Origin of the sequence: Dyadobacter arcticus (assembly GCF_011762185.1) — a bacterium.
Taxonomy (GTDB): Bacteria; Bacteroidota; Bacteroidia; order Cytophagales; family Spirosomataceae; genus Dyadobacter; species Dyadobacter arcticus.
This window is the reverse complement of sequence record NZ_JAASQJ010000002.1, coordinates 1-57,671: the sequence shown is the minus strand read 5'-3', so window position 1 is coordinate 57,671 and position 57,671 is coordinate 1. Positions and strand designations below refer to the sequence as shown.

The following is a 57,671-nucleotide window of genomic DNA, read 5'->3' as shown; positions in this document are numbered from 1 at the left end:
TATTGCATTAATTTCAATATATCCTTTACCAGTACTTGGGTTGGGGTAAACATTGCCGACTACGGATTCCTCTGTGTCACCGCCTATTGCAATCATTTTAGAAAAACTGTATTTAGTATCCAGATCTATCATTTTTAGGCGGTAATATGCTTTTCCGCGAGGTGAATTGGAATCAAGGAAGGTGTAGATTCGTGATTTATCCGATGCTAACTCACCGATTTTCTCAAATGTTTTTGCATTCGCGCTCCTTTGAATCTCGAAATGGCTGAAATTAACTTCTGAGCTGGTTTGCCAGGTAAGCTCATTGCTTTTCTCTACGGCTTTCCCTGTGAAAGAAGTCAATGTAACTGGTAAAGATTGTTCAATTGATTTCGCTATAAAGCCACTAAATCCGGTTACAGGGAATGTCACTTCCCAAATGGAATTGATTGGATTCCAAACAAATGTATAATCTCCTTCATTCCAGGAATTTGCGTCGGTTGGGATAGATGAAGGCGGCCCGGGGTAGTTCAAGCCTGTCGGACTGGACCCTGAAAATTTAACAATCTGGAAGTTATCAATACCCGAGACATCATTTGGGCCGGTTGGCAACAGACCAGCTGTAATGGTTTCATTGTAGGCATCGAAATCGGCTTGTGAGAAGTACAAGGTTATTATGCCGGTTGCCGTGTTTGCGTTAGTGGCTGGTGTAATCTCATAATGCCGCGGCACATATTTAAAAGGCGGGATTGTTTCAAGCCAGCTTTTAACAGTAGCATCCGTAAAGCCGTTTGTGGGCACGACTTTGGCAATATATTCACAATTATTAGCTACCAGAGGTGTTGTGGCTACATTTTGCGTATTTGTGGTTGCGGCTGTAGGGAGAGAGACGTTACCGCTACAAGTCGGAGCAACGATATTCACAAAATAATCTTCCGTTTCACCACTGTCATAACCTCCGCAAGCAGAATCACCTATTCCCCCGTTACCGGATATGACTCTCATGCGCGTTAATCCTGGCAAAGCAGTTTCCGGAATTGAGATGGAACCCGTCAATGTATAGTCCGGGGAAAAGTTATTTGATGAGAAATACACTCTTTCCCCTGGCGCATCAAAGCTACCATTATGGTTGTAATCGATCCAAACAGATGTTGCACTTAAACCAAAAGATCCACACTGACCCATTCGAATAGAGATCGGAATAGTATTTAATATGGTAAGGTTCGGAGCAGCTACCAGGGGTGTGTAATTTGAATACCTGTTACGGATAGAGCCCGGACCTCCGGATTGGCTACAGTCGGAGGAATTGTTTAATTCAGCAATCGTTACATTAAATATGTCCGAACCTGATTCAGTATCGGAAGCAGAGGTGCACGGACAATAAAGAAAGGTATCATTCACAGCAACCGGTGTCGATATGGTTGTGTTTTCGCTGGTTGGACAGGTTACACTGCAGTAAAAATTGTCAGGACCTGTGATTGTCGCAGTATATGTTTCATTCGTAGCACCTGCAATCGGACCAGCATTATTGTACCATTGGTAGGTATTATTGGAGGTAACGATAGTAGGACTGAGCGAAAAAGTAAAACTCACCTCCGGGCAAACCGGGTTTTGCGTAGCTACTGCATTCAGTTGTAATGGGCTGTCGGTGCAAGCAGGAGGTGGTACAATGTTGATCAGATAATCTTCGGTTTCCCCCTGACCATAATTTTGGCAGGCGGAATTAAGCGGAGTCAGGCCAACAGAGGTAATGACCCGCATACGGGTGATACCTAATAATGCGGTTTTAGGAATGATAAATGAGCCAGTTGTGGTCAAATTCTGAAAACCTCTTACTTGATGTATAAATTCATCCGGACTTTCAAAGGTGCCATTACGGTTATAGTCTATCCAGATAGCAATGTGGAAATAAGAGGAAGTCCCGCCTGCGGATACTGAAAACGGGATCGTTGCCAGTTGATTAAATACGGGCGCATCCACTACGGTTGTAAAGTCGGAATAAGCACCCAACACTGATCCAGGTCCGCCGGTTTGAGAAAAGTTAGTTGAATGGTTTAATGTTCCCGCGGTTACATTAGTAACATCTAATGTTGGTCCGCTATTCGCGGCAGAAGTGCAATAGCATGTCAAGACAGAAACTGGGATTGATCTTGTTTTCTTTGAGCCATTGGAACAGGTTACTTCACAATAAAAATTGTCCGGACTTGTAATGGTTGCCGTATATGTTTCGTCGGTTGCACCCGCAATCGGTCCGGCGTCATTATACCATTGATACGTGTTACCGGCAGTAATAATCGCAGGACTGAGTGAGAAGGTATACCTTGCTTCCGGGCAAACGGGAAGTTGTGTAGCGATTGTTTTGGTTTGGATCGGGTCGCCGCTGCATGCAGGAATTTCTCCAATATTTACTAAATAATCTTCGGTTTCGCCCGCAGTATAGCCTTCACAAGCAGAGCTTACCGGATTTTGACCGGCATTTGAAACGACTCTCATTCCTGTGATGCCTGTTAAAGCGCTTAAAGGAATCGTGAAAGAACCGTTAATTGTATGGTTGCCAGAATTTGGTTGCGATGTTTGATATACTCTTTCACCTGGATTTTCGAAAATGCCATTCTGATTGTAATCGATCCAGATGGAAGTTGAGGCATTACCGCTGTTTTCCGCAACTTGTATTGAGAATGGAATCGTAGCCTGCTGATTAAAGACCGGAGCCGCCACCAGCGTGGTGTAATTGGAATATCTATTTAAAATGGATCCGGGCCCTCCGGTTTGAGAAAGGTCAGAGGTGTTGTTTAGTGTTCCTGCCGTTACATTAAAAATGTCCAGACCTGTGGTATTGGTAGCAATAGAAGCGCAATAGCATGCATAAAACGGTGTCAAACCAATCGCAATCGGAGTTGATTGACCCGTTTGGCCACTTTGGCTACATGTGACTTGACAATAAAAATTGTCTGCGGATGTAACGGTTGCTGTGTAGGTAGGGCTGGTAGCGCCTGCAATCGGACCGGCATTATTGAACCACTGATAAGTAAACCCGGCAGCATCACCACTATTCAGTGCGGAAGATGATGAAAACGAGAGATCAATGGTTCCATTGAGGCAAGCAGTTGTTTGACTCGCTAGGGTATTTCCCGGTGCAGGTGCACCATTGCAAAATGGTGGTGATACAATATTCACTGTATAATCTTCTGTTTCACCACCATTGTAACTGCCGCAAGGTTCTACATTTCCAGTTGCTGCAGTAATAACCCGCATTCGTGTCGGGCCTAACAATGCACTTCCCGGAATAGTGATTGTACCCGTTACAGTATGGCTTGGTTCGAAGATTGACCCCGAGCGATACGCAAGTTCACCAGCCCCGAAACTGCCATCATGGTTATAGTCGACCCAAATTGAAGTTGTTACCGATTGAAAACCGGTGCAATAGGCGACGCCGATCGAAATAGGAACAGTTTTAAATTGCATAAGATCCGGGGCAGCAAGATCGATGTAATTCGAATAACTACCCGGCACAGATCCAGCGCCAGCCGATTGATTACATGTTGAAGAATTGCTTAATGTGCCGATCTCCACGTTTACGATATCCTGGGTACCGCCACCCCAGGAGGCGCAATAAGTTTGTGCGTGAACAATGCTGCTACCAGCAAAGCACAAGAGAATTAAAAAAAATGTGAAGTAGAGTTTGGTTTTCATCCGAGCGTAGTTTATGTCTTTTGTGAAAATTGTCCTATCAGGCGAGTTCTTACAGCAGTCAGTTGGCTTTTGTTCCAATAAGTATTTCTAGACTACAAGCAGTAAGTTGCGATACAAAAAACAGCAAATGGTACACATTGCGCAATAGCAAATACTTGCTATCCCTGCGTGCCCTTTGCGGCTATGTATAACAGACATAAACGCAAAAAGCCCCCTAGCTTTCGCTAAGGGGCTTTGTACCCGGAGCCGGAGTCGAACCGGCACGAGTGTAACCTCATTGGTGTTTGAGACCAACGCGTCTACCAATTCCGCCATCCGGGCATTGATCTCTCTTGTTGGGAGTGCAAAAGTAGGGAGAAAAAAAGATTAAGCAAGTTTCCGGTTTAAAAAATTGATGTGAAACTAGTCCCTGTTTTGAAGAATTGATGCAACTCGCTTATTCATAGCGCAATGCTTCTATGGGATCGAGCCGTGAAGCTTTAATTGCGGGGTAAATTCCTGAAATCACGCCAACGATGATGCAAACGGCTATTCCCATGGCCATCCATAGCCAGGGAACGACAAATGAGCTCTCAGTACTGATCAACTTTGAAATGCCATTTCCTATCAAAATCCCTAATATCAATCCAACAATTCCGCCGATGATGCACACCACAATGGCCTCAATTAAAAACTGAAACCGGATCACTCGCGGTGTTGCTCCTAACGATTTTCGGATGCCAATTTCTCTTGTCCTTTCGGTCACCGAAACCAGCATGATATTCATCAATGCAATGGAAGCACCCAAAAGGGTAATGATACCAATTCCGAAGCCACCTATCCTCAGGTATCCGCTGACCTCCTCGAAATCTTTGGCCATTGCATCGGCACGGTCTATTTCGAAGGAATCGGGTTTGCCCAGTTCATCGCCACGGATCCTGCGCATGATGCCCCTGGCTTCTTCCACGATGAAATCCCCGTCAGTCGCATTGGTAGGCGAGGCGGTAATGTTGTAGGTCAGCGATCGGTTGGCGGCAAGTCCGCGCCCGTTTTCAAGCGGGATCAGGATAATACGGTCGGAGTCGTTATTACCTCCCATCGAACCCTTTTTCTGAAGCACACCCACAACCCGGTATCTGCTTCCCATGAATGTGATCTCTTTATTGATCGGATCAATGCGCACAAAAAGCTTACGCGCTATTTCCTGACCAAGTACCGCTACATTCAACGAATTTTCGAGGTCATTTTTATCAATATTGCGTCCCTGATCGATTTTGTACCCGTTGATTAAAAGGTAGTTGTCATCAGAACCGATCACGCTGCTGTTCGGATTTGTCTTTGCAGATAGATAATTGACCTGAACTGCTCCGCTGATCCCCGCTGAAAGCGAAGCGGTTGCAGGATACGATGATTTGAATTTTTCGGCAAAAGTATGTGCCTGGCGGTAGTTGATTGGAGGATATTTTTTTTGCCGTCGTCCCTGGTCGAAAAAATCATCGTCAACCGGGTTCCGGACTGTGAATGTGTTCGCGCCAAGGTCGGCAAAGCTGCTGTTAACCGAACTCTGGATGCCTTCAATGGCAGTCAAAATACCAACTAATGAAGTAATTCCGATCGCAATGATCAATGCAGTCAGGACTGTCCTCAGCAGATTGCTTTGAATGGAACGCAGCCCTTCATCTATATTTTCGCGGATGTTCATAACTGGTTAGCGCTGGTGCACCATAATGCGTTTTTCGTCGTTGAAATACCTGAAATGTGAAAGATCGTTTTAATTTCTTCCTATATTTAGTATTTACAATTTGTAAAGCTGCGCATGAAACCTGAAAGAATCAAACCAGTGATACGCCTGTTTATCCCGCTTATCATTTTTCTCGCAATCTCATTTAAAGGCACCGCTAACAGGCTTTTGATTCCCATGGATGAGAGCCAAAAGAACCATTTGAAAGCATACGGCATATCCTTTTGGATCCTGAAAAACTTCGAAATGGAAATGGATTGGTTGCTGAATTACAGGGGAGGCAGTTTCATGGTGGCTTATACGCAGCAGTTCGCGACTGAGATGACGGTACGCGGCGTGAGCTTCGAGGTGATTTCAGAAGGGCAGGCAGGGCAGATACTGAGCGAGATCAGTGCGCCGGACGTGAATATGGATGCGGTAAAATTGCAAAAGGCGCCCAAAGTAGCGGTGTATTCACCTAAATCTAAATTACCCTGGGATGATGCCGTCACATTGGTCCTTACATATGCGGAGATTCCTTATGATGTCATTTATGATGATGAAGTGCTCAATACCAAGTTACCTGAATACGACTGGCTGCATTTGCACCACGAAGATTTTACGGGCCAGTTCGGTAAGTTTTTTCAATACAAAGATTATCCCTGGTACCGTGAGCAAAAGCGGGAAGCGGAGGAAACAGCGGCCAAATTTCAGTTTGCAAATGTTCCACAAATGAAGCTGGCAGTAGCCAAAAAAATCTCTGAATTTGTAAGCGGTGGCGGCTATATGTTCGCGATGTGCAATGCAACAGACACTTTCGATATCACTCTTGCAGCCGACGGGCTTGACATTGTGGAAGCGATGTACGACGGCACGCCCGCTGATCCGACCGCCAATGGTAAATTGAATTACGACAATACGTTCGCTTTCAAAGATTTTAAAACAATCCCATATCCTTACGAAATTGAATTCTCAGACATTGATAATCAGCCGGACGAACGGGGATTGATCGAGTCCAATGATTTCTTTTCCCTTTTTCAGTTTTCGGCCAAATGGGACCCCGTTCCGAGTATGCTGACACAAAATCACCAGACATTGATCAAAGGATTTTTGGGGCAGACCACGGCATTTAAAAACAGGCTGATCAAGCCAGAGGTTATTATTCTTGCAGAAAGCAAATCGGCTAAGGAGGCGCGGTACATTCACAGTACACACGGCAAAGGGTTCTTTACCTTTTACGGGGGCCACGATCCCGAGGATTATCAGCATCGGGTAGGCGAGGAGCCCACAGACCTGAACTTACATCCGAATTCGGCGGGATACCGTTTGATCCTGAATAACATTCTTTTCCCAGCAGCGAAGAAGAAGAAATTGAAAACTTAGATTAGCTAACGGGTGCGAATGGTGGACCATGTATCAGGCTTTCTTTATCTGTATCCCAAACGCATTTGCCGGATTTGTAATCATCAATTGACGAATATCCGTTTCTTCAAAACCTTTCGCTTTCAAAAAAGGCAGCAGCTTGTCAGGAATCGCAGTGTAACCTTTGAAACCTCCTCCATTAGGCTCACCCGGCCGATACCAGCCCGCATCGTGGGAAATAAGCACCTGGTTCAAAAGGTGATTTGATTTGAGAAAGATGATCAGCTCAGCCATTTTGATCACATTATCATCGCTAACTCCATCCAGACTGACCCAGCAGCCACTTTTGGCAGTGTTTATAATTTCTTCCTGACTACCATTTGCGTGGACCCATACAAATGCTTTCGGACTGACGCCTAATCTTTTCAAGATTTCGATTTCTTCATTTGCCGGAATCGCCGGGCCGGTGTGAGAGCAAATGGTCAGACCGGTTTGCAAATGTGTTAATGCAGCTGCCGTGATAAGTTTTTGATGCAATGGAGATAGTGGACCAGGATTAACGCTGGTTTTGATAAAGCCCGGCTTAATGTTCGTGCCGTCAATGCCATTTTTAAATTCGTCAATCCATCTCTTCGAAAGCTCTTCCGCAGTTTCGGTGAATGCCCAGGAAGGAAGATATTTATTGTCTGAGGCGCCGTAATAGCCGGTATTCGTCAGGATATTAAGTCCGGATTGGTCGGATAATTTTTGAAGTAACCGCACATCCCGGCCAAGAAACGCGGGTGTGCATTCCATGATGCTCTTAATTCCCCTTGATTTAATTTCCAAAAGATAGGGAAGCACTTTCTTGATCACTTCATTGTGGTTCCAGCGATCGGGCGTTATTTTATCGGCTCCAATGAAGTCTACTAAAACATGTTCGTGAATGAGCGATGGGCCGAGATCGGCAGTGCTTATTTTTCCTTTGACGGAATATGTGAAAGGCTCTTCCGGAATGAAGGCTGGTAAAAATGGGGTTAATGCGCAGATTTGGAGGAATTGCCTGCGTGAAAATGGGTTCAAGTCATAAATGTTTTCCATTTCAACAATCTGCGATTAATCTACTCAATAACAATAAACGGCGTCGGACTGAAAGAAATGACGAAAATCACCAATGCGCAGATTCCCAGGATAATGCGTGGGGTATCCAGCGGCGCGTTTTCATCGGTTTCGGGATGGAGGATGCCGAGGAACCTGCCTAGAATGAATACAAATGGTAAAAAACCTGTCGAACCTTCCCAATCGGGGCGGATGTAGGAAACTGCAAATTGGCCGACGACTATGATGAGGGCGATCATCAATGCGGTTGCCGGATTATCACTTACTCTTTTGAAGCAGACAAATAGAAAATAAACGTAGATCGCTAAATAAAAGAAGCGCTCGTAAAACACCGCATTGCTGCCTGTTGCAAATGAGTCGGTACGGAAAAGCCCTAATCCCGAATAAAAAGCAAAAATTCCAAATAAAACCGGCGCGATAATATTGAATCTCTTTTTACCGATCAATCCATAGAGAATATGTCCGCCGTCCAGCTGCCCGATTGGAATTAAATTCAATGATGTGAAAAACAACGCAAGGTATCCCGCGAAAATGTAGGGATAGTGGATCATCTCGTAAGCATGTGGTAACCTCGCAGGATCGGCAACATACTTTTTAAACAACGAAAACAAGATGTTATCCCCCAAAATGAGGTTACCTGCCGGATTTTCGTATGCAAATTGGGGGTAATTCAGTCCATACCGGGCATATTCGGGATGGATGGTAAAAATGTATTCAGGCGGTGGCAGATGCGTAAATCCATACCAAAGTACCACAAGAGCGGCAATAAATCCGGCCAATGGGCCCGCAATGCCTATGTCGAAGAATTTGAGCCGGGATTTGACAACCGACTTAATGCGAATAAAAGCGCCCATCGTACCAATACTCTGCGAAATTCCAAACCACAAGGGAATATAATAGGGAAGTGTCACTTTGACCCGGTGATATTTGGCAACAAAATAATGTCCAAATTCGTGAATTGTTAAAATCGCAAGAAAAGGAATGGAGAACTGGAACCCTTTCATAAATTGGTACCAGCCCAAGAGTTTGAACTTCTCGAAAGCCTTTGGCTCAGCATTATCTCCTCCCAAAAAAACAGCGAAGTCGTAAATGAAAGCAAAAATACTGCCATATATCCACTCTGCACCCGCCATGGTGGTGGTAATGATGGTCAATACAAACAGAATAGCCTGGATGAGGTAAGTGCGTGTGTTAGACTGCATAGTCTTTGAGATATTCCAGAATGGTTACCGGTTTTTGAACGTGGATGGTGTCAATTCCTATCTTGGAAGCCGCCTGAATATTGTCATAATTATCGTCCAGAAACAGCGTTTCTTCTGCTTTCAAACCAGCCTGTTCCAATACTTTCTGATAAATCCGGACATCGGGTTTCATTAGTCCCATTTCGTAGGAAAGGAAAACCGTTTCGAACAAATCGTCCAACTTCTTAATGCCCGTTGAAGCTTCAAGGATTTTGTTGGCTTGCGTAATATGTATCGAACTGGTATTGCTTAGCAGGAACAAGCGATAACTTTTGGCCAGTTTTTGAAGAAGATCAACTCTTTCGGGTGGAAGGTCCAGCAACAAACTGTTCCAGGCCGTATCAATCGCTTCGTCCGATAAGTCAGAGAAATTTAGCTTTTCCCTGATAAAATTGCGAAAACCGCCTTCGCTCAATGTTCCTGTTTCGAACTGACGAAAGAGATCATTTTCATTAAATATGGTCAGGATTTCGCTTTGCTCTCTCCCGCTCAGATTGGCAAAGGATTGGGAAGCAACGGGAACATCAATGTTGAGAATAACATCACCAAGGTCGAAAATGATGTTTTTGATTTTTTGGTTTTTCATTAGATGGCTGTTAGCCGCGAGCTTTTAGCTTTTAGCCGTTAGCTTTTTTGCTTTCTAAAATGTTTCACTCAACAACTATTCCCATGGCGCAAAATTTATCGATTCTTTGATCGATTCTGTCTTGATGGTCTATTGCCGAGAGCTCTGTTATGTTTTCAAGTATTACTCTTTTCAGTTCTTCCGCCATCCAGGCGTGATCCAAATGCGCACCGCCCAATGGTTCTGCAATGATACCGTCGATCAGGTTGTTTTTCTTCATATCCTTTGCCGTAATTTTCATTGCCTCCGCCGCCTGCTCTTTGAAATCCCAGCTTCTCCAAAGAATTGCGGAGCAGTTTTCAGGGGAAATAACGGAGTACCAGGTATTCTCCAACATTAAAACACGGTCTCCGATCGCAATTCCCAAAGCGCCACCGGATGCTCCTTCACCAATGACAATGCATATCACCGGAACTTTAAGCATAAACATTTCTTTGAGATTTCTGGCAATTGCCTCGCCCTGGCCACGCTCTTCGGCTTCCATCCCTGGAAATGCGCCGGGAGTGTCTATGAGGGTTACAATGGGTTTGTTGAATTTTTCGGCCAGTTTCATCAAGCGCAATGCTTTCCGATAACCTTCGGGGTTAGGCATACCGAAATTCCGGTGCTGCCTCTGTTTGGTATTTCGCCCTTTTTGTTGACCAATCAGCATAAACGAATGTCCACCGACATTGGCCAGCCCACCGATAATAGCCGGATCGTCTCGCACCTGGCGGTCCCCATGCAATTCGATGAATTCGTCGCAGATCAGCTCGATATAGTCCAGCGTATACGGACGATCGGGGTGACGTGAAAGCTGTACGCGCTGCCAGCGCGTAAGGTTTTCAAATATTTCTTTTCGAAGATTTGTAATATTATTTTCCAGTAAGGAAATCGCATCGGAAAAATCTACATTGTTTTCCTTTGCTAATGTTTTCATTTCTTCGAGCTTACGTTCGAGCTCGGACATAGGTTTTTCAAAATCCAGGTATGTTCTCATAAATTAGGTTCTCGTGATTAGGCCGGGAGGTGATTATAATTCGTAAGTCCGACCTCTCAATGGTATTTCTACCGACTTATAGCCTTGTTCATTAATGATACTTTGGAAGTCAGCCATGCTTTGCTGCTCTCCGTGGACAAGGAAAACGCATTTAAGCTTTTCCGGATCCTGCATTTTAACAAATTTGACCAGATCAGCCTGGTCTCCATGTCCGCTAAATACGTCAATTTTTTCAATATTAGCCAAGACAGGCAATTGCTTTCCGCGAATGGAAATCGTGTCCTGACCATTTAATAACCGCCAGCCAAGTGTTCCTTCCGAGGCATAACCGATCATCAGAATAGTTGCATAAGGATTTCCGATATTTGCTTCCACATGCTGCTCAACCCGGCCACCCTGTACCATTCCGGAAGACGATATAATGATGCACGGTTCATTGTAATTGGATACCGCACGGCTCGCGTCTGAACTTTCCAGGTAAATCAGGTTTTCGAAATCAAAAAGCATATCATTGTCCTCCTGAAAACTTCGTGCCTCTTTATTAAGGAGCCTGACATGACGCTGGTATACCTTGGTGCTGCTATGGGCCAACGGACTGTCGGAGAAGACTTTAATATATGGAAATGACTTATCCATATACAATTTATTCAAAGTATAGAGCAATGCCTGCGTACGGCCTACACTGAAAGAGGGAATGATTAACCTTCCGGGAATGTCAATGCACGTACGACGGATCACATCAGCCAAAGCCTCTACCGGAGCAGCCTGGTTTTCATGCAGCCGATTGCCGTAAGTGCACTCGCAAATGAGATAATCAACCTGTGGGATCTCCTGAGGATCGATCAATAACGGGTAATTTTTGCGGCCAATATCCCCCGAAAAGCAGATTTTTTTCTTTTGGCCATCTTCATAGACTTCAACCACGATATGCGCGGCACCAAGCAAATGGCCGGCAGCATAAAATGTAATGGTTATGTTATCGGCAATGCGGTAGCGTTGACCAAATGATACCGAAACAAAATTATCCATTGCTTCCAACACGTGCTTTTCCACAAAGTAATCCCTTGGGACTTCTTTTGGTTTTTTGCCACGTTTCCTGGAAGAGGAGCTATTACGGGCGTTCAGGCGCTTCTGGTGCAGATTTGCGGCATCCTTCAACAACAATGAAGTGAGCGCAAGGGTAGGTTCGGTACAAACGACCCGGCCCTCAAATCCCTCTTTATATAAATTGGGAATGTTGCCGGAATGGTCAATGTGGGCGTGTGTTAAAAGTACCGTGTTGATAAAACTTGCTTCAAACGGAAAGACACTTTTTTGCTCATCATATCTGGTTTTCTTGCCAATCTCGTCTAAATCAAAGTCAGAGCCACAGTCAATCAGTATGCGGTAATCATCAGATTCCAGGAGAAACATGCTACCTGTAACTTGCTGTGCAGCTCCCCAAAATGTCAATTTCATAGATTAAAATGGGGTGTGAACGCTATATTGGGATTTTTCCTTCAACCGGAAAAATCAATATTATTATTGAGTCCTTCTTTCAAGGCACTTTATCAAATGCCTAATATCTGACAAAAGTACCAAAAAAGAGAGTGAGATTTGGACATTCCTTATTAGTTTAGATTTTCGTATCCTCCTTTTTCCCTCATCCGGATGCTCTGGTGAACGTTTATGAGATTTATCCCATTCTTTTTTTTACTATTTTTCTTTCATAAAGGTTTTTCCCAAACCATAGACAGCATTGCGCTGAACAGTCTCCGGGATGCAGTGCTGGAACTTCAGAACAGCGAAATTATGCGCAGCGGCTCTCTGGCTGTGAGTGTAAAATCGGTTAAGGAAAGGGGCTTTGTATTTGGGATAAATCAAGAACGTTCTTTGCCATCCGCATCCACTTTAAAACTGGTTTCAACCGCAACGGTGCTATCCGTTTTCGGCGGCGACTTTAAATTTCAAACGTTCTTAGAACACGATGGTGTGATCAAAGGAGATACGTTGACAGGCAATCTATACATTCGGGGGACCGGCGACCCCTCGCTTGGGAGTGACCGTTCAACAGGTTATCTAAAATCCAATGAATTGCTCAACCGGTGGACAGCAGTGGTAAAAAAGGCGGGGATCAAATACATTAAGGGAAAAATTATAGCAGACGCTTCTTTCTTTGATAGCGAAACATTGGCAAGCACCTGGATCTGGGGCGATATAGGTAATTACTATGGCGCTGGTGTTCAAGGACTTAACTTCAATGAAAACCTATACAGGATCAAATTCAAGCCGGGAACAGAGCCAGGAGATCCGGCTGGTTTTCTAGGCATTGAACCGGAAATACCCTATCTATCATTTACAAATCAGGTCACCACCGGAGAAAAAGGATCGGGTGATAAAACAATTGTATACGGCAGTCCCTTGGGAAACAATATTTTGCTGACGGGAACTGTTCCGGCGGGTCAGCCTACGTTTACAGTGAAGGGTTCTATTCCCAACCCCGCTGATTATGTTGCTTTTGCATTTAAAAAAAGCTTGATTAACGCTTCGGTACTGGTTTTGGAACAGAACTTTATTCTGAAACCCAATACCGCATTGACGCCAAATTCCAAGGTTATTTTGGACGAATATAAATCCCCGCCACTCCGCGAGTTGTGCCAGCAGGCGAATTTTTGGAGCATTAATCTTTTTGCAGACACCTTTTTCAAACAAGCCGGAAAGAGGTTGTCGGGGAAATCTGATTATGATGATGCGGCTTTGGCGATAACTGTATTGTGGGCGGGAAAGGGAGCTGATTTGAGGGGTTTTAATATTAAAGACGGTAGTGGCTTATCGCCATCAGGTTCTATCACTGCAAACGGCCTGACGGACATCCTCAATCTGGCCAATAAGGATGCGAGTTTTACTGATTTTTATAAAAGCATTGCCGTTCTTGGCCAAAACGGAACAGTGCGCAATCTTGGAAAGGGAAGTAAAGCGGCTGGTAATATGCATGTCAAAAGTGGCTCTATTGAGGGTACAAGGGCATTTGCCGGATACGTCACTGCTAAATCGGGCGCATTGATCAGCTTTACCATTATTGCAAATAAATACATGCCTGGCAGCCAGCGTCTTGTTTCTGATGAACTCGTGCGGTTGATGACGTTAATCGGGCAGCTATAATTTCCAAGCAATACCTTTACTTTGCATTTCAGAGTTTTTGAAAATTAAATTGCTTTAAAGCGACGCTACCAATTGTTCAATCATGATTAAAACTGATGTATGTGTTATCTACTATGGCAAACCGTACCAGACGATTATTTCGATACTCACATTACTAAAATACAGCCGGCACAACATTAATAAACTTTACATTACAGTGGAAAGGAGGCAGCCTTTTGACAAATTCGGGGACATTTATCAGATAATCAAAGAGATCCGGCCACTGATTGAAATAGATTTATATTTTCCCAGATACTTTTATCAGCTGGGTGGCCTGGACTACGAGCGAACCAGGAACGATTCGGTATACCGCTGGCAAATCCCGTATCAATACGCACTCGACAATGCCACTTCAGAGTATCTTTTCATCATGCATAATGATATGGTGTTTCATAAAGATATGATCGGGGATATGATGCCGGTTATCACAAGTGACGACAGCATTGCCGGAACGGGTTCAATCGGACAATGTTGGTCTTGCCCCGGATTTTCCGCGCGTGTTTGTCACGGTTCAAAATTTCATGAATTCATTCCAACTCAGGCAGAGGCTCTCGAGCTTCATGAGCAATACAATACGCCACGCAAGGAAAAAGACATTGAGGTTATCCAAACAGGCCGTTTTTATCCGATGCCGGAATGTCGGCTGAATGAATATGCCTGCATGATCAAACTCTCAACTTACCGGAAAGAGACTTTACCGAAGGGTAACAATGTTTGTTTTGGCGGAAATTGGGGTTTTACAGCGGATCTTGGAACCGGATGGTTTTATCAGATGGTTAACCAGGGTTATAAGTTCAAACATTTTGTTCTGGAAGACTATGCTTTACATTCCACATTTAATCCGATCGGGCAGGGGATCCAGGCCTACTCAAAAGAGGATAACTACAATTTGAGTGAAGCCAATGCATTGAAATACCTCATTGAGAATTTTCAGACGGATGCTTCCCTCGATTTGGGTTATAAGCTACTGTCCAGATTAAGATTTGCGCAAGGAAAACTAGCGAAGAAGCAGGACTTGTACGAACACAAGGTTAAAAAAGCATTCAGGTTGATATTTAAGAGATAGCGAAACATAAACAAAGCCGAAAACTGATGAATTTTCGGCTCTATATTGAAAGACGTTGCAAATCCTATTGCACGACCTTTTCGATAATGAAATTGTGATTGGTGTAAATGCAAAGATCGGCAGCAACAGTAAGTCCCTCACGGACCATTTCCTCTGCTGTCAAATGGGCCGCATGTTTTTTCAGCGCTTGGGCGGCAGATAAGGCATAGTTACCACCGGATCCAATCGCTGCGATGCCATTCTCAGGTTCCAAAACATCACCGGTTCCCGAAATAACAAGAATTTCGTCCTTACTTGCTGTGATCATCATGGCTTCTAACTTTCTAAGGTAACGGTCAGTCCGCCAGTCTTTTGCCAATTCAATTGCGGCACGTTTCATATTACCGCCGTATGCATTTAATTTTTCTTCAAATTTTTCAAGAAGGGTAAAAGCGTCCGCAGTGGATCCGGCAAATCCCGCCAGTATTTTCCCTCCAGACAAGATTCTTATCTTTCTTACATTGCCTTTTGCAACGGTATTTCCCATTGTCGCCTGTCCGTCCGCGCCCAATGAAACGCTTCCATTGTGAAGTACGCCCAGAACGGTGGTTGCGTGTATTTTTTCCATGAAGTGGTTTTACTGATTAAAATTCCGGAATTCCTTGAACCGGCAATTAAAACAAAAGTGCCAGGCTGGAAAACCTGACACTTTGTATGTTTATTTTTACTTGAATTAATTCTTCGTCAGAATCGCCAGAATCGCATCTTGTGTTGCGGCTATTTTATTGACATTCGCATCAAGACTGTCGAAACGCTCGTCCATCTTTTCAAGTCCAACTTCAATCTTCTCAAAGCGTTCGTCCATGCTATCTAATCGAGCATCAATATTATCAAAGCGTTTGTCCATTCTATCTAGTCGATCGTCAATCTTATCAAAGCGTTCGTCCATTCTATCAAGTCGAGCATCAATCTTATCAAAGCGCTCGTCCATTCTATCAAGTCGGACTTCAATTCTATCAAGTCGCACGTCAACTTTATCAAGCCGCACCTCAATTTTATCAAGCCGTCCTTCAATTTTGTCAATCTTGCCGGACATGGCCATTTGGCCTTTAAGCAAGAAAGTAATGTCATCACTTTGCTTTTCAACAATGCGACCGATATTTAAAACAACCTGCGTCAAATTTTCAAGTTTCTTCTCCATAAAATCAACCTTGGCAATCAACTCCGCAATAACTGGTTCAATTTGATCTAATCTCTGACTAGGTGTCATAGCGTGTAAGTTTATAGGTGTGTGAATTTTGGAAATCTTAAACAAGCATACTCATCGGCTCTTCCAACAGCTTTTTAACAGTTAAAAGAAACTGGGCTGCACTGGCACCGTCGACAACGCGGTGATCGGCTGACAGTGTTACTTTCATAATGTTGGTCGGATAAACCGTTCCGTCTTCTTTAAAAGCAGCTACTTTTTTGATGCCACCAACTGCCAAAATACACGAGTCTGGCGGGTTGATAATGGCTGTGAATTCATCCACTCCGAACATTCCCAGGTTTGAAATCGAGAATGTATTTCCTTCCCATTCTTTTGGCTGCAATTTTTTATCTTTCGCCTTACCAGCCAGCTCTTTTACCTCTCCTGAAATGACGGACATTGTTTTCTTGTCTGCGTCGCGAATCACAGGAACCAGCAGACCTTCATCTACTGCCACTGCCACGCCAATATTTACATAGTTGTATCTTCTGATTTTATCGCCTATCCAAGCTGAATTAACAGCTGGGTGTTGTTTCAATGCAAGCGCACAAGCCTTAATCACCATGTCATTAAACGAGATTTTCGCTGGGCTAACTTCATTCAACTGCGGACGAAGCGCCATAGCTTTGTCCATCACGATTTCCATGGTCACATAGAAATGCGGCGCGGTAAATAAGCTTTCACTCAGCCTGCGTGCAATGGTTTTGCGCATTTGCGAAATCGGCGTATCTGTGTAATCGCCTGTAGCCGCTGGCGTACCGGATGCGGGAGCGCTAGGCGCAACTGGTTCTGCAGCTTTGGTTGCTGGCGCCGGTGAAGCGGCTGGTGCCTCGGCAGGAGTTCCTTTTGCGGCTGGTTTGAAGTCATCCACGTCACGTTTGATGATCCTTCCATTATCACCACTTCCTTCTACCTGTCTAAGATTGATTCCTTTTTCATCTGCCAGCCTTTTAGCAAGAGGAGACGCCTTAATGCGTTCGCTGGAATCGGCAACAGAAACAGATTTTTCCTGGCCATTAACCTGGTCAGCGGGTTTGGTGCCCTCGTCGGCAGCCGAAATATTTTCCACTTCCACTTCGTCTCCGCCTTCACCATTTTCTCTTGCAAGCAGTGCCTCCACATTGGCCCCTTCCTCGCCGATGACGGCGATAATGCCATCCACTGGAACAGATTCACCTTCTTTGATGCCGACATGGAGCAAAACGCCATCTTCGTAAGCTTCCAGCTCCATTGTGGCTTTGTCTGTCTCGACTTCTGCCAATATATCTCCGGATTTTATTTTATCTCCAACTTTCTTTTGCCAGGATACCAAGGTTCCTTCTTCCATCGTATCACTCATTTTTGGCATACGAACGACTGTGGCATTGATTTTCTCAACAGCCGCTGTGGCAGCAGCCGCTGCGGCAGCAGGTGCAGCCGTCGTGGTAGCAGCCGCTTTTTTGGCAGGTTGCGGTGCGGCAGCAGCCGGTGCCTCTGTAGCAGGTGTAGCCTCAGGCTTAGCCTCTTCAACGGCAGGCGCAGATTCAGCGCTGCCATTTTTAGCGGCTCCATTTCCACCCTCCAAAAGCGCTTTGTAATCTTCACCCTGGGCCCCGACGATGGCCATAATTCCGTCAATAGGAACAGCATCGCCTTTGTTTACACCAATATAAAGAAGGGTACCGTCATAATAAGATTCCAGGTCCATGGTTGCCTTGTCAGTTTCGACCTCAGCAATAACTTCACCGGATTTTATTGTATCACCTACTTTTTTGTGCCATTCTGCGATAACACCTTCTTCCATGGTGTCGCTCATTTTGGGCATACGAATTACTTCTGCCATATCGCTTGTTAAGGTATTTTAGTTTCTTGGTCTGAAATTAGAATTAAGTCAAAATTACAACAAAAGGTGAATACCTCAGGCCTTTCATATCATAAAGTTGACCAAATTGAATGTTTTACCAACCCGCTTTATCGAGAAGTATTTTCCGAATACTTTTTAGTCAACCGCCTATTCTTCGGAAGCGATCTGGGACGCAATCCAGCGGGTTATTGCCATTTTCTCCATTAACGGCGTCATCCTCAAAGTACTGAAAAAGCTCCTGGCAACTTTTAATCGCTTGGTGAAGGTATAAGAGGTTTCACCGAGTTTATTACCACTTCGTGTCACGCCTATTCCAGTGCATTGCAGACTGGCTTTCGCGATCAATCCGATCAGGTATGGGGATTGGGAAAGAAATGGCAATAAACTTTGAGCAGCTGTGTTTCTAATTATCAAAAACAATCCCGAATGCAGCGGAATACGGCCTTTTGAAAATATTGAAACCAGGGATTTAAAAATAAAGGATGTGACTAATCGGCCGCCAGACTCATAATTGCCACTCCTTTGAGCGAAAATGACATCATATTCTGGGGCAAATGAATTAAGCATCGCAGGCAGAAACTCCGGCTCATCTTGTAAATCGGCATCCATGCAAGCGATGATTTCCCCTTTCGCAAATGCCATTCCGATCAGGATTGCGCTGCTTTGCCCCAAATTTTGCCTGAGGTTTACGATTTGAAAAGGCATATTTCCCGAGAGCGACCTCAGAATGGATATCGAGTTGTCGGGGGAAGCATCATTAACATAAACCAAATCACAATCCCAATTTTGCGCAGCTGCGACCGTCGCAATCCGCTGATGCAGCTCCACCAGTGTTTTCGCACTTTTATAAACTGGAACAACAACGCTTATTCTGATCATCAGTAGCCTTTTTGATAATCAACCACATTCAGCAATTTCTCGCCATTGACATACCGTTCAAGGTTTTTTTCAAATAAGGCTTGCCAGCGGAAAGCCGGGCCTTCCAGGCTTCTTCCCACATGCGGACTGACGACAATTCGAGGTTCAATCCACATGGGATGGTCAGCAGGAAGCGGCTCTGTTTCAAATACATCCAATGCAGCACCTGCCAGTTTTCCTTCTTGAATCTGACGTAAAAGTGCGTTGTCGTCCAATGTACCGCCGCGCCCGATATTGACCACAAAAGCAGATTCTGGCAATTTTTGAAGTTCATGCTGACCGATGAAGTGATGCGTTTCACTGGTTTTAGGAAGGCAGATAATCAATGCGTCCGTTTGCGGTAATTGTTCCCGAAAGTTATTGGAACCATAAACAGTGAAATCACCATCCAGCGAATCTTGGGCTTGATTACGGACCCCCGAAACGATACCCCCAAAAGCGTGTATCAATCGCGCGATTTCCCGACCTAGACTTCCCCAGCCGACAATCATGCACCTGCTTCCATGCAACGTAGGAAGCCGGTGGCGTTTCCAGGATTTTGTATTTTGTTCGTCCCTCAGCAAATGAAGCGACCTAAAAAGCGTGAGCAGTAATGCCAGGGCATGTTCGGCAAGCTCAGCGTCGTAAACCCCTTTTGCACAGGTTAAAATGATGTTTTTTTTAATAAGAACATTTTTCTGATGCAATATCAGATCCACGCCGACGGAGTTGGATTGCATCCAGCGCAGGTTTTCGGCATAAGGAAGGCTTTGAAGAAAAAACCGGTTACCCAGTACGATTTCGGCAGTTCTGATGAGTTCTTGCGCTTCGTTCTCCGTTGAAACCCAGCTGATTTCATGGTGAGGAGCGATTTGCTTCAATTTTGTAAAATGATCCGGTACAGGTTCGTACATTAAAAGGATCATACGTAATGCGGATTGGTGGTCCAGCTCTCCACTTGCTGTTTAAATTGCCTGTAATCCAATTCAATTTCTTCTTCTGACCTTAACAACGCCTCATGATAAGCTTTTCTGATATTCTGAACAATGAACTCCATGCTATGATGCTGATGGTCTTTCATGAATGACCGTCTCAAAAAACTAAAATTAATACCTAGCCTGGCGTATTCGTTAATCAGATATTTACTCGCAATAGGATGGCCGTTAGGGGGATACGTAACGCCGCCTGCGCCCAAAGGAATGGTAAAGTGTTTCCGGATATCCCTGACCGTATTGTCCATCAGCGGCACAAATATATTTCTGCTATTTTGTTGTATATGAAGGTCATTTAACCCAATATATGCTTTGCTGAGTGGAAGACTGGCCAGTTCCCGCAGACATTCCAACGCGGAGGTGGTCTCAATAAGAATATTTAAGCCAGCCCGATTTGCGATGAGCCTATGGGTTTGGCGAACATCGTTTGCTGAATGTACCATCGGTAAAAAGATCTCGTCAGCCCCTGCCTTTATAGCCAGTTCAACTTCGTGAAGGGTATGTTCCGTCGAAAACCCATTGATCCGGCAGATCAGCTTCCCGGCGGGCAGAACGTCTCTAACTCTGCATAAATCTTCGTAAGAATCGTAGTTGATCTGCGTATCAAACCGATCTTGCCGCAGCTTTTTCCCTTGGTTTTCCCAATCGACAATTACGCCGTCAATACCAGCACTTATCGCCTGACTTGCTATTACCGGATTATTGGAAAACAGAAATAAATTGAATTCCGTTGGTAGCATTTCCTTCATACATTCCTCGTTTTTTTGGCTACTATGAGACAACTTGTTCCAACGGGTATTTTAGTTTTATTTTTGATGGCGCTGATTTCCCATTTCAACAAGCTCCGCAGAAACCGGGAGGTCGAAGGGTTTCCGGCCATATGCTCACTTTTCTTTTTCTCGGGTGAATTTTTCTTCACAATGCCAAGCTTATTGGGTAAGACCCGCATCAGCCACATTGGCAGCCAAACCAATGAAAAGAAATAGGTTTTATAAGTAACCTCAAATCCTGATTTCGCCAGAATGCTGGTCAGGTCATTCAATGTGTAGCGACGAAAATGTCCCAGCTGTTCATCATTGTCCGACCATAGGCTGTTGAAGGCAGGTACGGTCAGCATGATCAATCCGTTGCTTTCCAGTAAATGGTTAATCTTATTTAAAAATGCCTGATCGTCTTCAATGTGCTCCATTACATCAAAAAAACCCGCAGCTGGAATGGTACCTTCCACTTTGGGAACATAGTCCTCCAATGTGCTGTGAACTGTATTCCGGATCCCTCTTTTTTGTGAATTCTGAATGCCTGAAAGATAGGGCTCGATCAATGTGACCTCATAACCAGCATTTTGCATGGCCAGCGCCGTAATGCCGTTGCCGCCACCGATATCATAAAAGTCCTTTGGGAAATGATTGGCTTTCATGGCTTCTACCAGGCATTCATTCCGGTGCTGGTACCAAAATGACATATCCTCCATTTCGAAGCAAACCGTATTGCCGTCGTCCGGGTAAGAAACGATCCACTTTTCCCTGTTCTCAACCATTATATTTTCTCTCCGGTGATGATTTGAAAAGGCAGAAATGTATTCAGGCCGGGAAGTTTTTCCAGTACCTTTTCGCTTTTTTGGCCCATGGCGGTATTGGCAAGAAACGGTGGGTAAAATCCAAAGCGCTTGATTTTCATATTCTTCCATCCTGCGTATTCCATTGCGCCGAATAATTTGGTTTTTGTCATATCTGCAACGCCTTTGTCACCCTTCCACGACATGCCGGGCGTGAATGCGATTTGGGCATAATAAAGTGGATTATAGGCATTTGGTTCAAGGAAAACGAGTTTTGCGCCCGGCTTGGCAATGCGGTACATCGCCTGAAAACAGGCCGCCAGGTTATGAAAATGATGTAGCGCCATAAAACCCATGACCACATCAAATTGCTCAGTAAGCTCGTCGGGTGCATCTAGAATGTCCGCAGCGTGCAGTTTTACAGGAAATTTATTGTCATTGTGGATTAAGAGCTGTTGCAGCAGAAATGGCGAGAGGTCCAGGCCTTCCACTTTATAACCTTGGGCCAGAAAGTTCAGCGTGTACTTACCCATTCCGCAGGCCACGTCGATAATGCGGTCGCTTTTTTTAATCCCCCCAAAATCAATCACTTCCCGAACGTGCCGGCGCACATAGGGAGAATAGACGGGGATCATGGTCTTTTTGATCTTTTGGCCGAAATAATCCAGCTGCTGATTGTTATGAAAGCGGATATTGGAGACGACTATGCTCATATGCGGTGCGTTGAGAAACTTTCAGCATTCAATATAAAAAAATATGTCACCACTATCAATAAAATGGTTTTTACATTTATTTAACGTGCTAAAACGCTACCGAAAAATAAGTTTTGGTATCCACTACAAAACAGCATACAATGTTACCCGCCAGATATTGGATTCAAAATCCGCTATTTTCTTCAAACCAGACTTTTCTGGCCTTTCAATGGTCTCTGAGGAGATAATGTATTTGCAAGACAGTTCCTTTAACGCTTCATGGGACAAGACGATATCGCGGCTGGGCGGCGTCAATTCTTTTGTCATTGTGGTATTGAAATAACCCAGTTTCTGGTCGTAAACAATCACGCATTGACTTCCCCAGTAATCAAAAAAGCCTTTATTGGCCGGGGCTTTTTCCAATTCTCCGGAAATGATCTGCCTGAAAGCATTTTTATAAGGCAATGCGTAATTGCTTGAATATCCGTCGATTGTCCACAAACCATTGTATTGGGATACCGCTGGCGGAATGCCAATGCTGGCTACACGATAGGAGGGAAGTGGCTTATTAATGTGCGTTTTGATTTTCTTAAAAAGATCCTCGGCATAATAATCTTCAAAGGAAAAAATGTAATGGTAAGGTTCGATCCGCACCCATTTTTTGAAAAACCATTCATAATAAGTGGGTTGATATGCAAAACAGATTCCCATTTGAAGCACAACAAGTGTTTGTACGATCTGTTTTTTGAAATTGATCGGCAATAAAAGAATGGCTTGGGCGGCAGCAATATGCCATAAAATCTGTAAAAAAATATGAAACCTTTCAAGGCTGTACATTCTCAGCAGATCGGATTTGTTGCGCAGATCAACGACCGGTTCCCATTGAAGTAAGGCAATGTACAGGCAGATTAAAGTGATGGTAATCAGGGTAGCTGTCAGTCCCGGAGGTAGTTTTTTCTTTTTTACCAAATCAAAAAAGAAAACAGAAAATGTGAAAGGAAGCAGGATAAAAGTGTGCAGGGAAAGCGCTACGTCAACATTGCCCAGCAGAAAATACCTGGCGAAAACTTTAATGCAAATGCTAACGGAGACAGGGAAACGCAACATTTCCATGCGATGCGAAACAAAACCTCTTCCACCTAAAATATTTTCCAATAAGTCCAGCTTTGTAATGGAGTAAACGGCTAAAAGAATCGCGAAAACCATTAGCAATCGTAAAACCAGTTTTTTTTGAATCAGGTCATAAGTAATGAGTAATCCAAGTGCAAAAAGCATAAAAACGCCGGCCGACTGAAAATTGGAAGTAAAGGGAAAGAGCCCGATGATCAGCCAATTCCACCATTCTGCTTTGTTTTTCCTGATATTTACGATAGCAAAAGCAAGCAGCGGCTGTCCGGCGATACTTAATCCCCAGGTAGGTAAAAAAGGTGTGAAAGCAAATGATAGCGCCAGAAACGCAGCGGAAAAACGGTCTAATTGGAGGTGTTTCCGGCACAGTAACCACATACCTGCCAGCGCGACGGCGCTAATAATGAGGATAAGTGACTCAAAAGCCTGAAAAGTGGGCAGGATTAGATTGAGCCAATAGTAAAAATTGTAGGTGCTGACGAGTGTAAATTTTGGTACACCACTCATAAATGGCTCCACTATGGAGAATGGAGGGGCCCAGGCATAACCGTTTTGGATTACAATCCGGTACCAGACAACATAAGAGTCCAGCGAATCGAAAGCATTGAAGAATGCTTTCTGGCCCAAAAATAGATTGGGCAAATGATAAAGGCAAAATATAAGCGTTACCCCTGCGATGTGGAACTGCCCATATTTTGCCTTCATAAAGAATGGTCTAATTGATTTTCAAAACGGCCATAAATGCTTCCTGAGGAATTTCAACATTGCCTACCTGGCGCATTCTTTTCTTACCTTTTTTCTGTTTTTCAAGCAGCTTGCGTTTCCGCGAGATATCACCGCCATAACATTTGGCCAATACGTCTTTACGCATGGCTTTCACAGTTTCCCGTGCGATGATCTTCTGTCCAATGGCAGCCTGAATAGCAATTTCAAACATTTGACGCGGAATCAGCTCACGCAATTTTTCACAAAGTTTTTTACCCCATTCATATGATTTGGAACGGTGAACAATTGCGGATAATGCATCCACGGGTTCGCCATTCAGCATGACATCCAATTTCACCATATCCGATTCCTGGTAACCTGCCAGTTCGTAATCCAATGAAGCATAGCCTCTTGAAATGGTTTTCAGCCTATCGAAAAAGTCGAAAACGACCTCGGCCAGTGGAATCTTGAATTGTAGTTCTACCCGCTCGGAAGTCAGATACACCTGATTTTTCAGAATACCCCTTTTATCCATACACAAATTCAGGATTGGGCCGATGTAATCTGCTTTTGTGATGATCTGCGCATTGATATAAGGTTCTTCGATCGTTTTAATCACGGTTGGATCGGGCATTTCCGAGGGTGCGCTGATATTGAGCAATTTATCCTTCGTATTCAGTACCCTGAACTGAACCGACGGCACGGTCGTAATGACCGTCATATCGAATTCGCGTTCCAATCGTTCCTGAACAATTTCCATGTGCAGCATTCCCAGGAAGCCGCAACGGAAGCCAAAGCCGAGTGCTGCCGAAGTTTCAGGCTCCCACACCAATGCGGCGTCATTCAATTGCAGCTTTTCCATTGCTTCCCGAAGTTCTTCAAACTCACTGGTATCGACTGGATAAATCCCTGCAAAAACCATTGGTTTAACCTCAGAAAAACCGATAATAGCCTCCGTAGCAGGGCGGTCAATGTGTGTGAAAGTATCACCTACTTTTACTTCTTTGGCAATTTTAATCCCAGAAATAAGATAACCTACATCGCCGCATTCCACTACCTGTTTTGGGATCTGGGCCAGACCTAGTGTTCCGATCTCGTCCGCAATGTATTCCTTGCCGGTCGCCATGAATTTCACACGGTCGCCTTTTCTGATTGTGCCGTTTTTAACACGGAAAATAACTTCAATACCGCGGTATGAATTAAAAGCCGAATCGAATATTAAAGCTTGTAAAGGTGCTTTTGGGTCGCCAATTGGTGCAGGAATGCGTTCTATGATCGCATTCAGGATTGCCTCGATGCCAATTCCTTCTTTTCCGCTGGCTGGTATAATGTCTTCCCGTTTGCAATCCAGCAATTCCACCATCTCATCTTTAATCTCTTCCGGCATTGCGCCAGGCAAGTCAATTTTATTAAGGACGGGAATGATTACCAGATCATGGTTGATTGCAAGATATAGATTTGAAATGGTCTGTGCCTCAGTTCCTTGCGATGCATCTACTAACAGTAATGCGCCTTCGCAGGCTGCGATGGAGCGCGAAACTTCATAAGAAAAGTCAACGTGTCCCGGAGTATCGATCAGATTGAGTGTATAGTCTTCGCCTTGATAGGTGTAGGTCATCTGGATCGCATGGCTTTTGATCGTGATGCCGCGTTCACGTTCCAGATCCATATTGTCCAGAAGTTGGGCTTGCATGTCCCGATGCGAAACGGTTTTTGTGAATTCCAGCAAACGGTCCGCCAAAGTGCTTTTACCGTGGTCAATATGGGCAATAATGCAAAAATTACGGATTTTCTTCATGAAGTAGTAACTAATCGAATGCTTTGAAGTACAGTTGGGAACCAAAGCAACCACAAAATTACGAGGGTAATTAGTATTTCAACAGGGAAGTTCAAACTTAATGGCAATAGTTTACGGAAAAGTGGCGAGGGTTGGCTGTCGCTCTTTTTTGGGGGTTCGAAAGATCCACACTTTTGTGAAAAACAAAAAAATGATAAAAATCCCAAGCGGAAGTAGCTTTCCATAGCGAATGAGCACGGCAGAAAGGCCAGTCAGGAAAAGCAATATGGCAGGGTGTGTGAGAAAACCCATAACGGTTCGAATCCACCTTTTGACTGAATCAGGTCCACCTTTTTCGATAGCCATTTCAATTTGGTTATTGAAGTCAAAGAATTTGAGAATTGTCACAAGCCAGGCACTATGGACAGTGCTATCGTAAACCAATCTTTTGGGCCAGGCTAAAAGCGAACCATAACCAAGAATCAACGCTGCCAGGAATGGGCCAAATGTCATCTGCATCAACAGTACCATCGGTAAATGCAGCAACAACGCGCCCAGCATTGCATAAGGAATAAGGCGTTTGTTAATCAACAGGATAGCAATAGCTGCCTGAAAAATAATTACGCCGAACCCCAAACACTGAGATAAAAACAGGGGTGGGAACAAATCGGCAGCAGCAAGGTAAGCGGGTATCTGGTGTTTGACGGCCAGCAGGGTTTCCATACTGGCGCCCGTCCACCAATCCTTGTCCAAAATTTTATTGATATCTGCACCTAAATAAAGTACGATGAGTTGGAAACGGATCAATTCGGTACCTGTTACCGTATTGCTAAGCGAAGTACATATAAACAGGCACGCGGTAAACATATGCGCTACCGAAATGCAGGTTTGACAGGAAAGCATTCCAATCAAAAATATAGCCCCGGTAATGAAAGACCCAAGCCTGACGAATGATGTAAACAGCAAAATGACAATGCCGCAAACAAACAAAACATAAATGCCCTGGTTAAACTCGCTGTCTGTCCCGATTTTTGCAAGAAATTCAAGGATAGGATAGAATCTCCCGGTGCCTTGATTTCCCATAAAAGGCGATTCCCGGGTAAGTAACAGATATACGGCGAGCAAGCGGACCAGTAGCACCAGTTCAGGACAAACCGCTTTTTCAAGCAAGTAAAACGGGTTGATGTGACGCATGTTACTCTGAAGTTGCCGTCCAAAGATAGGTCCGGCTTGGGCTGCCGTTGCGTGAGTAAATCAATTGGACACTATCCGGATGCATGCTATGGTGCTCCTCGGAGGAACGGATAATCCGGATCAGGTTTCCTTCTGCATGTGCCTCCCAGGCCTTTTGTGCAATGCCATACCTTGCCTCAACTTGCTGCTTATTCCAAATGCGGCCATTTTCAAAGGCCTGGATTTTATAATGTACCTGCGTGGTATGTGGCGCCCAGGACAACGTCCGGGTATCCTGCGTTACTTCATAAATGGTGTTAAGCAGTTGTGCTGCCAGAAACAGCAAGCCGGGCAGCCATTTTATTGCTCTGGAATTTATCATGGTTAGGTCAGGGCGATTCGACTCGAAAGTTCAATTTCGTTAAAAGTTATAAAATTTGGATTAAAAGTCCTTTATCATTCATTTTTGAGTTTACCGCAACCCGTTCTACCGGCTGAAATACCCCAAATGCTTAACATTTATACAAAATAATTAATCATTTGATTAAATAATTTGCACTTCTTAAAAATCGCTTATACTTTTGAGGCATCGAAATCGAATGGTGATAATGGCCAAGAAAGTAAAAGCAGAATTAGATCTCACAACGGAGCAAAAAATAAAAGAAGCGGCGAGCCGGGTTTTCACAAAAAAAGGATACGGAAATGCGCGTACCAGGGACATTGCAGAAGAAGCGGGAATAAATCTGGCATTATTGAACTACTACTTTCGGAGTAAGGAAAAGCTGTTTGATATCATCATGGCCGAGCGGATTGAAAAGTTGTTCGGCGTACTGGCGCCGTTACTATATGATGAGGGGACTACTTTGGAAGAAAAGCTTCAAAATATTACCGACAACTATATCACAATGCTGACCGAGCATCCTGATCTGCCGATTTTTGTGTTAAGTGAGATCAGGAATAACCCGGACAAACTGGCAGACAGACTGCAGGCAAGGAAACATATGACACAATCTGTTTTTGTGAGGCAGCTAATGGAAAAAAGGAAGGATATAAGCCCTTTTCATTTTTTGATGAACCTATTGGGAATGGCATTATTTCCTTTTATTGCAAAACCGGTGCTACAACCCATTATTGGAAGTGAGAATAATTACAATGCCATGATGGAACAGCGTAGAGTGCTGATTCCCAAGTGGATCAAAATGATGCTGGAAGAAGTTTAAAATTTTTTCGGCAATCGTTAATCAGTTGATTAAATATAATGATTAAATAAATGAATCAATGAGATGAAAAAGCAAATTTTCATAGCGATTCTTTGTCTGATGTGCTGCGTATTGCATGCGAAAGCGCAGCTCACAATTGAAGAATCTTATCAGTTGGCGCGTAAAAACTTTCCGATAATCCGCCAGCAGGACTTGATTATCAAAGCCAGGGATTACTCGATTGAGAACGCAGCAAAAGGGTATCTGCCCCAGATCAGCATTTTGGGCCAGGCTTCGTATCAATCGGCGGTGACAGAATTTAACCTTCCCGTTTCGCTTCCGGGAGTAGAATTTCCGACAATCAGCAAAGACCAGTACAGGGTTTATGCAGAGGTTAATCAGACGATTTATGACGGCGGAATGATAAGAACGCAGGTCAAATCGCATGAGGCAAATGCGGTGGTGGAACAGCAGAAGCTGGAAGTGGAGCTTTACAAGCTTAACGAGCGCGTTAACCAGATTTTCTTTGGGGTTTTGATGATCGATGAACAAATGCTGCAAAATGTGCTTTTGAAAAGGGATATCCAATTGGGAATCAATAAGGTGCAGGCGCAGATCGATAACGGGATCGCTTTCAAAAGCAACGGTAACATATTAAAAGCCGAACTGCTCAAAGCGGATCAGCGAATGATTGACCTGAATGCAAGCCGCAAAGCCTATCTGGATATGCTTGGGATTTTGACCAATCAGCCTTTGACTGATTCCACAATCCTGGTAAAACCGGCCGCACTTAACCTGGCTGGCGAAATAATCAGGCCGGAATTGAAACTTTATGATTTTCAAAACCAAAGCCTGGACATTCAGTCCCAAATGATTCAGGTCAAGAATCGTCCGAAATTCAATTTCTTCCTACAAAGTGGCTTTGGAAGGCCTGCACTCAACATTTTAAGCAACAGTTTTGATCCTTATTATGTGACTGGCGTTCGGTTGACCTGGTCACTGTCCGGACTTTATACATTGAAAAATGACAGGGCTCTGATCAGGAACAATCGAGAGTCTATTCAAGTCCAAAAGGAGACATTTTTATATAATACCAGCCTAACCATAAAGCAGCAAAATGCAGAATTAGTAAGGTTAGGGCAATTGCTTGATACTGACAATGAGATCATTGTATTGCGGGAAAGCATTAAAACCACCGCTGCGGCGCAATTGGAAAACGGCGTGATCAATACCAATGATTACCTGCGCGAGGTGAATGCCGAAGACCAGGCGAGATTGAACAAAATCCTGCACGAAATCCAGCTTTTAATGTCGGGTTACAACCTGCAAACTACGCTGGGAAAGCCAATTGAATAATAGCTACAACATGGACAGAAATAGATAAGAGAATGAAAACATCAGCCAGTTTATTAATCATCGTGATCGGCCTTGCAAGCTGCAAGGGAAAAGAGAGCCCATACGACGCATCCGGAACATTTGAAGCCGTGGAAACCATTGTGTCGTCTGAAGCCACCGGCCGGATTATGCAGCTTTCCCTGGAAGAAGGCCAGGAAGTTAAAGCGGGGCAAATGGTAGGTTACATTGACAGCGTGCAGTTGTACCTCAAAAAGAAGCAACTCGAAGCGCAAATCAGGGCGACAGGAAGCCGGGTGCCGGATATCGCAGCACAAACCAATGTGTACAAGCAACAAATCGCGGTTTCGCAGGTGCGGCTGAAAAATCTGAACCACGAAAAAAGCCGGATCCAGAATTTATTAAAAGCAGATGCGGCGACGCCAAAACAGCTTGACGATATCAATGCGCAGATCGAAGAATTGCAGAAGCAACTGGATGTGATCGGCAAACAGGATGCGGCGCAAACGTCGGTACTCAAAACCCAGACCTCCGGCTTGCGAGCAGATGTTCAGCCACTGGTTGTCCAGATCGAGCAGATCAATGATCAATTGTCAAAATCTAAAATTATTAATGAAGCGGCTGGGACCGTGCTGAGCAAATATGCCGAAGCAAATGAAATCACCACCTCCGGCAAGCCGCTTTACAAGGTAGCTGATCTTTCAACCATCATCCTGCGTGCTTATGTGACAGGCGATCAGCTATCGGGCATTAAACTGAATCAGCAGGTTAAAGTGCTGGTAGACAGTACCGATGGTAAGTATCACGAATTGCCTGGAACGATTGACTGGATCAGCAATAAGGCAGAATTTACGCCCAAAACGATTCAGACCAAAGATGAGCGTGCGAACCTTGTGTATGCTGTGAAGATCAATGTGAAGAATGACGGTTTTTTGAAAATAGGTATGTACGGCGAAGTAATATTGAAGTAATGGAAGCAGTTGTAGTCCGGAATATTACCAAAACTTACGGCAAGGAGAAAACCGTTGCCGTGGATAATGTATCTTTTTCGGTTGGAAAAGGCGAAATCTTCGGTCTCATTGGCCCGGATGGAGCAGGGAAAACCAGCATTTTCAGGGTCCTAACCACCTTGCTGCTGGCAGACAGCGGTACCGCTTCCGTCGATGGCTTTGATGTGGTAAAAGATTTCAAAAGCATCAGAAATACAGTGGGTTATATGCCCGGGAAGTTTTCGCTATACAAGGATTTGACCATTGAAGAAAACCTCAATTTCTTCGCAACGGTCTTCGGTACGACGGTTGAGGCCAATTATGATTTGATCAAAGACATTTATGTTCAGATCGAGCCATTTAAAAAGCGTCGGGCAGGGAAATTATCGGGCGGAATGAAACAGAAGCTGGCATTATGCTGTGCCCTGATCCATAAGCCTACCACATTGTTCCTGGATGAGCCTACGACGGGCGTTGACCCGGTTTCTAGAAAGGAGTTTTGGGAAATGCTGAAAAGATTGAAAGAACAGAACATTACCATCATTGTATCCACACCTTATATGGACGAAGCATCATTGTGTGACCGCATTGCCTTAATCCAGGGTGGAAAGATCCTTTCTATTGACACACCCGCAAACATTGTAAAAGCATATCCCGAAAAACTTTACGCGATCAAGGCTAATGAAATGTATCCTTTGCTGAAAAGTTTAAAAGATTATCCGGGAACGTTAAACAGTTACGCTTTCGGCGAATATGCGCACGCCACTTTTAAGGACCAAATGCGAAACCTGGAAGATTTTGAACGGTATCTGTCTGATAAACAACTTACTGGCATCGATATAAAGCGTATTGAAGCGACTATTGAGGACTCATTTATTAACCTGTTGAACTGATGGCAGCGGATGAAAAAGTGATTGTGGCCGACAAGCTTACCAAACGTTTCGGGGATTTTATTGCGACCAATGAAATCACTTTTGAGGTGAGTAAAGGTGAAATATTTGGGTTTCTGGGCGCCAATGGTGCCGGGAAAACAACCGCCATGCGCATGCTATGCGGGTTATCTGCCCCCACCTCCGGAAATGCTCAGATTGCGGGTTACGACATCTACAGTCAAACTGAGCTGATCAAGAAAAACATTGGCTATATGAGCCAGAAATTCTCGCTTTACGAAAATCTGACGATACTTGAAAACATTGAGTTTTTTGGTGGGATATACGGACTAACTGATCAGCAGATTAAGGTCAAGACCGAAGAGCTTGTGAACCGGCTGGGTTTGAAAAGCGAGGCTAAAAAGCTGGTCGGATCATTACCATTGGGCTGGAAACAGAAGTTGTCATTTTCCGTAGCGGTTTTGCATGAACCCAAAATTGTATTTCTGGACGAACCTACGGGCGGTGTGGATCCGGTGACGAGGCGCCAGTTCTGGGATTTGATTTACGAAGCGGCCGACCGGGGTATTACCATTTTTGTGACGACACATTATATGGACGAGGCGGAATATTGTAATCGTATATCCATCATGGTGGATGGCCGGCTGGAAGTGTTGGATACGCCAGCTAACCTGAAGAGGAGTTTTGGTGTGGGAACCATGGACGAAGTATTTTATCAGCTTGCAAGAAGCGCAAAACGAGGAGATTAAGCCATGAAACAGTTCATATCATTTGTCCGGAAAGAATTTTATCACGTGTTAAGGGACCGCAGGACCTTACTGATCCTCTTCGGAATGCCGATTGCCCAGATCCTGCTCTTTGGTTTTGCATTGACCAACGAAGTGAAGGATTCAGAGATTTTGGTGGTGGATTATGCCAAGGATGCGGCCTCGCAACAGGTGATCACGCGCATTGGGGCAAGCCGGTATTTCAAGATCAGAAAGGCTGCATTGACGCACAAAGAGATTTTAGCCACTTTCCAAACGGGAAAGATCAAAGCCGTACTCGTGTTTCCAGCCAATTTCAATGAAGATCTTCTGCGTAGCAATAAGGCTCAGATTCAGATCATTACGGATGCGATCGACATTAATACCGCCAATATGATTACCAATTATATGTCGGCGATCATTCTTGATTACCAAAATCAGATCAGCGAAAATCTGAAAATTCCCTATCAGATCACCGCTGAGACCCGGATGCTTTATAATCCGCAGCTCAAAGGCGCGCATGGATTTGTCCCGGGCGTTATGGCGCTGGTTTTGATGTTGGTATCGGTGATGATGACAGCTATTTCAATCGTAAAAGAAAAGGAAACGGGCACCATGGAAATATTGCTTGTTTCACCATTTAAACCGGTTATGGTCATTTTTGCAAAAGCCTTTCCCTATCTAATCCTCTCGCTTGTGAATGTAACGGCGATCCTATTGCTCAGCGTTTTTGTGCTGGATCTGCCCGTGAAAGGAAGTGTACCGTTGCTTTTTGCAGAAAGCACATTGTTTATCATAACCTGTCTGGCGCTTGGCATTTTTATCTCCATTAAAACCGATTCGCAGCAAGTCGCCATGCTGATCTCGCTGATGGGTATGCTGCTGCCAACCATGATGTTCAGCGGCTTTTTATTCCCCATCGAAAATATGCCGCTCGCTTTGCAGATCATTTCCAATATTGTTCCTTCTAAATGGTACTACATTATAGTTAAGTCTATCATGATCAAAGGTTTAGGGATTTCCGCTCTTTGGAAAGAGACGTTGATCCTACTGGGGATGACGCTGTTTTTATTGGGTGTTAGTTTAAAAAGCTTTAAAATCCGTTTACAATGAGGACATTGAAATTTTTATTACGCAAAGAGTTCAGGCAAATTTTCCGGGATAAGTCCATAGTCGCTTTGATCTTTTTTATGCCATGCATTCAGCTGATTGTGATGCCATTGGCGGCAGATTATGAGGTTAGGAATGTGAATCTGGCTGTGGTAGACCATGACAAATCGCCTTATTCCCAAAAGCTTATTTCCAAAGTGATTGCCTCGGGGTATTTCAAATTGCAGGGATACAATGCTTCGTTCAAAGAAGCACTTAGCCTGATCGAGTCTGATCAGGCTGACCTGATCCTGGAAATTCCGCAAGGATTTGAGCGCAACCTGATCCGCGAGGACAAGCAGAAATTGTTTGTGGCGGTGAATGCGATCAATGGTACCAAAGCCAATCTGGGCGGGTCTTACCTCAATAGCATCATTGGTGCTTTCAACGCAGATATCCGGATGCAACTGATCCAGCAGCCACGTTTCAGCCAGTTTCCCGTCATCGACATTGTTCCATCGAACTGGTTCAATCCTGTTCTGAACTACAAAATCTACATTGTGCCGGGAATCCTGGCTATCCTGGTAACCATGGTGGGAGGGTTTTTATCAGCATTGAATATTGTGAAGGAAAAGGAGATAGGGACGATCGAGCAGATCAATGTGACACCCATTAAAAAACACATCTTCATTCTCGGAAAGCTGATACCTTTCTGGGTTTTGGCTTTTATTATATTCACGATTGGCTTAATTCTGGCCAGGGTCTTCTATGGCATCGCACCTATCGGAAGCCTTTTTGTGCTCTACCTTTTTATTGCCGTTTATTTGCTTACCGTACTGGGATTTGGTCTTCTGGTTTCCACATTTTGTGATACGCAGCAGCAGGCAATGTTCATTATGTTCTTTTTTATGATGGTATTTATTCTGCTGGGCGGCTTATTCACTTCCATCGACAGCATGCCGGAATGGGCCAAACTCGTTACCCGGTTGAATCCGGTGCGGTATATGATCGAGGTAATGCGGATGGTAATCCTGAAAGGAAGTGGTTTGAGGGACGTTTTGCCTCATTTGGCAGCGGTTGCAATAATGGCTGTGGTTTTGAATGGCTGGGCTATTCTGAATTACAAAAAAACCAATTAATCCATCGATACCATCGCTTTGATGACGCCATTCGCAGGATTCAGCCAGCTTGCAAACTGATCCTTCACCTGACCAAAAGTAACACGGTGGGTAATGTAAGTTTTTGGATCAACCAAACCGTTTTTCATGCTTTGGATCACATGTTCAAAATCGGCACGGGTTGCATTGCGGCTGCTCATTAATGTGGCTTCCCGCCTGTGAAACTCAGGATGGCTCACGCTAATCTCCCCTTTTTGTAAACCCACCAATATGTACCTGCCGCCATGTGAAAGATAGCTGAAAGCGGTATTGATGGCATGGAGATTGCCCGTAGCATCAATGATCACCGTGGGCATATCTCCGTTGGTAATTGCAATGAGTTTTTCAATTACATTTTCATTTAAACCGTTAATTGTGTGCTGGACGCCGATTTTATTTCTGCAAAAAGCCAGTCTTGAATCATTGATATCCAAAGCAATCACATTTCCGCCTGCAATGCGCGCAAATTTCATGGTTCCCAATCCAATGGGGCCTGCACCCACAACCAGCACAGATTCATTTTTTTGCACATCCGCACGCCTAACGCCGTGCGCGCCAATTGCCAAAGGTTCCACCAGCGCAAGTTCATCAAAGCTAAGCCCGTCGCCATGGACCAGCGAGTAGGAGGGGACGGACAGGTATTCCACCATTCCGCCGTCGATATGCACGCCGGATACTTGCAGCGTTGTGCAGCAATTGGGATTTCCGTTGCGGCAGGCAATGCATTTCCCGCAGTTGAAATAAGGAATGAAGGTAACCGTCTCTCCAATGGAAAATTCGGGATGGTCCGTTTCCACGATTTCTCCTGCAAGTTCATGCCCAAGAATTCTTGGATAATTAAAAAACGGCTGGGTACCTTCGAATGCATGAAGATCGGTGCCGCAGATACCAATCCGCTTTATTTTAATGATGGAATGGCCTTGTTTTGAAACAGGCGTTTCTGCTTGTTGGTATTCAAATTCACCTGGCGTTTTGCAAACTAATTTTTCCATAAAGTATTTAAAATCAGGAATTTGCTAATGCGCGATCGAGGTGGACATAGCCGCCATCGACGTAAATTAATTGCCCGGTTGTATGACTGGATCTTTGCGAAAGCAGGAACACGGTCATATTAGCAATTTCTTCGGCAGTTGTCATGCGGTTTTCGAGCGGGATATGCGCCACGATGGATTCCAACTTTTCTTTTGGGTTAGGAAGCGTTTCAATCCAGCGTTCGTAAAGTGGTGTCCAACATTCTGCTACGATCACCGAGTTTACGCGGATGCCATATTTGAGCAACTCTACGGCCCATTCCCTGGTCAATGCATTGCGTCCGCCATTGGAAGCGGCATATGCAGAAGTGCCGCCTTGACCAGTATCTGCCGTTTTTGAGCTGATATTAACGATTGAGCCTTTGGATGCTTTCAGAGCGGGTAATGCATATTGTGCCATTAAATAGTAATGCACCACATTTTTATGAAGGGAGGCCATGAAGTCTTCGTAATTCCCTTTTTCCAAGCCAACGCCATCATTTACACCTGCATTATTGATCAATCCCTCAATTCTTCCGTAACGCTCCAAAACAGCAGCTACTGCTTTTTCTGATTCTTCCGGGCGTGTTAACTCCGCTGCGATCTGATACGATTCGAACCCTTTTGCAGCCAGATCATCCACTACTTTCTGGTTGTCTTCTGCATTGCGGCCCACAATCACTGGAATAGCGCCTTCCGCGGCCAGGACTTGTACAATCCCTTCGCCAATCCCTTTTGCCCCGCCGGTTACAATAATTACTTTATTTTGAAGCTGTAAATCCATTTGATTTAAATTGAAACGCTTTTTTGAAAATATAACCCCTTAATGCGCCGTTCCGAGGGTTACGTTTTTGATTGAATTGTTTTTTATAGCAAAATATAATACCACTAAAAAGCAGACTGCGGGTACGATATAAGCAGTTTGTATCGAAGAAATATCGGATACCTGCCCCATGATCACTGGGAAAACGGCCCCACCAACAATGGACATGATTACGAGCGAAGATCCGATTTTGGTTTTTTCACCAAGGCCTCGAATGCTCAATGCGAAAATGGTCGGGAACATGATGGACATAAAGAATTGCGCGCCAACCAATGCATACACCGAAAACATACCGGTTGTAAAAACCGCTACAATAAGCAAACCTACATTGACAATGCTGTAAATGGCCAATAAACGCGGCGGGGCGACAAAACGCATGAGATAGGTACCTATAAAACGGCCAATCATAAAACTCAGAAATGCCCCGGATAGAAGATAAGCGGCTGTTTTCTCGTCGATACCGGCTACCTTATCCGAAAAGCGGATGAAAAAGCTACTGATGCAGACCTGCGCACCCACATAGAAAAACTGGGCGACAGTCCCCAGAATCAGGTTCTTTTCCGCCCAAATGGATCCCTGTACCTTTTGCCCCGGCTCATCTTCATCCTTAATCTCCGGTAGCGGCGTCCGCCAAAAAAGCAATGCAACAAAAAGTACGACTAAACCAATGAAAATGAATGGTAATTGAACGGACGATGCCTCTGCATTCAAGTAATTATTGAGCTCCGCACCAGACATGTTTTGCTGCTCTTGCTCCGACAACGTTTTGCCGGAAAGAATAAATGTGCCGCCCATTAACGGCGCGAGAAAAGCAGCCAAACCGTTAAATGATTGAGCAAAATTAAGCCGCTGCGTAGCCGAATCAGGGTCGCCTAAAACCGTAATATATGGGTTTGCAGCGGTTTCCAGCATCGTAAGTCCGCTTGCAATGATAAAGAGCGCGACAAGGAAAAAGCCAAAATGACGCATTTCCGCAGCGGGGTAAAAAAGAAAGGTACCGAACGCAAAAAGCAGCAATCCAAGGGTTATCCCGGCCTTATAACCATATTTTTTCATGAAAAGACCGGCGGGCAATGCAATCAGAAAATAGGCGATATAGGAGGCTGAATCGATCAGTGCGGATTGGAAATCACTAAGTTGACAGGCTTTTTTTAAATGCGGAATGAGGATCGGATTAAGATTGAGGGCGAATCCCCAAAGAAAAAATAATGACGTGATCAGGATTACAGCCAGCCGCGTTTTACGATCGGTCATAGAGGTCAGGAATTAATTGAGTCAGGAACGGATGTAAAGTAAAACAAAACAATGCAAAGGAAATCTATTTTTTTACACAGATATGTGCGTTGACAGCGGGCATTTTTTAGTAAAGGTTAAGACGCAGGTGCGCCTCTTCTTTTTTTCTTCTGGACACTTCGATCATCGTTCCATCCGACATCACCAGAAAGTCATGATTGCTGCTAATGCGAATCACATGGTCGAGATTGACAAGATGTGATTTATGGGTCCGCATGAATTTGAATTGGTCAAGGGTCTTTTGAAAATGCTTTAATGTCTTGCTGGATGTAAAGGGCCTCCTGGCGCGCTGGTGTATAATAGTGTAATTACGGTCGGCCTCTAATCTTATAATATCTTTTACATTGAAGAAAAAAAGCCCTTCACTGGAAGGTACCGCCAGCCGCAAATCACTGTTATCCTTTCTGCTGAGATATCTTGCAAGATTTTCGTATTGCATTTTCGATTGTTTACGGGAGTCGTGGCGAAACATGAACTGGTTGAAGGCAGCTGCCAATTCGTCGGGATCAACGGGTTTGAGTAGGTAATCGAGCGCGGAGAACCGAATAGCTTGGATAGCGTAATGATTGAAAGCTGTAATAAAAATGGTTTCGAACGATATTTTTTTAGAAGTGAGTAACAGTTCAAAGCCATTTTTGTCGGGCATTTCCACATCCAGAAAAACGATTTCCGCCTTGAAGTAACGAAGGATGTGTTGTGCCTCGTCGACAGACGAAGCGTGTTTTATTTCCATAAGACGAGGCGCAAGCTTCGAAATTTGATGATGCAGCACTTGGCGGGCTCTGGGCTCATCATCGACAATCAGTACTTTAATCATAATGGGATGAGGGGTTTGCTACAACCACACCTTCGAGGGTAATAAAAAAATATGATCCAAAATAATCTGAATTTGTGACGGTGGTAGTGTAAAATGTCCGAACAGCACCTCTCGATTATCAAAAGGATAGTGATAAGGATTTGGAGTAATTTCTGGAAAGAAATTTTTGTTCAGTAATATTTTAGCGCACAATAATTGAAAGCGACCTTTTAATAAGTAATAGTTTGTGTTTCAATGTATATCATGAAGCTTGAAGCATGATGAAACTGACCAATACATTTTTTATGGGCCTATTTTCCTTCCTTTTTGGATGTTCCGATTCTTCTCCGTATCAGGAAAAAAATGGTGTTTGGTATTTTAAGGACGAGGCCTTGGACAACATGCCTGCTGAGAATTTCAAACCATTAAATGATTTTTTTGCAAAGGACGAGAAGCAGGCGTTTTACCGAAATGAAGCCATCGTAGAAAGCGACGGACCATCTTTTCTGGCATTGGGTGACCATTATGGCAAGGATAAAAACCAAGTCTACTATTGCGATACCCATCGCAAAGGGCAGGAATATTTTACAATTAAACACAACCAGATTACAACCATTCCCGAAGCAGAGCCAGCCAGTTTCGTAGACCTTGGGCAGGAGTATGGTAGGGACAAAGGCAATGTATTCTATAAGGGCAAGCGTTTTCAAGTCACAGATCCGGCCAGCTTCAAAATCGTTGATTATGGCTTTTCGGTCGATCGAAACAGGGCTTATTATCAGCGGGTTACAGTTGTGGGAAGCGAGGCGGGTTCATTTAAACCCCTGGACAGTCATTACTCCAAAGATTCGCTTCATGTTTACCATTCTGATTTTTCTTACGGAACAGATAGCGGGGCAGTTCCTTTTACGAAAATACTCGAATTGGCTGATCCTGTTTCTTTTAAGGTAATGGAAAGTGGCTACGCTGTTGATAAAGACCGTATTTTCTATAACGGCACCATTTTAGCTGGTGCGCCAGAAAGTTTACAAATACTGCCCTTTAGTTATGCCAAAACAGACAAAGAAGTTTATTATCTGGGAAATCCGGTCGCCCATGCAGATGCCCAGACGTTTATCGTCTTGAAAACCATCACGGAAGAGGGTGATGCGAAGGATAAGAGCTCGCATTTTAAGCAGGGGGTGAAGGTGAAGTAGGGGGTGGCAAACGCAAATGAAAAAGCTGGAAGATGCTATTCATGAACTTGGCGAAAAACTCAGGGAAGTGGTTCTGGCTTGAAAGCCAAATGGCATCCTTCAATGACTCTCCCGATAACTGAAAGGCTTTTTCTGGAAACTATAAATCAGATAGAACAGGGCAGGAAGAATGAAAACGCTTCCTATTAACAATGCCAATCCCAATGCCTGTATGGTTTTTTCCTGTCCGCTGTGTTCAAGAAGCGACAGATAACCACCGTCTTTCAGAATGACAATGTTTGGGAAATGCTCGTAAGTTGTGGTCAGCAGGATCATTGTCACCTGAAATCCCGCTAATGGGCGCAGTAGGCGAATTTTTCCCTGATATAGCAGATACCACATATAAATCAGGGTTGATGTTGCGGAAACAATAGCGATCCGTCCTACCCAGTTGCCAAAAACCCAGTCCAGCAATGGAATTTTTTCAAAATAGGCGGCGGTGAAAACCAGCATTCCGCAGATTACAGCGGCAATATTGAAGAATTGTGCTTTGTGTGCGAACCGCAGCCTGTCATGCTCATTGTCGGCTTCGCCAATCAGATAAACCGAAGCCAGGAAGCCACATATCGAAACCGTGAAAAGCCCGACGGTAACTGCAAACCAATGAAGCCAGCTAAAAATGTAGGCAGAAAGAAATGTGTCGGCTTGTGGGTCTATTCTTCCCGAAACGGCGCTCCCTGCAATAATTCCGAGAAAAAGCGGTGTTATAAAGCTGGATATGGCAAATATAGTATTGTAAATGTGCTGCATATCATCCACAACGGCATCGTAATGCCTGAACGTAAAGGCAGTTCCTCTCGCAATAATGCCTAATAGCATGATTGTGAGCGGAATGTGCAGGTTCACCGACATGGTGGAATAAATAACCGGGAAACCGACAAAGAGAATTACAATTGCAATGATCAGCCACATATGATTGGCTTCCCAAATCGGCCCTATTGCCGAGTAGAGTGTCTTTCTCGTTACTTCCTTGTTTTTTCGCGACGTAAAAAGTTCGATGATCCCCGCGCCATAATCCGCCCCGCCCATCAGGAGGTAGAGGAGAATGGAGGTCCAGAGGAATGTGATGACGATGTAGAGCATTTTTTAATGAGTGAATGAGTCCGCCGTGGAGCGGGAATGAGTGAATGAGTGAATAAGTGAATGAGTCCGCCGTGGAACGGGAATGACTGAATGACTAAATTAGTTAGTATTTTATGGCTTGTCATATAGCTTCCCTACCATTTTGATTTGGCGGTAGAGCATGAAAATGACAATGATTGCCAAAGAAATATATATTGCACTGAAAAGGTAGAATGAATATGAGATTCCTGGCATGGGGGTCACGGCATCGGCTGTGCGCATGATGTTGTAAATGATCCAGGGTTGTCGTCCTACCTCGGTTACTGTCCAACCGGCTTCTACGGCGATGAATCCCAGTGGAGTCGCAATTGCAAACAATTTTAGAATCCAGTTACTGCTGAGCCAGCGTTTTTGCTTCCATAATGAAAAGAAATAAATGATGGCAATGAGCATCATCGCCATTCCTGACCCAACCATCATTTGAAATGCAAAATGCGTGATCATCACCGGTGGGTGATTTTTCGCGGGAATTTTGTCGAGGCCGGTCACTTCCGATTTGAAATCACCGTGGGCGAGAAAGCTCAGAAAACCTGGCAATTTGATCGCGTAGTCCACTTTTTTATTTTTCACATCCGGAATACCACCAACGATAAGCGAAGCGGATTTTTCTGTTTTAAAATGGGCCTCCATCGCAGCCAGCTTTGCAGGTTGCCGGATCGCCACATCTTTTGCAGATAAATCTCCGCTTAATGGCTGCAAAATAGCAGCGGCGCATCCGAAAAAAGCGGCAATAGTGAAGGATTTGGTATGAAAAAGTACATTTTGTCCTTTAAGGATCATGAATGCGTGAACGCCTGCCACTGCGAATCCTGTGGCCACAAAGGCGGCAATGGTCATGTGCAGCGCCTGCGTAAACCAGGCATCATTAAACATCGCCTCAATCGGGTCAATGTTGAGATATTGGCCGTTCACATAATCGAAACCCGACGGACTATTCATCCACGCATTGGCTGCTACCACCAAAATTCCTGAAGCCAATCCGCTCACGCCGACGACAACGCCAGTGAACCAGTGAAACCATTTGTTGAACCTGTCCCAGCCGTAAAGAAAGAAGCCCAATGCAATGGCCTCAATAAAAAATGCCGTTCCTTCGAGGGAAAACGGCATTCCGAAAATAGGCCCGGCGTGCTTCATAAACCCGGGCCACAAAAGACCTAACTCAAACGAAAGCACAGTGCCTGAAACCGCGCCCGTCGCAAAAAATATCGCAACCCCTTGGCTCCAAGCCTTTGTAACATTCTTATAAACATCCTGACCGGTTCTGAGCCAGTAGAAGTGCGCCACCGCCATAAAAAACGGCATCACCATTCCAATACAAGAAAATATAATGTGAAAGCCCAGAGAAAGGGCCATTTGGGATCTGGCTGCTATGAAGTCATCCATAATAAAATTCAATTTCGCAGAGGATTAGCTTCCGATCAGGAAGCAGCGAAATTGTATTTCAAAACTAATGAAGTATCGCCAGAAGAACCACGAAAATCATCGAAATCAGCTATCGAGAGGCTTATTCTTTTCTTCCAATCGCCTTTTCACAACGTCTCCCGGATATTTTAAAGCCAGTTCACGGATGTCGTAAGTAAATTCCTTAAAAGTTTCTTCCCAGACCTCTGCCTCTCCGGGTTCGTAATCATAAAATCCGTGCGAGTTAAGTACGCCTTTTCCGCCTTCACGAACGACTTTATCGATTAGCTCGGGAACTTCTGTACTATTATTGAGGGTAGGAAGCAGGTTTTTCATAACGGTATGATAAGCAGGTACGCCTGTTAGGTCCATCCAGCGAAAAACGCCAACCAATGTCATAAAGTAGCCTGCATTGTTTCGGCAGGACCTATCCACATCTTCAATCGTCGCATACCCGTTTTCGACCAGACTGATTGCCTCCCGGTACATGGCGTACATAAGTCTGTTGGTAATAAAACCGGCAATGTCCTTTCTGACTAAAATCGGTTCTTTGCCCCACAAATGGGAAAGTTGGTAAATAAATTCACCTTTGGAAATATCTGTTTCTTCTCCACAAATCACTTCCAGAAAACGGGTGGTGTGCGCGGGCTCAGTCCAATGCAATCCAATGAAACGGTCGGGATAAAGGGTTAGCTTTTGTAACTGGCTGATTGGGATCGCGGAAGTGTTACTGGATAGAATGGCATCCGGAGCAATCACCGCCTCAACTTTTTTGTAAACTGATTCTTTAATATCAATATTCTCAATGGTACATTCATTTACCAATCTGCAAGGCTCCAGAAGTGAATAATCCTCGGTGATGATTAATTGTCTCAGGTAAAATTCAGGTTCATTATCAATTAACCCGTTTTGCCATGCATTGAGTAAATGTTCCTTGATCCTTTTTTCGGCGGTTAGCATATCTACGCTGATCGGCGCAACAGCCACAACCGGATGTCCGGCGATCAAAAGGCAGGTTACAATGCTGCATCCCATCAGGCCCAGACCCACTATTCCGACAGGTATTTCTTTTGGATTCATTGGTATGCGTTCGGTTTTACAGATAAAAAGAAAAGAGAGGTTTACAGCCATCCTACTACAAAAAGCCCCGAAATCACAGATTTCGGGGCTTTTTAGATTTTTTATTTTGCAAATCTAATTTGACCAGCCGCTTACTTCTTCTTCGAGTTCTTCGCGGGTCTTACCTACTCTTTTCTGGATTTTTCCAAAAAGCTCGTCTTCTTTTCCTTCTTCGTACATCAGATCGTCATCCGTCAGATCAGCATATTGTTGCTTGAACTTACCTTTTAGTTCATTCCAGTTTCCTTTGACTTGTTGTGAGAACGCACTCATGACTGTAATAATTTAGTTTGACAATTGTGCTTTTACAAGCACTTAAATGTGTCAATATGTTCAAACATCATTCCAATATGCCAGCCTGCCAGAAAATTATGCTCAGAGCGCGTGTTGTGTAATTTTATTCCCGGCACTGTCCAAATTCTTACTTATAAAGTTCAACTTTCAATCAACTTGTCAAGCCTTACAATTCCTTGCACCATGGAACGAACCGAGTGGTAGTTGACCTTCCACGAGTGGCTCATGTGTTTCCAGATCGGTTCTCCCTGTCTGGTTAGCAATGGCAGCCATTCGCCAACCCCGGAATGGATCATATGGTCGAACACAAACCGATGTGTGGCGTCATATGCTTTCAGGTACTTTTCGTCTTTGTAAACCCGGTATGCATCCAGCATTCCAATGATTACTTCGGCCTGTTGCCAGAATTCCTTTTCACGGTCATACACTTCACCTGCATGTGATCCTTCCACGTAAACCCCGCCATATTCCCAATCAATTCCATAAGCAACCGCGTGATCGTACGAAGCCAGCAGTTGGTCGGTATATTCAGTGTAGGGTATTCCGGCGATGTCCAACGCATGCATCAGAAGCCAGGCAAATTCTACATTATGGCCGTAGCTGGTATTATCCTCTGCAGAACTTTTCATGCCGTCTTCACTAAACCTATCCCAACCCCAAATAATGTCAAATTTGATTTGCGGCGCCACCGACCAGTCTGCCCAGAATTGCGGAATACCTGTTTTGTATTCCGGATGCATGATCTTATTAATCAGCAACTGAATGATTTCCAGCAACTTCCGTTTGTGAACCTGCTTTTGGCTGGCCTCATATAATGTGGTAAACGCCTCCATTAAGTGCATATGGGCATCAAGCGTTTTGCGGTCTCCGCCAGCGGACCCGGGCCCCTTCAGTTCCCAATTACGATGGAACATCTCAAAATAGCCGCCATAGTAGGTATCAGCACCATATTTTTGAAGCAGGTCAAAAACTTTTTCCGCATATTCCAGCCCTCTTGGATCACCCGTCGCAAGGGTATATTCTGCAAGGCTGTACATGGCGAAACTGTGGCCGTAAATGATCTTTTCGTCAATCTTGACATTTCCCTTTCGATCCATAAGCCAGTAAAAACCCCCGTTTTCCTGGTCCCACATTTTATTGATCAAAAAATCAACCCCGTGCTTCGCGATTTCAACATACCGTCCCTCCCCATAACCAGCGCGGTGTGCTGACGAGAAAGTGAAAACGGTGCGGGTCTGGGCAATCAGTGATTTTTCATCTTCGCCGGAATCATTTCCTGCGTTGTCGAAATGCGTAATAAAGCCGCCATTCTCCTTATCAACACAACGAGTTTCCCAAAAAGGCAATAGTTCTTTTGTTAAATGCTGGTGAATTTCGTGGCGGTAACTTTTAAGCTGGTCTAGGTTCATTGTTTGTTTAATTGTTAAAATATATACTGCGGGTAATGGGTTACCTTATACATTCCTTAGTTTAGTTAAGACACGCCTTCAAATTAACTACTTGGCGATGTGGAAGCACGCCTAATTTAGATTTGCAAATGCTGTGGCAACCCTCGTAATTCGCAGGTAATTCTTCCAATCCGAAACCAATATGAGCAATCCTGAAATTGTTGAGATCCTTGAATTAACTGCAAAACTGCTGGAATTGCACAGCGCTGACCCTTTTAAAATCAAAGGATACTCCATTGCAGCATTCTATCTGGACAAGTACAAGGAAGGGGAGCTTCAAATTATGACCGAGCAGGAACTGGTGAAACTGCAGGGTGTGGGAAAAAGTACAGCTGGTAAAATTATCCAGATCGCCAAAACCGGGACTTTTCCAGAACTGGAAGAACTGATCAGCAATACACCGCTCGGTGTGATGGAAATGTTCAACATTAAAGGTATCGGGCCAAAAAAGATTGCTGTTTTATGGCAGGAATTGGGCATCGATAATTTGCGCGAACTCGAACTCGCCTGCCTGAATGGTGCGGTCGCCAAGCTGAAAGGTTTTGGCGGAAGTATCCAGCAAAAGATCCTCGATTCACTGGCATTTCTGAAAGATCAGGCCGGTAAGCTGAGAATGGATAAGGCAGATTCGGTAGCCAATCTGATCATCAATGATTTAAGAAAGAGCTTTGAGCAGGTTTTTGCTGCCGGAGATATTCGCCGTAAATCAGAAATCGTGGACACCATTAAAATTCTGGTGGGTACGGAATCGCCTGCGCTTTTGCAAAATACCATTGGTGAAATTGAATATCTGGTCCAGGATGAAAAACTATCTTCCCCGTTTGTTTGGCGGGGGAACCTCGAAGGTGTCGCCGTGGCGATAGAGATCGTTGCGATAAGTCCTGAACGCGTAGTTAATGAATTGTTCCTGGAAACCGCCGATGTCGAGCATTTGGGTTATGCCAACGCGGCAGGCAGCACGATCTGGCAACAGGCTTATTATGAAAATGCAGACAGTGAAGAGGCCATTTACGAGAAAGCTGGTCTTCCTTATATAGTACCCGAAATGCGGGAAGGAGCGGGGGAATTTACCTGGGCCGAAACGCATGCAGCTGGCGACTTAGTGACCTGGGACGATCTGAAAGGGATTTTACATAACCACAGTACCTATTCCGATGGTCAGCATACATTGGAACGAATGGCTTTGTATTGTCGCGAGTTGGGTTTTGAGTATTTGGGGATTGCTGATCATTCTCAAACGGCGGTGTATGCACAGGGGCTTAGCATTGAACAAGTGATTCAGCAGCATGAAGAAATCGCAAAGCTCAATGCGCGTTTTGCCAGTGATAATCCGGCTAAGCCATTTAAAATATTGAAAGGAATCGAATCTGATATCTTAGGAGATGGATCATTGGATTACCCAATAGAAATCCTCGCTTCCTTCGATTACATTGTCGCTTCTGTGCATAGTAACCTCACCATGAACCAGGAAAAGGCCACGGCAAGGCTTCTGAAAGCCATTGAAAATCCATACACCACCATTCTAGGTCACCCGACCGGCCGCCTGCTGCTTTCGCGCGAAGGTTATCCGATTGATCATAAAGTAATTATCGACGCTTGCGCGGAACATCAGGTCGTTGTAGAAATTAATGCCTCGCCCTGGCGGCTTGACCTGGACTGGCGGTGGATATCATACTGTATGGAAAAAGGCGTTCTGTTAAGCATTAATCCGGACGCGCACTCCATGGAAGGATATTTGGATATGCATTACGGGGTGGCTAATGCGAGGAAAGGAGGGTTAACGAAGGAGATGACGTTTAATGCTTTTTCATTGCAGGAGATGGAAGGGTATTTAGAGAGTAAATTGATTAAGTTATAATTGGTATTTAATTTATTATAAAATGAGTGCAATTCTTTACTTTTTTAATAGTGTGGTAGTAAAATAGTATTACTATTTCACCAGTCGTAATGAAAATTGGTCGAACTACATTATTTGACATGTCTTCTACAAAACCCGTAAATCCAAATGAGCCTCAAAAATCTCAGAAGGCAGACTTGCTATAATTTCAGCTTTCAAAGCGTCGATCAGGCGCGCTTTCATTTGTTCGCGGTTTACGATCAGGCAAACTTCGCGGGCGGGCTCCGGGAATTGGAAATGCCTGATGTGCTTTTTTCTTTCCTCCGAAAGTTCGATCACTGCCATTTCCGGGAGGATGGTGATGCCGCCATTCTTTTCAACCATTCTGATCAATGTTTCGATGCTGCCCGAGCGATAGCTAAAACTGCTGCCAAACTGGCTGTTGCGGCTCAATTCACATAAACGTTGAATTTGCGTCCTGAAACAATGGCCTTCTTCCAGCAGCCAAAGTTCATTGGGCTCAATATCAGTAGGTAATATGTATTCTTTGGCATATAAGTCTGTATTTTCAGATACATAGGCATAAAAGCGCTCTTTGTATAATGGGATTTCCTGTAAGCTGTTTTCCTCGGACAACGAAGCAATGATACCTACATCCAGATTTCCAAGTTTGAGTTCAGAAATAATGCGCTCTGTGATCATTTCGGAAACATGCAGCTTAATGTCAGGATAGTTGCTGATAAAAGGATTTACGACATGAGGCAGCAGGTATGGCGCAATGGTAGGGATAATGCCAATCCTCAGTTCGCCAGACAAATCACCATTAAAATGTTTGGCAATTTCGTGCATGCGTGAAGCTTCCCTGAGAATGATTTTCGCCTGATCAATAATCTCCCGTCCAATACTCGTCGGAACAATAGGTTGTTTGGTACGGTCAAAAATTTTGACGGATAATTCTTCTTCCAATTTCCTGATCATCATCGAAAGTGTTGGCTGGGTAACATTACAATGCTCAGCCGCATGGACGAAATGCCGGTAATTATCGACAGCAACGATGTATTCGAGTTGTTGAATGTTCATGGAAGACGGGTAATTGATTTAATTTATGCAACAATGCTTAATTCCCATTAAATCTCTGTTAAATTTCATTTCTTGGGATACGCTGGCAGGATTTTTAATGCATAAAGGTAATTTTAGTTTTTATCCTAATATCAATCACTTTAATCCGAAGATGATGAAAAATCTGAAAGCACTGATCCTGTTTGCGTTCCTGATTGCTACTGTGCCTGTATTTGCGCAAACTGCAACTCCTGCCAAACCCGGTCACAGTAAGACTACCGTAGCCACAAAGCAAACCGGAAAAGACAAAACTTCAATCACCGTAAAAACGAAAGCCGATGGAACGCCGGACAAACGGTATGCCGGAAACAAAAAGTTAAAAGCGGACGGTACGCCCGATAAACGTTACGCGGATAACAAAAATCTGAAGAAAGACGGCACGCCGGACAAGAGATACAAAACCAGTAAAGCCGATACTTTGAAAGCAGCAAAGAAAAATTAAGAGTAAGATTATTTTCTGAGAAAATTAGGGTAAGCGCCCGACTGGTTGTCATTCCAATGTACAGCCCAAGTCGGGCGCTTTTTTTTTTAACAATCAGATCAATGCAATGAATTTAGCCATCGCGGATCACGAAACAGTTTTGAGCAGGGATAGGGGATCAGAGTTTGAAAAAGTCTTCAAGGCACATTTTAAAGGACTCCATGCCTACGCCTGCACCATTTTGCGCGACGATATTATGGCGGAGGAAATGGTACAAAATGTTTTCTGCCGGTTATGGGAAAAAACAGATCACATTGAAATCAGAGAATCGGTAAGCGGTTATTTGTACCGATCGGTGTATCACGAGAGCCTGAATTACATTAAACACCTGAAAGTCAGGGATGCTTATCAAACTTATGCGATTCACCAAATGGAGCATAGCGACAACACTTCGCACAACCTGGAACTGGAAGAACTTGAAAGCCGGCTCGATATCGCTTTAAAAGAATTGCCGGAAAAATGCCGGACGATATTTCAGATGAGCCGTTTTGAAGAGTTGAAATACCAGGAAATCGCCGACCGCCTGCAATTACCCGTGAAAACAATTGAAAACCAAATGGGCAAAGCCTTGCGGCTTTTAAGGCTTAAACTGGTCGATTTCTTACCTGTGTCTTTTCTGTTATTTTTCCTCAGCTAATCAGCCATGAAACAAGAATTAAATTACCATATCGATGACCTGCTGGTGAAGTCCCTGCTGGACGAAGCCACGATAGCCGAGCAGATCGAGATCAGTCAATGGCTGTCCGAAAGCGAGGATAACCTACGCTATTTTGAACATTTTGAAATGATCTGGACGCGGAGCAAGCAACTTGCGACGCAACATCACTTAGACGAAAATGCGGCTTGGGAGCGGTTTAAGAAAAGAACCCAAACAGGTCAGGAAGATGTAACAGTACTTCCACTTTATCCAAAGCGTACTTTCGGCGTATTGCGGATTGCTGCCATGATCACGTTAACGGCTTGTGCATCCTGGCTCATTTTCTTATTTGTATTTCGTAATGCTGATAACGAGCAACTTGTCGTGCATTCGGGTGCAAAAACGCTCATCGACACACTGCCTGATGGCTCTGTGGTCACATTGAATAAAAAATCGACAATTTCTTACCCGGCCCATTTCACAGGAAAAACAAGGGAAGTTGCGCTGACCGGTGAAGGATTTTTTGAAGTAACCCCGGATAAAAGCAAACCATTTATTATTTCTGTAAATAAGGTGATTGTGAGAGTGGTGGGAACATCATTTAATGTCAAGGAGAGTGACAGCGAAACAGAAGTGATTGTGGAAACCGGTATCGTGGAAGTGGCAAGGGATCACAAGATGGTCCGTTTGAGGCCAATGCAGAAAGTTACCGTTAACGAGTCGGCGGGATTGGTAAAGGAAGAAACCAGGGAAGAATTTCATAAATTCTATCGCACCGGCAAGCTGGTGTGTGATGGTACACCGCTGTGGAGATTGGTCGAAATCCTGAACGAGAATTTTGAATCGGAGATTGTTATTGGAAATGTCAGTTTGAGAGATCTCACTATCAATACAACATTCGATCAAACTTCCCTGGAAAGCATTTTAGCAGTGATCAGTGAAACATTGGCGGTGAAGGTAGAGCATCATGGGAAGCATATCATTTTGAAATAGCGCTTATCTTTCGGAATGAATTTGACTTTTACCTTTATCAAAACGCTCAGACTGGCTGCAATACTGATTGTGATTCCCTATTGTGTTGTTGGCCAGCAAATTCTGAATAAACCGGTTACCATTTCTGTGAAAGGGCAACCGGTTTCTCAGGTTTTGAAAATGATGGAGGAACAAGGGAAGTTTTACTTTTCGTATAACAGCAACCTGGTATACGGTGACAGCATTGTCAGCCTCGACGTTTCCGCGAAACCAGTCAGGGATGCCCTCGGGCAACTTTTTAAAGCAAAATATCAATATAGGGAAAAGGGTGACTATGTAATCATCCTGCCAGCTGCAAAGGAAAAAGCCGTTTATATAGAGGGGTTTATTACCGATCAGGAAACCAGCGCCCCGGTGGATTATGCGAGTGTTTATTCAAGACAATTGCTGGTTTCGACGCTCTCGGACGACGATGGCCATTTTCGGTTGAGGATTAAGGACAGAAGTTTTCCGGCTAGCATCACGATCAGCAAAGTAGGATATGGGGACACGACAATTGTTGTCAATCAGCAGGATGATACTCGCCTTGAGATCGTTATTTCTCAGAAGGCTGTTGATCTTGATCCACTGATAGTCACGTATTCGGAAGGCGAATCTTCCTGGTTGGGAAGGCTCTTTTTATCCGCCAAATTGCGGGCCCAAAGCCGGAATATTGGCAGATTTTTTGTCTCATTGCCTTATCAAGCGTCGTTAACACCTGGTTTGGGAACGCATGGAAGGCTGAGCTCCCAGGTAGTCAACAAGTTTTCGCTGAATCTTTTGGGGGGTTATACCGCCGGGGTAAATGGGGCCGAAGTTGCGGGCGGATTTAATATTTCGAAAGAAAATGTCAAATACGTGCAGGTTGCTGGCATATTCAACATGGTTTCTGGCGATGTGAAGGGTGCGCAGGTGGCAGGTTTTCTGAACGTGATTCTTGATTCTTTGGAGGGCGTTCAGATTTCGGGATTTAGTGGTCTGGTAAAAAAGCAGGTCAATGGTTTTCAGGTGAGCGGATTTGTCAGTCAGGCAAAAGAATCGATCTCAGGTGCTCAAATTTCAGGGGCATACAGCCAGGTTTCAGGTTCGTTGCACGGGTTTCAAGTTTCCGGTGCGGCTAATGTCGTCAAAGGTGATATGCAGGGCTTGCAAATATCTTCCGGATTGAATGTTGCCAGGAGCATTCAGGGTTTGCAGATCGGGTCTTTCAATATTGCCGGAAACCTGCGCGGTGTCCAATTAGGTATTCTAAATGTCGCAGATAGTTCGGCGGGTATTAGTTTCGGGCTGATCAATATCATCAGAAAAAGCACTTCCAATATTTCCGTTTACGCCAGCGAAATTGTGCCATTCAACATTGCCTGGAAGATGGGTACCCACAAATTTTACAGCATCCTCAATGCTGGCGCCGCTACCAGCTCCGGTAAAAAAGCATACGTATTGGGAGCAGGCATCGGCCGTGAGTTTTTTCCTTTTAAAAAGGCAGGGTTTTTTACCGAAATATCAAGTCAAAACATATTTCAGGGTAGCCTTGAAGATACACCGTTCTTATTCAGGTTTCAGGCTGCCGCTACCTATAAGCTCAACAAAAAGCTCCTTCTGTTCGCAGGGCCCTCCTTCTCAATCTATCAGAACGAAATAGAAGAGCGGAAATCCGGCTATAAAAAGTTTCCCATGGACGCTTATCCCGGCTTCGACCTCAATGAAACCCTTACCTCGTGGTTCGGCTGGCAGGCTGGAATTAGCTGGAGGTATGGGAAGTTGTGATTTCAATTAACCATTGGAGATGTATGAAGTAAGTACCGGCATATTCGCTTTTATCCAGACGGGAAGGGAATCACTATTCATATGCGTAAAGTTTGCTTCCTCAAAAGTCAGGATGTGCGTAGACCTATAGATACTATTGTCTAGAATTTTTAGCTTATCAATTAAATCAAGATGTGAGTCAAGCATTCTGATGTTACCAAAGTAATTGTCAAAAATGTTTGCAGGAGGCACATGATGACCACCTTGTGAAACTCTTCTTGCAACTCGCTGAAGTGATAGTTCAAGACTTTCAAGACCAACGTAGCTTTTTCCTTTGCATATTTATTAACCTTGGTTGTTTTATAATAGTAGTTAAGAAGCTCATAGAAAAGTTTATCACCGTCGAAGACCGGAAGGTCGACTGATTTTGGTAAGAAATTTCTAGCATTTGAAGATTTTCCGGCCCCATTTGGACCGGTAATTATGAAAAGTTCAGGCATACTGGAAAATAGGTAGCCCGTGCTTTTCTCTTATTTGATCGATTTCAGTTGAGTTTAATGATCTTACTTCTATAATGGTTTGGTTATTCTCCGCGAGCATCATGAATTTCATCGAGCCGTCGGAATATTCGTCGATAAATCCACCCGGAGCAAATTCGTTGTCATGGATCATGAAAGGGAAACCGTTCTCAAATGTCTCCAATCGCAACTGTCTGATACTTTCATCCAGTCTTATCTCTTCTTCGGTCCTCATGGAAAGTTCAGATTTGTTGGTAAAACTTTGATTAGTCAAATTTAATCAACTCGAAGCTTTAAATAAAATTATTTTCTCCCACAAAATTTAGGGTAACCCCCCTTTATGTTGTCGGTACTTCGAATACAGCAAGACACCACATTGAGGGCCTGCAATATGCGTTTCCTGTATGTATTTAACTAATCGGTTTTAAATACATGACCATGAAAAATCACTTTTTTTGCAACTTACGTACGAGCATCATCTCTGCTTCATTACTGCTTGTCTCATTCCTTTCCCTCGCGCAGACTGACACTACATCCAGAATAAATATCGGATTTGTCTATCCGATCAGTTCTAATGGGCGGCATGCGGCTGATTATACCAATTGGTTTTCTTTTCACGCCATTGCGGGTTTGTCAAAATCTGAAACGGCATTTACACTTGCGGGGGTCGCCAATGTAACTAAAGAAGATGCCCGAGGCTTACAAATTGCTGGTACGGCTAATATTATCGGGCAATCGGCAAAAGGTCTGCAATTGGCTGGGACGGTCAATGTAATTGGAAATAATGCTTCGGGAATACAAATCGCAGGTTTTTCGAATATTATTAAAAATGAGGCAAAAGGAGCTGAGATTGCCGGATTTATGAATTTGACCGGTTCGCTCAATGCAGCGCAGATCGCTGGTTTTACTAATATTGCTACAAAAAATGGTAGCGGTTTCCAGCTTTCAGGCTTTTTGAACAAAGCTCAAAATGTTCATTCGCAAATATCAGGCTTTGCCAACGTCGCCAAGAAAGTAAGCGGAGTCCAGCTGGCAGGTTTTATCAACATTGCTGACAGCAGCGACTATCCGATTGCGCTTTTTAACTTCATCAAATACGGCGAAAAGTCAATCAGCTTATCATTGGATGAAACGATGACCAGCATGGCTTCATTCCGTTCCGGCGGCCGGGTTCTGTATGGTATCGTGGGTGCCGGTTATAATTTGAAAGACAATAAGGATCCATTATACGGAATTGAAGCGGGTTTAGGTGCCCACGTTCCTGTCGCAGACCCATTCCGGATCAATCTGGAAGCGGTCAGCCAAACACTGACTGATTTTAAAAAAGGTAGTTACTACAAAAATTCATTTCGCATTCTGCCTGCCTACAGGATTGGTAATCGTTTCGAGATCTATGCAGGCCCCACGGTCAATTACATTAGTTACGAGAGGGAGGATAACTACAATTTTATTAAAAAATTTATCTGGAAAAATGATGTTACCAAGGATTTTCAAGGTGTGTACATCGGCTTCAATGCAGGTTTTCAGGTTATTCTTTGATCGGGTTCATGCAGATAATCATTTATACTAAAAGTAAAAGAGCGGATATCCATTGGATGCCGCTCTTTTACTTTTGTCAAACTCTTGTTATCTGCCAATTGACATTAAAATAACCCTTTTGCTTTTTCCAAGGCAGCTTCCAATCCGCTAGCATCAGTTCCGCCTGCCGTCGCGAAAAATGCCTGCCCGCCGCCACCTCCACGGATTTCCTTCGCCAAATCTTTAACGATTTTACCCGCATTCAAACCAGTTTCTTGTACTATATTTTCTGCAATAAAGACAGAAAGCTGTGGCTTACCGCCAATTTCAGTTCCAAAAACGGCGATCAGGTTTTCAATTTGGTCACGCAATTCATAGGATAACTGTTTCAATGACTCCGCAGATGGTACATCCACTTTTTCTACAATTAGATTGAATGTGCGGTGTTTTTCCAGATTGTCAATTAACGTTGCTTTCAACGTGTGGATCTTCTCATTATCCAGCGCAGCAATCTTCTTCTGCAATGTGTTTTTTTCATCGATCAGGTTTTCAACTGCTTTTATCACATCCGTCGGATTTTTGAGTAAATCCTTAATCTTATCCAGTGTTTCCTCTTGCTGGCGCATCAGCTCCAAAGCTTTTTCACCGGTTACCGCCTCAACGCGACGTACACCCGCGGATACCGACCCCTCAGAAATAAATTTGAAAACACCGATTTTGCCGGTCGAAGGAACGTGTGTTCCTCCGCAAAGCTCAAATGAAAATTGAGGGTCGAAAATGATCAGGCGAACAAAATCGCCATATTTTTCTCCAAAAGTGGCAGTAGCTCCTTGGTTCAGCGCCTGTTGAATCGGTACATTTCGCTTCTCGTCCAATGCAATGTTTTCGCGGATCTTCTCATTTACCCTGTCTTCTATCTTTTGCAATTCCTCATGGGTAACTTTCGAGAAATGCGAGAAGTCAAAACGGAGCACTTCGTCATTTAGGAATGAGCCTTTCTGACCAATATGCGTTCCCAAAACTTCACGCATGGATGACAACATTAAATGCGTCGCGGAATGGTTTGCCTCAATCCTGTCCCTGCGATTGATATCAATTTTGGCAGTGACGAGACCAGCATTCTGCAACAAATCATCGAGATTTTTATCCTTGGAAATGTGAACGAAAAGCTCATTCTCTTTTTTCGTATCAAAAATTGTTACAATTCCCTTTCCTCCCTCCTCCTTTCCTCCCTGATCTACAATGAGAACGCCCGTATCCCCAACCTGCCCTCCCATTTCTGCATAAAAAGGGGTCCTATCCAGCACAATGTGATATTCATCGCCGGTTTTCGTTTTCACTTTTCGGTATTTGACAATATGGCTATGGGTTTCCTCAAAATCATAACCCAGGAATTCCACGCCATCCGCTTCCCTTAATTCGATCCAGTCCGTAGCTTCTTTCGCAGCATCCTGGCGCGAGCGTTTTTTCTGCTCGGCTAATGCATCCTGAAATCCGGATTCGTCAATCTGAAATCCTTTTTCACGTGCGATCAATGCCGTAAGGTCAACCGGAAACCCGAATGTGTCACTCAATTCAAAAACTTCATCACCGGCAATGGCGTTGATGCCTTTCGCTTTTAAAGTGTTCGTAACCGAATCCAGTCGTTTCAGGCCAGATTCCAGCGTACGAAGGAAACTTTTTTCTTCTTCCAGAATAACCTTTGTTACAAATTCTTCCTGCGCTTTCAATTCAGCAAATACATCCTTAAACTGTTCTGCAAGAACGGCGACCAGTTTATAAAAGAAGGGCTCCTGGAACCCAAGATTGGAGTAACCATAACGAACGGCGCGACGTAAAATCCTGCGGATTACATAACCTGCTTTGTTATTGGAAGGAAGCTGACCATCGGTAATCGCAAATGCCACTGCCCGGATATGATCCGAAATGACCCGCATAGCAATATCCGCAAACGGCTCTTCGCCAGCGCCGTATTTTTTGCCTGACAGCGTTTCCAGAACCTGGATAGTATTTTGAAAAACGTCGGTATCGTAGTTCGAAGTCTTGTTCTGAACGGCCATACACAAGCGCTCAAAGCCCATGCCGGTATCCACGTGGGTTGCGGGCAGCGGAATGAGGGTACTGTCAGCCTTGCGCTCGAATTGCATGAAAACCAGGTTCCAGATCTCGACGACCTGCGGATGGTCATTGTTAACCAGTGACTTACCTGAAAGTTCTGCAACTTCCGATGCCGGACGTAAATCAATATGAATTTCGGAGCAAGGGCCGCACGGACCTGTGTCGCCCATTTCCCAGAAGTTATCCTTTTTATTGCCAAGAATAATGCGGTCCTCACCGACAATCGGTTTCCACAAATCCCATGCTTCCTGATCAAATGGGACGCCGTCGCTGGAATCACCTTCAAAAACGGAAACATAAAGCCTGTCCTTGGGCAGCTTATAAACTTCCGTCAGCAACTCCCAAGCCCAGGTAATAGCCTCTTTTTTGAAGTAATCTCCGAAAGACCAGTTTCCCAGCATTTCGAACATAGTATGATGGTAAGTATCAAATCCAACATCCTCTAAATCATTGTGTTTGCCTGAAACCCGCAAACATTTCTGAGTATCGGCAATCCGACGGGAAGGAGGGGTTCCGTTTCCCAAAAAGAAGTCTTTAAACTGCGCCATACCTGAATTGTTAAACATCAGGGTAGGGTCATTTTTAGCGACAAGTGGTGCCGAGGGTACAATTAAATGTTCTTTACTGCGAAAAAAATCAAGGTAAGCCTGACGTATTTGATGCGAAGTCATTGAATGTATTTTACTGCTGATTAGTCTGACGAAATAAGCGGCAAAGGTAACGAAAATCGGGTTAGTATAAAGGCTGCCCCACAATGCGCGAGACAGCCTTTAACATTTTTTCCAAACTTTTATTTTAAAAATGTGGCTTGGCTACTCCCTGGCGACAACAAGTTTCTGGGAATAAACCAGCTTATTTTTCCTGAGCGTAACAATGTAAACGCCGGGTTGGAAGGCTGACACATCGAGTTTTTCGCCTGTCCAGGTTTGGCTGAGAATGCTTGTTCCTTGTTTGTCAAATACATTCAGGACAAACGCATCTTTCCCAACCCTATCAGTTATTGCAGGCAGGTTGATCTCAACGTACTGACTAGTTGGGTTAGGGTATATATTTAGCGGCTGTACAACCAAAACTGGCGGGTTTTCCTGACTTGGATAGAAAAACATTCGTTTCTTTTTTAATGTAATTCCCCCGTTTTGCTGTGCCTGGCTTTGGTAAGCGACTACCAGCAACATAGTCACTAGCAGCAATTTTATCGTTTTTTTCATCATTAGTTTAGTTATGGGAGTTCGTAATGGAATTTTAGGGTTTTCTTGGCACCAATAACTCTACCGGGAAAGGTTTGTATTGGTGGGTTCGGAAAGAATTCTTCGTTTAAGATCCAGTTGCTTTCACCCACCTTTCTTCGAAATTCTTTCCCCTTAATTGTAATTTTAGGTGTGGCATTTGGTTCATTGCATCCAGGGCAGATCGTCAGGATTTCCAGCTCAATCGTATAGTCTCCAGTCTGATCGGTTAATTGTCCATTCACGTCGCCGTTTGCGATTATTTGACCCTCACCCGGCTTAAAATCTACTTGGACCCATTCAGCACCGTTAGAGTAGCGATCGGTTGCCTGAAAGTCAATGGTCCCATCCGGGCGTGTCACTTTTACTTTGTAAGTCAGACTTGGACCAACAATGGGAATGCCACTATTGGACTCGTGATCGTCTACCATTACCGTAAAACCAAGGTCAAATTCGTCAGGTTCCGGCCCGGTCTTAAACTTCCCGATTAGTGGTAAAGACCCGCAGGCAGATACATTTGAGAAGTTGTTTATAAGCCACCCATATCCCGTATCGAATTCCAGGTTTGAAGCTGTGAATTGGTTGCC

The 57,671-nt window shown here is 44.2% G+C and carries 50 protein-coding genes and 1 tRNA gene (1 of these 51 running past the window's edge); 17 read left to right on the top strand and 34 right to left on the bottom strand.

All coding sequences use genetic code 11. From position 1 onward, the window contains the following. From FHS68_RS07790 to FHS68_RS07780, 3 genes are all read right to left on the bottom strand, one after another. A protein-coding gene (locus FHS68_RS07790; protein ID WP_167268890.1) for a GEVED domain-containing protein crosses the window boundary here: on the bottom strand, nucleotides 1-3,672 show its 5' portion. 180 nt of this gene lie to the left of the window's left edge; the window shows 3,672 of its 3,852 coding nt (coding positions 1-3,672); the start codon lies at nucleotides 3,670-3,672; its stop codon lies beyond the left edge, outside the window. 237 nt (nucleotides 3,673-3,909) lie between these two features. After that, nucleotides 3,910-3,993, bottom strand: a tRNA-Leu gene (locus FHS68_RS07785). A gap of 115 nt (nucleotides 3,994-4,108) precedes the next feature. After that, a complete protein-coding gene (locus tag FHS68_RS07780; RefSeq protein ID WP_167268887.1) occupies nucleotides 4,109-5,353 on the bottom strand; it encodes an ABC transporter permease in 1,245 nt (414 codons plus the stop codon). A gap of 114 nt (nucleotides 5,354-5,467) precedes the next feature. On the opposite strand from FHS68_RS07780, the gene FHS68_RS07775 reads away from it, so the two are divergent. Further along, nucleotides 5,468-6,754 (top strand): asparagine synthetase B, encoded by a 1,287-nt coding sequence (locus FHS68_RS07775; protein WP_208408258.1) that lies wholly within the window; start codon nucleotides 5,468-5,470, stop codon nucleotides 6,752-6,754. A gap of 33 nt (nucleotides 6,755-6,787) precedes the next feature. On the opposite strand, the gene FHS68_RS07770 is transcribed toward FHS68_RS07775, so the two are convergent. The 5 genes from FHS68_RS07770 to FHS68_RS07750 form a co-directional block, all read right to left on the bottom strand. Next, a complete protein-coding gene (locus FHS68_RS07770) occupies nucleotides 6,788-7,813 on the bottom strand; it encodes a phosphotriesterase family protein (RefSeq protein ID WP_167268885.1) in 1,026 nt (341 codons plus the stop codon). Between the two features lie 20 nt (nucleotides 7,814-7,833). Further along, a complete protein-coding gene (locus tag FHS68_RS07765; RefSeq protein WP_167268883.1) occupies nucleotides 7,834-9,033 on the bottom strand; it encodes a site-2 protease family protein in 1,200 nt (399 codons plus the stop codon). Next, entirely contained in the window at nucleotides 9,023-9,658 is a 636-nt protein-coding gene (locus tag FHS68_RS07760) for an HAD family hydrolase (protein WP_167268881.1), read from the bottom strand. The genes FHS68_RS07765 and FHS68_RS07760 overlap by 11 nt, the downstream gene beginning before the upstream one ends. A gap of 64 nt (nucleotides 9,659-9,722) precedes the next feature. Continuing rightward, nucleotides 9,723-10,676 (bottom strand): acetyl-CoA carboxylase carboxyltransferase subunit alpha, encoded by a 954-nt coding sequence (locus FHS68_RS07755; protein ID WP_167268880.1) that lies wholly within the window; start codon nucleotides 10,674-10,676, stop codon nucleotides 9,723-9,725. 33 nt (nucleotides 10,677-10,709) lie between these two features. Next, nucleotides 10,710-12,134, bottom strand: coding sequence for an MBL fold metallo-hydrolase RNA specificity domain-containing protein (locus FHS68_RS07750; protein ID WP_167268878.1), 1,425 nt, complete (start codon nucleotides 12,132-12,134; stop codon nucleotides 10,710-10,712). Nucleotides 12,135-12,344: 210 nt separating this feature from the next. Between FHS68_RS07750 and dacB the strand changes: the two genes are divergently transcribed. Further along, nucleotides 12,345-13,817, top strand: a complete 1,473-nt coding sequence (gene dacB, locus FHS68_RS07745; RefSeq protein ID WP_167268876.1) for a D-alanyl-D-alanine carboxypeptidase/D-alanyl-D-alanine endopeptidase — start codon at nucleotides 12,345-12,347, stop codon at nucleotides 13,815-13,817. A gap of 82 nt (nucleotides 13,818-13,899) precedes the next feature. Further along, a complete protein-coding gene (locus FHS68_RS07740; protein WP_167268874.1) occupies nucleotides 13,900-14,922 on the top strand; it encodes a hypothetical protein in 1,023 nt (340 codons plus the stop codon). 64 nt (nucleotides 14,923-14,986) lie between these two features. On the opposite strand, the gene hslV is transcribed toward FHS68_RS07740, so the two are convergent. From hslV to FHS68_RS07680, 12 genes are all read right to left on the bottom strand, one after another. Then, nucleotides 14,987-15,529, bottom strand: coding sequence for an ATP-dependent protease subunit HslV (gene hslV, locus FHS68_RS07735; protein WP_167268872.1), 543 nt, complete (start codon nucleotides 15,527-15,529; stop codon nucleotides 14,987-14,989). A 105-nt stretch (nucleotides 15,530-15,634) separates the two neighbouring features. Then, on the bottom strand, nucleotides 15,635-16,171 hold the full coding sequence (locus tag FHS68_RS07730; RefSeq protein WP_167268870.1) for a hypothetical protein: 537 nt from the start codon (nucleotides 16,169-16,171) through the stop codon (nucleotides 15,635-15,637). A 37-nt stretch (nucleotides 16,172-16,208) separates the two neighbouring features. Further along, nucleotides 16,209-17,972 carry a pyruvate dehydrogenase complex dihydrolipoamide acetyltransferase gene (locus FHS68_RS07725; protein ID WP_167268868.1) on the bottom strand — a complete coding sequence of 588 codons (1,764 nt, stop codon included), beginning with the start codon at nucleotides 17,970-17,972 and terminating at the stop codon, nucleotides 16,209-16,211. A gap of 168 nt (nucleotides 17,973-18,140) precedes the next feature. Next, nucleotides 18,141-18,872, bottom strand: a complete 732-nt coding sequence (locus FHS68_RS07720) for a glycosyltransferase (protein ID WP_167268866.1) — start codon at nucleotides 18,870-18,872, stop codon at nucleotides 18,141-18,143. After that, nucleotides 18,872-19,816 (bottom strand): D-2-hydroxyacid dehydrogenase, encoded by a 945-nt coding sequence (locus tag FHS68_RS07715; protein WP_167268864.1) that lies wholly within the window; start codon nucleotides 19,814-19,816, stop codon nucleotides 18,872-18,874. Before FHS68_RS07715 ends, FHS68_RS07720 begins: the two co-directional genes overlap by 1 nt. Then, nucleotides 19,813-20,631, bottom strand: coding sequence for an aldolase/citrate lyase family protein (locus FHS68_RS07710; RefSeq protein ID WP_167268862.1), 819 nt, complete (start codon nucleotides 20,629-20,631; stop codon nucleotides 19,813-19,815). The genes FHS68_RS07715 and FHS68_RS07710 overlap by 4 nt, the downstream gene beginning before the upstream one ends. Continuing rightward, entirely contained in the window at nucleotides 20,628-21,419 is a 792-nt protein-coding gene (locus FHS68_RS07705) for a class I SAM-dependent methyltransferase (protein ID WP_167268860.1), read from the bottom strand. The genes FHS68_RS07710 and FHS68_RS07705 overlap by 4 nt, the downstream gene beginning before the upstream one ends. After that, complete coding sequence (locus FHS68_RS07700; RefSeq protein ID WP_167268858.1) at nucleotides 21,419-22,150, bottom strand: class I SAM-dependent methyltransferase; 732 nt, start codon at nucleotides 22,148-22,150, stop codon at nucleotides 21,419-21,421. Before FHS68_RS07700 ends, FHS68_RS07705 begins: the two co-directional genes overlap by 1 nt. Nucleotides 22,151-22,273: 123 nt before the next feature. Further along, on the bottom strand, nucleotides 22,274-23,962 hold the full coding sequence (locus tag FHS68_RS07695; protein WP_167268856.1) for a DUF6044 family protein: 1,689 nt from the start codon (nucleotides 23,960-23,962) through the stop codon (nucleotides 22,274-22,276). A 10-nt stretch (nucleotides 23,963-23,972) separates the two neighbouring features. Further along, entirely contained in the window at nucleotides 23,973-25,760 is a 1,788-nt protein-coding gene (gene lepA, locus FHS68_RS07690) for a translation elongation factor 4 (protein ID WP_167268854.1), read from the bottom strand. Between the two features lie 111 nt (nucleotides 25,761-25,871). Beyond that, a complete protein-coding gene (locus FHS68_RS07685) occupies nucleotides 25,872-26,933 on the bottom strand; it encodes a hypothetical protein (protein WP_167268852.1) in 1,062 nt (353 codons plus the stop codon). Between the two features lies 1 nt (nucleotide 26,934). Then, entirely contained in the window at nucleotides 26,935-27,294 is a 360-nt protein-coding gene (locus tag FHS68_RS07680) for a hypothetical protein (RefSeq protein ID WP_167268850.1), read from the bottom strand. A 226-nt stretch (nucleotides 27,295-27,520) separates the two neighbouring features. On the opposite strand from FHS68_RS07680, the gene FHS68_RS07675 reads away from it, so the two are divergent. From FHS68_RS07675 to FHS68_RS07645, 7 genes are all read left to right on the top strand, one after another. Next, nucleotides 27,521-28,132, top strand: coding sequence for a TetR/AcrR family transcriptional regulator (locus FHS68_RS07675; protein ID WP_167268848.1), 612 nt, complete (start codon nucleotides 27,521-27,523; stop codon nucleotides 28,130-28,132). Between the two features lie 63 nt (nucleotides 28,133-28,195). After that, nucleotides 28,196-29,467, top strand: coding sequence for a TolC family protein (locus FHS68_RS07670; protein ID WP_167268846.1), 1,272 nt, complete (start codon nucleotides 28,196-28,198; stop codon nucleotides 29,465-29,467). A gap of 32 nt (nucleotides 29,468-29,499) precedes the next feature. Continuing rightward, complete coding sequence (locus FHS68_RS07665) at nucleotides 29,500-30,435, top strand: HlyD family secretion protein (RefSeq protein ID WP_167268844.1); 936 nt, start codon at nucleotides 29,500-29,502, stop codon at nucleotides 30,433-30,435. Beyond that, nucleotides 30,435-31,346 carry an ABC transporter ATP-binding protein gene (locus FHS68_RS07660; RefSeq protein WP_167268843.1) on the top strand — a complete coding sequence of 304 codons (912 nt, stop codon included), beginning with the start codon at nucleotides 30,435-30,437 and terminating at the stop codon, nucleotides 31,344-31,346. The genes FHS68_RS07665 and FHS68_RS07660 overlap by 1 nt, the downstream gene beginning before the upstream one ends. After that, nucleotides 31,346-32,092, top strand: coding sequence for an ABC transporter ATP-binding protein (locus tag FHS68_RS07655; protein WP_167268841.1), 747 nt, complete (start codon nucleotides 31,346-31,348; stop codon nucleotides 32,090-32,092). Before FHS68_RS07660 ends, FHS68_RS07655 begins: the two co-directional genes overlap by 1 nt. Before the next feature lie 3 nt (nucleotides 32,093-32,095). Continuing rightward, nucleotides 32,096-33,202 carry an ABC transporter permease gene (locus FHS68_RS07650; protein WP_167268840.1) on the top strand — a complete coding sequence of 369 codons (1,107 nt, stop codon included), beginning with the start codon at nucleotides 32,096-32,098 and terminating at the stop codon, nucleotides 33,200-33,202. Then, nucleotides 33,199-34,317, top strand: coding sequence for an ABC transporter permease (locus FHS68_RS07645; protein WP_167268838.1), 1,119 nt, complete (start codon nucleotides 33,199-33,201; stop codon nucleotides 34,315-34,317). The genes FHS68_RS07650 and FHS68_RS07645 overlap by 4 nt, the downstream gene beginning before the upstream one ends. Here the strand turns inward: FHS68_RS07645 and FHS68_RS07640 are convergent. From FHS68_RS07640 to FHS68_RS07625, 4 genes are all read right to left on the bottom strand, one after another. Next, complete coding sequence (locus tag FHS68_RS07640) at nucleotides 34,314-35,327, bottom strand: zinc-binding alcohol dehydrogenase family protein (protein WP_167268836.1); 1,014 nt, start codon at nucleotides 35,325-35,327, stop codon at nucleotides 34,314-34,316. The two genes, FHS68_RS07645 and FHS68_RS07640, sit on opposite strands and share 4 nt — an antisense overlap. Nucleotides 35,328-35,340: 13 nt before the next feature. Further along, nucleotides 35,341-36,129: an SDR family oxidoreductase gene (locus FHS68_RS07635; RefSeq protein ID WP_167268834.1), complete on the bottom strand. Its 789-nt coding sequence runs from the start codon at nucleotides 36,127-36,129 to the stop codon at nucleotides 35,341-35,343. Nucleotides 36,130-36,168: 39 nt separating this feature from the next. After that, complete coding sequence (gene fucP / locus FHS68_RS07630; protein WP_167268833.1) at nucleotides 36,169-37,422, bottom strand: L-fucose:H+ symporter permease; 1,254 nt, start codon at nucleotides 37,420-37,422, stop codon at nucleotides 36,169-36,171. Nucleotides 37,423-37,528: 106 nt separating this feature from the next. Beyond that, nucleotides 37,529-38,278 (bottom strand): LytR/AlgR family response regulator transcription factor, encoded by a 750-nt coding sequence (locus FHS68_RS07625; RefSeq protein ID WP_167268831.1) that lies wholly within the window; start codon nucleotides 38,276-38,278, stop codon nucleotides 37,529-37,531. Nucleotides 38,279-38,562: 284 nt separating this feature from the next. Here FHS68_RS07625 and FHS68_RS07620 point away from each other — a divergent pair, with 284 nt between their 5' ends. After that, nucleotides 38,563-39,450, top strand: a complete 888-nt coding sequence (locus tag FHS68_RS07620) for a DKNYY domain-containing protein (RefSeq protein ID WP_208408257.1) — start codon at nucleotides 38,563-38,565, stop codon at nucleotides 39,448-39,450. A 99-nt stretch (nucleotides 39,451-39,549) separates the two neighbouring features. Here the strand turns inward: FHS68_RS07620 and FHS68_RS07615 are convergent, their stop codons facing one another. From FHS68_RS07615 to FHS68_RS07595, 5 genes are all read right to left on the bottom strand, one after another. Next, on the bottom strand, nucleotides 39,550-40,572 hold the full coding sequence (locus FHS68_RS07615; protein ID WP_167268828.1) for a cytochrome d ubiquinol oxidase subunit II: 1,023 nt from the start codon (nucleotides 40,570-40,572) through the stop codon (nucleotides 39,550-39,552). A gap of 111 nt (nucleotides 40,573-40,683) precedes the next feature. Further along, nucleotides 40,684-41,994 (bottom strand): cytochrome ubiquinol oxidase subunit I, encoded by a 1,311-nt coding sequence (locus FHS68_RS07610; RefSeq protein ID WP_167268827.1) that lies wholly within the window; start codon nucleotides 41,992-41,994, stop codon nucleotides 40,684-40,686. A gap of 105 nt (nucleotides 41,995-42,099) precedes the next feature. Next, nucleotides 42,100-43,092, bottom strand: coding sequence for a 3-hydroxyacyl-CoA dehydrogenase family protein (locus FHS68_RS07605; protein WP_167268825.1), 993 nt, complete (start codon nucleotides 43,090-43,092; stop codon nucleotides 42,100-42,102). A gap of 114 nt (nucleotides 43,093-43,206) precedes the next feature. Beyond that, nucleotides 43,207-43,404, bottom strand: coding sequence for a CsbD family protein (locus tag FHS68_RS07600; protein ID WP_167268823.1), 198 nt, complete (start codon nucleotides 43,402-43,404; stop codon nucleotides 43,207-43,209). A 161-nt stretch (nucleotides 43,405-43,565) separates the two neighbouring features. Then, entirely contained in the window at nucleotides 43,566-44,834 is a 1,269-nt protein-coding gene (locus FHS68_RS07595) for a beta-1,2-mannosidase (RefSeq protein WP_167268822.1), read from the bottom strand. A 181-nt stretch (nucleotides 44,835-45,015) separates the two neighbouring features. On the opposite strand from FHS68_RS07595, the gene FHS68_RS07590 reads away from it, so the two are divergent. Further along, a complete protein-coding gene (locus FHS68_RS07590; RefSeq protein WP_167268820.1) occupies nucleotides 45,016-46,731 on the top strand; it encodes a DNA polymerase/3'-5' exonuclease PolX in 1,716 nt (571 codons plus the stop codon). A gap of 126 nt (nucleotides 46,732-46,857) precedes the next feature. On the opposite strand, the gene FHS68_RS07585 is transcribed toward FHS68_RS07590, so the two are convergent. Further along, nucleotides 46,858-47,790, bottom strand: a complete 933-nt coding sequence (locus tag FHS68_RS07585) for a hydrogen peroxide-inducible genes activator (RefSeq protein ID WP_167268819.1) — start codon at nucleotides 47,788-47,790, stop codon at nucleotides 46,858-46,860. Between the two features lie 151 nt (nucleotides 47,791-47,941). Here FHS68_RS07585 and FHS68_RS07580 point away from each other — a divergent pair, with 151 nt between their 5' ends. The 4 genes from FHS68_RS07580 (at nucleotide 47,942) to FHS68_RS07565 (ending at nucleotide 51,725) form a co-directional block, all read left to right on the top strand. After that, a complete protein-coding gene (locus tag FHS68_RS07580) occupies nucleotides 47,942-48,271 on the top strand; it encodes a hypothetical protein (protein WP_229211816.1) in 330 nt (109 codons plus the stop codon). A 106-nt stretch (nucleotides 48,272-48,377) separates the two neighbouring features. Beyond that, nucleotides 48,378-48,947: an RNA polymerase sigma-70 factor gene (locus tag FHS68_RS07575; RefSeq protein WP_167268817.1), complete on the top strand. Its 570-nt coding sequence runs from the start codon at nucleotides 48,378-48,380 to the stop codon at nucleotides 48,945-48,947. A 6-nt stretch (nucleotides 48,948-48,953) separates the two neighbouring features. Further along, nucleotides 48,954-49,940 (top strand): FecR family protein, encoded by a 987-nt coding sequence (locus tag FHS68_RS07570; protein ID WP_167268816.1) that lies wholly within the window; start codon nucleotides 48,954-48,956, stop codon nucleotides 49,938-49,940. A gap of 15 nt (nucleotides 49,941-49,955) precedes the next feature. Next, nucleotides 49,956-51,725 carry an STN and carboxypeptidase regulatory-like domain-containing protein gene (locus tag FHS68_RS07565; protein WP_167268814.1) on the top strand — a complete coding sequence of 590 codons (1,770 nt, stop codon included), beginning with the start codon at nucleotides 49,956-49,958 and terminating at the stop codon, nucleotides 51,723-51,725. Between the two features lie 471 nt (nucleotides 51,726-52,196). On the opposite strand, the gene FHS68_RS07560 is transcribed toward FHS68_RS07565, so the two are convergent. Further along, nucleotides 52,197-52,457 (bottom strand): hypothetical protein, encoded by a 261-nt coding sequence (locus FHS68_RS07560; RefSeq protein WP_167268813.1) that lies wholly within the window; start codon nucleotides 52,455-52,457, stop codon nucleotides 52,197-52,199. A gap of 203 nt (nucleotides 52,458-52,660) precedes the next feature. Here FHS68_RS07560 and FHS68_RS07555 point away from each other — a divergent pair, with 203 nt between their 5' ends. Then, on the top strand, nucleotides 52,661-53,761 hold the full coding sequence (locus tag FHS68_RS07555; protein ID WP_167268811.1) for a hypothetical protein: 1,101 nt from the start codon (nucleotides 52,661-52,663) through the stop codon (nucleotides 53,759-53,761). A 104-nt stretch (nucleotides 53,762-53,865) separates the two neighbouring features. On the opposite strand, the gene alaS is transcribed toward FHS68_RS07555, so the two are convergent. From alaS to FHS68_RS07540, 3 genes are all read right to left on the bottom strand, one after another. Next, nucleotides 53,866-56,529 (bottom strand): alanine--tRNA ligase, encoded by a 2,664-nt coding sequence (alaS, locus tag FHS68_RS07550; protein ID WP_167268809.1) that lies wholly within the window; start codon nucleotides 56,527-56,529, stop codon nucleotides 53,866-53,868. A 141-nt stretch (nucleotides 56,530-56,670) separates the two neighbouring features. Further along, nucleotides 56,671-57,069 (bottom strand): T9SS type A sorting domain-containing protein, encoded by a 399-nt coding sequence (locus tag FHS68_RS07545; RefSeq protein WP_167268808.1) that lies wholly within the window; start codon nucleotides 57,067-57,069, stop codon nucleotides 56,671-56,673. An 8-nt stretch (nucleotides 57,070-57,077) separates the two neighbouring features. Then, on the bottom strand, nucleotides 57,078-57,671 hold a 594-nt coding region (locus tag FHS68_RS07540), incomplete at its 5' end, for a hypothetical protein (protein WP_167268806.1).

Coding starts and splice junctions, on each gene's coding strand:
- FHS68_RS07560 (WP_167268813.1), bottom strand. CDS start 52,457: ATGAGGACCGAAGAAGAGATAAGACTGGATGAAAGTATCAGACAGTTG.
- FHS68_RS07710 (WP_167268862.1), bottom strand. CDS start 20,631: ATGAAGGAAATGCTACCAACGGAATTCAATTTATTTCTGTTTTCCAAT.
- FHS68_RS07685 (WP_167268852.1), bottom strand. CDS start 26,933: ATGCGTCACATCAACCCGTTTTACTTGCTTGAAAAAGCGGTTTGTCCT.
- FHS68_RS07780 (WP_167268887.1), bottom strand. CDS start 5,353: ATGAACATCCGCGAAAATATAGATGAAGGGCTGCGTTCCATTCAAAGC.
- hslV (WP_167268872.1), bottom strand. CDS start 15,529: ATGGAAAAAATACACGCAACCACCGTTCTGGGCGTACTTCACAATGGA.
- FHS68_RS07650 (WP_167268840.1), top strand. CDS start 32,096: ATGAAACAGTTCATATCATTTGTCCGGAAAGAATTTTATCACGTGTTA.
- FHS68_RS07595 (WP_167268822.1), bottom strand. CDS start 44,834: ATGAACCTAGACCAGCTTAAAAGTTACCGCCACGAAATTCACCAGCAT.
- FHS68_RS07700 (WP_167268858.1), bottom strand. CDS start 22,150: ATGAGCATAGTCGTCTCCAATATCCGCTTTCATAACAATCAGCAGCTG.
- FHS68_RS07625 (WP_167268831.1), bottom strand. CDS start 38,278: ATGATTAAAGTACTGATTGTCGATGATGAGCCCAGAGCCCGCCAAGTG.
- FHS68_RS07620 (WP_208408257.1), top strand. CDS start 38,563: ATGGGCCTATTTTCCTTCCTTTTTGGATGTTCCGATTCTTCTCCGTAT.
- FHS68_RS07585 (WP_167268819.1), bottom strand. CDS start 47,790: ATGAACATTCAACAACTCGAATACATCGTTGCTGTCGATAATTACCGG.
- FHS68_RS07665 (WP_167268844.1), top strand. CDS start 29,500: ATGAAAACATCAGCCAGTTTATTAATCATCGTGATCGGCCTTGCAAGC.
- FHS68_RS07610 (WP_167268827.1), bottom strand. CDS start 41,994: ATGGATGACTTCATAGCAGCCAGATCCCAAATGGCCCTTTCTCTGGGC.
- FHS68_RS07770 (WP_167268885.1), bottom strand. CDS start 7,813: ATGGAAAACATTTATGACTTGAACCCATTTTCACGCAGGCAATTCCTC.
- FHS68_RS07760 (WP_167268881.1), bottom strand. CDS start 9,658: ATGAAAAACCAAAAAATCAAAAACATCATTTTCGACCTTGGTGATGTT.
- FHS68_RS07775 (WP_208408258.1), top strand. CDS start 5,468: ATGAAACCTGAAAGAATCAAACCAGTGATACGCCTGTTTATCCCGCTT.
- FHS68_RS07755 (WP_167268880.1), bottom strand. CDS start 10,676: ATGAGAACATACCTGGATTTTGAAAAACCTATGTCCGAGCTCGAACGT.
- FHS68_RS07750 (WP_167268878.1), bottom strand. CDS start 12,134: ATGAAATTGACATTTTGGGGAGCTGCACAGCAAGTTACAGGTAGCATG.
- FHS68_RS07605 (WP_167268825.1), bottom strand. CDS start 43,092: ATGAATCCAAAAGAAATACCTGTCGGAATAGTGGGTCTGGGCCTGATG.
- FHS68_RS07580 (WP_229211816.1), top strand. CDS start 47,942: ATGATGAAAAATCTGAAAGCACTGATCCTGTTTGCGTTCCTGATTGCT.
- FHS68_RS07575 (WP_167268817.1), top strand. CDS start 48,378: ATGAATTTAGCCATCGCGGATCACGAAACAGTTTTGAGCAGGGATAGG.
- fucP (WP_167268833.1), bottom strand. CDS start 37,422: ATGACCGATCGTAAAACGCGGCTGGCTGTAATCCTGATCACGTCATTA.
- FHS68_RS07740 (WP_167268874.1), top strand. CDS start 13,900: ATGATTAAAACTGATGTATGTGTTATCTACTATGGCAAACCGTACCAG.
- lepA (WP_167268854.1), bottom strand. CDS start 25,760: ATGAAGAAAATCCGTAATTTTTGCATTATTGCCCATATTGACCACGGT.
- FHS68_RS07545 (WP_167268808.1), bottom strand. CDS start 57,069: ATGATGAAAAAAACGATAAAATTGCTGCTAGTGACTATGTTGCTGGTA.
- FHS68_RS07725 (WP_167268868.1), bottom strand. CDS start 17,972: ATGGCAGAAGTAATTCGTATGCCCAAAATGAGCGACACCATGGAAGAA.
- dacB (WP_167268876.1), top strand. CDS start 12,345: ATGAGATTTATCCCATTCTTTTTTTTACTATTTTTCTTTCATAAAGGT.
- FHS68_RS07670 (WP_167268846.1), top strand. CDS start 28,196: ATGAAAAAGCAAATTTTCATAGCGATTCTTTGTCTGATGTGCTGCGTA.
- FHS68_RS07555 (WP_167268811.1), top strand. CDS start 52,661: ATGAAAAATCACTTTTTTTGCAACTTACGTACGAGCATCATCTCTGCT.
- FHS68_RS07705 (WP_167268860.1), bottom strand. CDS start 21,419: ATGGTTGAGAACAGGGAAAAGTGGATCGTTTCTTACCCGGACGACGGC.
- FHS68_RS07635 (WP_167268834.1), bottom strand. CDS start 36,129: ATGGATTTACAGCTTCAAAATAAAGTAATTATTGTAACCGGCGGGGCA.
- FHS68_RS07720 (WP_167268866.1), bottom strand. CDS start 18,872: ATGATCAGAATAAGCGTTGTTGTTCCAGTTTATAAAAGTGCGAAAACA.
- FHS68_RS07570 (WP_167268816.1), top strand. CDS start 48,954: ATGAAACAAGAATTAAATTACCATATCGATGACCTGCTGGTGAAGTCC.
- FHS68_RS07640 (WP_167268836.1), bottom strand. CDS start 35,327: ATGGAAAAATTAGTTTGCAAAACGCCAGGTGAATTTGAATACCAACAA.
- FHS68_RS07645 (WP_167268838.1), top strand. CDS start 33,199: ATGAGGACATTGAAATTTTTATTACGCAAAGAGTTCAGGCAAATTTTC.
- FHS68_RS07680 (WP_167268850.1), bottom strand. CDS start 27,294: ATGATAAATTCCAGAGCAATAAAATGGCTGCCCGGCTTGCTGTTTCTG.
- FHS68_RS07695 (WP_167268856.1), bottom strand. CDS start 23,962: ATGAAGGCAAAATATGGGCAGTTCCACATCGCAGGGGTAACGCTTATA.
- FHS68_RS07590 (WP_167268820.1), top strand. CDS start 45,016: ATGAGCAATCCTGAAATTGTTGAGATCCTTGAATTAACTGCAAAACTG.
- FHS68_RS07765 (WP_167268883.1), bottom strand. CDS start 9,033: ATGCAGTCTAACACACGCACTTACCTCATCCAGGCTATTCTGTTTGTA.
- FHS68_RS07675 (WP_167268848.1), top strand. CDS start 27,521: ATGGCCAAGAAAGTAAAAGCAGAATTAGATCTCACAACGGAGCAAAAA.
- alaS (WP_167268809.1), bottom strand. CDS start 56,529: ATGACTTCGCATCAAATACGTCAGGCTTACCTTGATTTTTTTCGCAGT.
- FHS68_RS07715 (WP_167268864.1), bottom strand. CDS start 19,816: ATGATCCTTTTAATGTACGAACCTGTACCGGATCATTTTACAAAATTG.
- FHS68_RS07615 (WP_167268828.1), bottom strand. CDS start 40,572: ATGCTCTACATCGTCATCACATTCCTCTGGACCTCCATTCTCCTCTAC.
- FHS68_RS07660 (WP_167268843.1), top strand. CDS start 30,435: ATGGAAGCAGTTGTAGTCCGGAATATTACCAAAACTTACGGCAAGGAG.
- FHS68_RS07600 (WP_167268823.1), bottom strand. CDS start 43,404: ATGAGTGCGTTCTCACAACAAGTCAAAGGAAACTGGAATGAACTAAAA.
- FHS68_RS07655 (WP_167268841.1), top strand. CDS start 31,346: ATGGCAGCGGATGAAAAAGTGATTGTGGCCGACAAGCTTACCAAACGT.
- FHS68_RS07730 (WP_167268870.1), bottom strand. CDS start 16,171: ATGACACCTAGTCAGAGATTAGATCAAATTGAACCAGTTATTGCGGAG.
- FHS68_RS07565 (WP_167268814.1), top strand. CDS start 49,956: ATGAATTTGACTTTTACCTTTATCAAAACGCTCAGACTGGCTGCAATA.